General features: G+C 52.7%; 50 protein-coding genes and 1 other RNA gene (2 of these 51 cut by a window edge). 21 read left to right on the plus strand and 30 right to left on the minus strand.

All coding sequences use genetic code 11. The features are described from left to right. The 7 genes from HC248_RS10205 to HC248_RS10235 all read right to left on the minus strand — a co-directional run. On the minus strand, positions 1-175 hold the 5' end (the start) of the coding sequence (locus HC248_RS10205) for a serine hydrolase (RefSeq protein WP_168922378.1). Its footprint begins 875 nt before the window's first position; the window shows 175 of its 1050 coding nt (coding positions 1-175); it begins with the start codon at positions 173-175; its stop codon lies beyond the left edge, outside the window. Between the two features lie 217 nt (positions 176-392). Next, positions 393-1931: a 2-isopropylmalate synthase gene (locus HC248_RS10210; protein WP_168922379.1), complete on the minus strand. Its 1539-nt coding sequence runs from the start codon at positions 1929-1931 to the stop codon at positions 393-395. Then, a complete protein-coding gene (gene leuA / locus HC248_RS10215) occupies positions 1928-3607 on the minus strand; it encodes a 2-isopropylmalate synthase (RefSeq protein WP_168923781.1) in 1680 nt (559 codons plus the stop codon). Before leuA ends, HC248_RS10210 begins: the two co-directional genes overlap by 4 nt. Positions 3608-3797: 190 nt before the next feature. Further along, positions 3798-4610 (minus strand): CDP-diacylglycerol--serine O-phosphatidyltransferase, encoded by an 813-nt coding sequence (pssA, locus tag HC248_RS10220; RefSeq protein ID WP_168922380.1) that lies wholly within the window; start codon positions 4608-4610, stop codon positions 3798-3800. Between the two features lie 153 nt (positions 4611-4763). Next, complete coding sequence (gene ilvC, locus HC248_RS10225) at positions 4764-5780, minus strand: ketol-acid reductoisomerase (protein ID WP_168922381.1); 1017 nt, start codon at positions 5778-5780, stop codon at positions 4764-4766. 160 nt (positions 5781-5940) lie between these two features. Beyond that, positions 5941-6432 carry an acetolactate synthase small subunit gene (ilvN, locus tag HC248_RS10230; protein ID WP_168922382.1) on the minus strand — a complete coding sequence of 164 codons (492 nt, stop codon included), beginning with the start codon at positions 6430-6432 and terminating at the stop codon, positions 5941-5943. Positions 6433-6561: 129 nt separating this feature from the next. Further along, entirely contained in the window at positions 6562-8349 is a 1788-nt protein-coding gene (locus HC248_RS10235; RefSeq protein WP_168922383.1) for an acetolactate synthase 3 catalytic subunit, read from the minus strand. Between the two features lie 340 nt (positions 8350-8689). Between HC248_RS10235 and HC248_RS10240 the strand changes: the two genes are divergently transcribed. Together HC248_RS10240 and HC248_RS10245 are read left to right on the plus strand one after the other, a co-directional pair. After that, positions 8690-9256 (plus strand): RNA polymerase sigma factor, encoded by a 567-nt coding sequence (locus HC248_RS10240; RefSeq protein WP_168922384.1) that lies wholly within the window; start codon positions 8690-8692, stop codon positions 9254-9256. Then, complete coding sequence (locus tag HC248_RS10245) at positions 9253-9693, plus strand: DUF3619 family protein (RefSeq protein WP_168922385.1); 441 nt, start codon at positions 9253-9255, stop codon at positions 9691-9693. Before HC248_RS10240 ends, HC248_RS10245 begins: the two co-directional genes overlap by 4 nt. A gap of 63 nt (positions 9694-9756) precedes the next feature. Here HC248_RS10245 and HC248_RS17710 read toward each other — a convergent pair whose 3' ends face one another. After that, the gene (locus HC248_RS17710) at positions 9757-10017 is read right to left on the minus strand and encodes a hypothetical protein (RefSeq protein ID WP_238342843.1); all 261 of its coding nucleotides are present in this window, start codon (positions 10015-10017) and stop codon (positions 9757-9759) included. Here HC248_RS17710 and HC248_RS10250 point away from each other — a divergent pair. The 4 genes from HC248_RS10250 (at position 9992) to HC248_RS10265 (ending at position 12260) form a co-directional block, all read left to right on the plus strand. Continuing rightward, complete coding sequence (locus HC248_RS10250; protein ID WP_238342810.1) at positions 9992-10480, plus strand: DUF3106 domain-containing protein; 489 nt, start codon at positions 9992-9994, stop codon at positions 10478-10480. The genes HC248_RS17710 and HC248_RS10250 overlap by 26 nt on opposite strands. A 117-nt stretch (positions 10481-10597) precedes the next feature. After that, complete coding sequence (locus tag HC248_RS10255; RefSeq protein WP_272953610.1) at positions 10598-11104, plus strand: RDD family protein; 507 nt, start codon at positions 10598-10600, stop codon at positions 11102-11104. Between the two features lie 125 nt (positions 11105-11229). After that, positions 11230-11631: a diacylglycerol kinase gene (locus tag HC248_RS10260; protein WP_238342598.1), complete on the plus strand. Its 402-nt coding sequence runs from the start codon at positions 11230-11232 to the stop codon at positions 11629-11631. Then, the gene (locus tag HC248_RS10265; RefSeq protein ID WP_238342599.1) at positions 11628-12260 is read left to right on the plus strand and encodes an LOG family protein; all 633 of its coding nucleotides are present in this window, start codon (positions 11628-11630) and stop codon (positions 12258-12260) included. Before HC248_RS10260 ends, HC248_RS10265 begins: the two co-directional genes overlap by 4 nt. 61 nt (positions 12261-12321) lie before the next feature. Here the strand turns inward: HC248_RS10265 and HC248_RS10270 are convergent, their stop codons facing one another. Together HC248_RS10270 and HC248_RS10275 are read right to left on the minus strand one after the other, a co-directional pair. Continuing rightward, positions 12322-12660, minus strand: a complete 339-nt coding sequence (locus HC248_RS10270; RefSeq protein WP_168922389.1) for a P-II family nitrogen regulator — start codon at positions 12658-12660, stop codon at positions 12322-12324. A gap of 43 nt (positions 12661-12703) precedes the next feature. Continuing rightward, positions 12704-14416, minus strand: a complete 1713-nt coding sequence (locus HC248_RS10275) for an NAD+ synthase (RefSeq protein ID WP_168922390.1) — start codon at positions 14414-14416, stop codon at positions 12704-12706. 28 nt (positions 14417-14444) lie between these two features. On the opposite strand from HC248_RS10275, the gene HC248_RS10280 reads away from it, so the two are divergent. Next, positions 14445-15848 carry a GNAT family N-acetyltransferase gene (locus HC248_RS10280; protein WP_168922391.1) on the plus strand — a complete coding sequence of 468 codons (1404 nt, stop codon included), beginning with the start codon at positions 14445-14447 and terminating at the stop codon, positions 15846-15848. Positions 15849-15981: 133 nt separating this feature from the next. Here the strand turns inward: HC248_RS10280 and ppa are convergent, their stop codons facing one another. Further along, on the minus strand, positions 15982-16533 hold the full coding sequence (gene ppa / locus HC248_RS10285; RefSeq protein ID WP_168922392.1) for an inorganic diphosphatase: 552 nt from the start codon (positions 16531-16533) through the stop codon (positions 15982-15984). A 281-nt stretch (positions 16534-16814) separates the two neighbouring features. Here ppa and HC248_RS10290 point away from each other — a divergent pair, with 281 nt between their 5' ends. The 6 genes from HC248_RS10290 to moeA all read left to right on the plus strand — a co-directional run bounded on the left by HC248_RS10290 (position 16815) and on the right by moeA (position 24690). Next, positions 16815-18953 (plus strand): sodium-translocating pyrophosphatase, encoded by a 2139-nt coding sequence (locus HC248_RS10290; protein WP_168923783.1) that lies wholly within the window; start codon positions 16815-16817, stop codon positions 18951-18953. A 161-nt stretch (positions 18954-19114) separates the two neighbouring features. Next, positions 19115-20548, plus strand: coding sequence for an aldehyde dehydrogenase family protein (locus tag HC248_RS10295; RefSeq protein WP_168922393.1), 1434 nt, complete (start codon positions 19115-19117; stop codon positions 20546-20548). 202 nt (positions 20549-20750) lie between these two features. After that, on the plus strand, positions 20751-21512 hold the full coding sequence (locus HC248_RS10300; protein ID WP_168922394.1) for an SDR family oxidoreductase: 762 nt from the start codon (positions 20751-20753) through the stop codon (positions 21510-21512). Positions 21513-21624: 112 nt separating this feature from the next. Then, positions 21625-22749 (plus strand): GTP 3',8-cyclase MoaA, encoded by a 1125-nt coding sequence (gene moaA / locus HC248_RS10305; RefSeq protein WP_168922395.1) that lies wholly within the window; start codon positions 21625-21627, stop codon positions 22747-22749. Position 22750: 1 nt separating this feature from the next. Beyond that, on the plus strand, positions 22751-23401 hold the full coding sequence (gene mobA, locus HC248_RS10310) for a molybdenum cofactor guanylyltransferase MobA (protein WP_168922396.1): 651 nt from the start codon (positions 22751-22753) through the stop codon (positions 23399-23401). Further along, the gene (moeA, locus tag HC248_RS10315; protein WP_168922397.1) at positions 23398-24690 is read left to right on the plus strand and encodes a molybdopterin molybdotransferase MoeA; all 1293 of its coding nucleotides are present in this window, start codon (positions 23398-23400) and stop codon (positions 24688-24690) included. The genes mobA and moeA overlap by 4 nt, the downstream gene beginning before the upstream one ends. 36 nt (positions 24691-24726) lie before the next feature. Here the strand turns inward: moeA and HC248_RS10320 are convergent, their stop codons facing one another. From HC248_RS10320 to HC248_RS10345, 6 genes are all read right to left on the minus strand, one after another. After that, positions 24727-25407: a Fe2+-dependent dioxygenase gene (locus HC248_RS10320; protein ID WP_168922398.1), complete on the minus strand. Its 681-nt coding sequence runs from the start codon at positions 25405-25407 to the stop codon at positions 24727-24729. An 8-nt stretch (positions 25408-25415) separates the two neighbouring features. After that, complete coding sequence (locus tag HC248_RS10325; RefSeq protein ID WP_202882367.1) at positions 25416-27587, minus strand: TonB-dependent receptor; 2172 nt, start codon at positions 27585-27587, stop codon at positions 25416-25418. A gap of 549 nt (positions 27588-28136) precedes the next feature. After that, positions 28137-31280, minus strand: a complete 3144-nt coding sequence (locus HC248_RS10330) for an efflux RND transporter permease subunit (RefSeq protein WP_168922400.1) — start codon at positions 31278-31280, stop codon at positions 28137-28139. 57 nt (positions 31281-31337) lie between these two features. After that, a complete protein-coding gene (locus tag HC248_RS10335; RefSeq protein ID WP_168922401.1) occupies positions 31338-32726 on the minus strand; it encodes an efflux RND transporter periplasmic adaptor subunit in 1389 nt (462 codons plus the stop codon). A 180-nt stretch (positions 32727-32906) separates the two neighbouring features. Next, on the minus strand, positions 32907-33419 hold the full coding sequence (gene rnhA, locus HC248_RS10340) for a ribonuclease HI (protein ID WP_168922402.1): 513 nt from the start codon (positions 33417-33419) through the stop codon (positions 32907-32909). 86 nt (positions 33420-33505) lie between these two features. Further along, positions 33506-34324, minus strand: a complete 819-nt coding sequence (locus HC248_RS10345) for a class I SAM-dependent methyltransferase (protein WP_202882368.1) — start codon at positions 34322-34324, stop codon at positions 33506-33508. Positions 34325-34339: 15 nt separating this feature from the next. Between HC248_RS10345 and gloB the strand changes: the two genes are divergently transcribed. After that, the gene (gene gloB, locus HC248_RS10350; RefSeq protein ID WP_202882369.1) at positions 34340-35110 is read left to right on the plus strand and encodes a hydroxyacylglutathione hydrolase; all 771 of its coding nucleotides are present in this window, start codon (positions 34340-34342) and stop codon (positions 35108-35110) included. Further along, entirely contained in the window at positions 35111-36661 is a 1551-nt protein-coding gene (locus tag HC248_RS10355) for a transglycosylase SLT domain-containing protein (RefSeq protein WP_168922403.1), read from the plus strand. It begins immediately after the preceding gene. A gap of 53 nt (positions 36662-36714) precedes the next feature. Here the strand turns inward: HC248_RS10355 and HC248_RS10360 are convergent, their stop codons facing one another. The 8 genes from HC248_RS10360 to dnaX form a co-directional block, all read right to left on the minus strand. Beyond that, the gene (locus HC248_RS10360; protein WP_168922404.1) at positions 36715-36867 is read right to left on the minus strand and encodes a DUF3096 domain-containing protein; all 153 of its coding nucleotides are present in this window, start codon (positions 36865-36867) and stop codon (positions 36715-36717) included. A 215-nt stretch (positions 36868-37082) separates the two neighbouring features. Beyond that, positions 37083-37922, minus strand: a complete 840-nt coding sequence (locus HC248_RS10365; RefSeq protein ID WP_168922405.1) for an ABC transporter permease — start codon at positions 37920-37922, stop codon at positions 37083-37085. Between the two features lie 2 nt (positions 37923-37924). Further along, entirely contained in the window at positions 37925-38752 is an 828-nt protein-coding gene (locus tag HC248_RS10370; protein WP_168922406.1) for an ABC transporter ATP-binding protein, read from the minus strand. An 81-nt stretch (positions 38753-38833) separates the two neighbouring features. Then, the gene (locus tag HC248_RS10375) at positions 38834-39883 is read right to left on the minus strand and encodes an ABC transporter substrate-binding protein (protein WP_168922407.1); all 1050 of its coding nucleotides are present in this window, start codon (positions 39881-39883) and stop codon (positions 38834-38836) included. 270 nt (positions 39884-40153) lie between these two features. Continuing rightward, entirely contained in the window at positions 40154-40567 is a 414-nt protein-coding gene (locus HC248_RS10380; RefSeq protein ID WP_168922408.1) for an MAPEG family protein, read from the minus strand. Positions 40568-40607: 40 nt separating this feature from the next. Then, positions 40608-41234, minus strand: a complete 627-nt coding sequence (recR, locus tag HC248_RS10385; protein ID WP_168922409.1) for a recombination mediator RecR — start codon at positions 41232-41234, stop codon at positions 40608-40610. Position 41235: 1 nt separating this feature from the next. Next, positions 41236-41568, minus strand: a complete 333-nt coding sequence (locus HC248_RS10390) for a YbaB/EbfC family nucleoid-associated protein (protein WP_168922410.1) — start codon at positions 41566-41568, stop codon at positions 41236-41238. A gap of 89 nt (positions 41569-41657) precedes the next feature. Next, positions 41658-43745: a DNA polymerase III subunit gamma/tau gene (gene dnaX, locus HC248_RS10395; protein ID WP_168922411.1), complete on the minus strand. Its 2088-nt coding sequence runs from the start codon at positions 43743-43745 to the stop codon at positions 41658-41660. Positions 43746-43851: 106 nt separating this feature from the next. Here dnaX and ffs point away from each other — a divergent pair. Beyond that, positions 43852-43948: signal recognition particle sRNA small type (gene ffs, locus HC248_RS10400), an RNA gene on the plus strand. Between the two features lie 125 nt (positions 43949-44073). On the opposite strand, the gene HC248_RS10405 is transcribed toward ffs, so the two are convergent. Further along, positions 44074-44682, minus strand: a complete 609-nt coding sequence (locus HC248_RS10405; RefSeq protein ID WP_168922412.1) for a phosphatase PAP2 family protein — start codon at positions 44680-44682, stop codon at positions 44074-44076. 291 nt (positions 44683-44973) lie between these two features. On the opposite strand from HC248_RS10405, the gene HC248_RS10410 reads away from it, so the two are divergent. Beyond that, entirely contained in the window at positions 44974-46854 is a 1881-nt protein-coding gene (locus HC248_RS10410) for an SLC13 family permease (protein ID WP_168922413.1), read from the plus strand. A gap of 17 nt (positions 46855-46871) precedes the next feature. Here HC248_RS10410 and HC248_RS10415 read toward each other — a convergent pair whose 3' ends face one another. From HC248_RS10415 to HC248_RS10430, 4 genes are all read right to left on the minus strand, one after another. After that, complete coding sequence (locus HC248_RS10415) at positions 46872-47159, minus strand: hypothetical protein (protein ID WP_168922414.1); 288 nt, start codon at positions 47157-47159, stop codon at positions 46872-46874. 12 nt (positions 47160-47171) lie between these two features. Next, positions 47172-48494 carry a TIGR03862 family flavoprotein gene (locus HC248_RS10420; RefSeq protein ID WP_420372018.1) on the minus strand — a complete coding sequence of 441 codons (1323 nt, stop codon included), beginning with the start codon at positions 48492-48494 and terminating at the stop codon, positions 47172-47174. Positions 48495-48766: 272 nt separating this feature from the next. Beyond that, positions 48767-52084 (minus strand): UvrD-helicase domain-containing protein, encoded by a 3318-nt coding sequence (locus HC248_RS10425; RefSeq protein WP_168923786.1) that lies wholly within the window; start codon positions 52082-52084, stop codon positions 48767-48769. A gap of 62 nt (positions 52085-52146) precedes the next feature. Further along, positions 52147-54672, minus strand: a complete 2526-nt coding sequence (locus HC248_RS10430; protein WP_238342600.1) for a PD-(D/E)XK nuclease family protein — start codon at positions 54670-54672, stop codon at positions 52147-52149. Between the two features lie 134 nt (positions 54673-54806). On the opposite strand from HC248_RS10430, the gene trxA reads away from it, so the two are divergent. The 4 genes from trxA to HC248_RS10450 all read left to right on the plus strand — a co-directional run. After that, positions 54807-55139, plus strand: a complete 333-nt coding sequence (gene trxA / locus HC248_RS10435) for a thioredoxin TrxA (protein ID WP_168922416.1) — start codon at positions 54807-54809, stop codon at positions 55137-55139. A gap of 310 nt (positions 55140-55449) precedes the next feature. Then, the gene (gene rho / locus HC248_RS10440) at positions 55450-56712 is read left to right on the plus strand and encodes a transcription termination factor Rho (protein ID WP_168922417.1); all 1263 of its coding nucleotides are present in this window, start codon (positions 55450-55452) and stop codon (positions 56710-56712) included. 94 nt (positions 56713-56806) lie between these two features. Continuing rightward, positions 56807-57088, plus strand: coding sequence for a type B 50S ribosomal protein L31 (locus HC248_RS10445; protein ID WP_168922418.1), 282 nt, complete (start codon positions 56807-56809; stop codon positions 57086-57088). 162 nt (positions 57089-57250) lie between these two features. Beyond that, positions 57251-57671, plus strand: the beginning of a protein-coding gene (locus tag HC248_RS10450) for a hypothetical protein (RefSeq protein ID WP_168922419.1). Its footprint extends 1349 nt past the window's final position; the window shows 421 of its 1770 coding nt (coding positions 1-421); its start codon is at positions 57251-57253; its stop codon lies off the right edge, out of view.

Genomic DNA, 57671 nt, shown 5'->3' on the forward strand with positions numbered 1-57671 from the left:
TGCTGACGCGCTTTTTGGCACTTACTTTTTTCTGTGAAGCTGTTTTGCTATGGTGTGAACTTTTAGCAGCAGCGCTACTAGCAGTTGTCGCCTGTGCGAAAGGTGTTAGCAAAGCTGTCAATAGCGTCAGAAAGCCAGCGGTTTTCAGGACGTGATTGAGAATTTTGATAGGCATGATGGTGTTTCGGCGTTGGAAGAGCTTGACAGATGTTAAAAAAGTAAAAAAGTACAACACTAAAAGTGTTGCGATTGTCTTACGGATTAATACTTAAAGGACATCTTATCAGTCAATTCACAAATCACACCACAATGCCAGTCCAAGCTATTGAATTTAAACAACTTTTTTTCAATGCTGGGACAGGTCAAAGCGGCGTTAAAAACAAACGTCAATATCAGCCCTGTGCAGCTACGCGATCGGCTTTACTTTGCAACTTGTTCAGCGCACTTAAATAGGCTTTTGCTGACGCCACAACAATGTCAGGATCTGCACCCGTGCCATTGACTACTCGACCACTGTTTTGCAGCCGCACTGTGACTTCGCCCTGACTTTCAGTAGAGCCACTTATAGCGTTGACCGAATACAGCACCATTTCAGCACCGCTCTTGACATGCATCTCTATGGCTTTGAGGGAGGCGTCAACCGGTCCATTCCCATCTGACTGCCCAGTGACTTCTTTGCCGTCAACCGCAAACACCACGGTTGCTTGTGGTCGCTCGCCAGTCTCGCTGTGCTGCGACAAAGATACAAACGTGTACTGCTCCTTACCTTGGGCAACGGTCTCGCTGCTTACTAAAGCCAAAATATCTTCGTCGAAAATCTCGCTTTTGCGATCAGCCAATTCCTTAAAACGTGCAAAAGCGCTGTTGATATCGGCTTCGCTCTCCATCACAACGCCTAAATCCTGCAACCGCTGCTTAAAAGCGTTGCGACCGCTGAGTTTGCCGAGCACGATTTTATTGGCGCTCCAACCAACATCTTCAGCACGCATGATTTCGTAGGTGTCGCGCGCTTTGAGCACACCGTCTTGATGAATACCTGAGGCATGGGCAAACGCATTAGCACCGACAACCGCCTTGTTCGGCTGCACCACAAAACCAGTGGTCTGACTGACCATGCGGCTGGTGGCCAAGATGTGTTTTGTCTCTATCCCAAGCTCGAGGCCAAAATAGTCTTTGCGTGTTTTGATCGCCATCACCACTTCTTCGAGCGAACAGTTACCGGCGCGCTCGCCCAGACCGTTGATAGTGCACTCGACTTGGCGTGCGCCGCCAATCATCACGCCGGCCAATGAATTGGCAACGGCCATACCTAAATCGTTGTGACAGTGAACCGACCAGACCGCTTTGTCGCTGTTAGGAATGCGCTCGCGCAAGTTCTTGAGGAAATTGCCATACAACTCGGGAATCGCATAGCCCACCGTATCGGGCACGTTGATGGTGGTCGCGCCTTCTTTGATGACGGCTTCAAGCACGCGACACAGAAAATCGGGGTCTGAGCGATAGCCGTCTTCCGGACTGAATTCAATGTCATCCATTAAGTTACGTGCAAATCGCACAGAAGACTTAGCCTGCTCGAACACTTGGTCAGGCGTCATGCGCAGTTTTTTCTCCATGTGCAGCGCACTAGTGGCTAAAAATAGATGCAGACGTCCAGATTTTGCTGGCTTGAGCGCTTCAGCCGCACGCGATATATCGCGATCATTGGCGCGAGCCAAAGAGCAGACTGTGGCGTCTTTAATCGCCTCAGAAATAGCTTTAACGCATTCAAAGTCACCGTTTGAGCTGGCTGCAAAACCGGCTTCAATGATGTCGACCTTTAGGCGTTCGAGCTGGCGTGCAATACGCAATTTTTCGTCCCGCGTCATTGAGGCGCCGGGCGACTGCTCTCCATCACGCAAGGTCGTGTCAAATATGATTAATTTATCCGTCATACAGTCTCCTTTGAAGTTGTCAGTATCTGGGCTCTGTGCAGACCAGACAAGATGGCCTTGAACGAGGCCGAAACAATATTCGCATCCATGCCGACGCCAAACAGCGTCAACTCACCAATACGCATTTCAAGATAAGCCACGGCCTGTACATGCGCACCAGCGCCTATGGCGTGCTCACGGTAATCGAGTACGCGTAACGATTGACCGGTAGCTTTAGACAAACCTTCAACAAACGCATCTATAGGTCCAGTGCCCTGACCTTGAATGCTCAAATTAGTGTCGTCAATACAAATATCCGCGCTCACCCAGACAAGCTCATCGCTGTCTTCGGCTTTAGTGATTTTATGCACTGGCGCTGCGATGCTTCGCAGACTGAACTCTTGTTCGAACAAAGCATGTAGATTTTTAGCGGAAAGCTCTTTCCCATTCGCATCTGTCACGCCTTGTACGACTTGGCTGAACTCAATTTGCAGACGGCGCGGTAGTTCAAGGCCGAACTCACTCTCCAGCAGATAAGCGATACCGCCCTTGCCAGACTGACTATTAACGCGGATCACGGCTTCGTAGCTACGACCTAAATCTTTAGGGTCGAGTGGCAAGTAGGGCATATCCCAAATATCGCCTTCGCGGCGTGCCGCAAACGCTTTTTTAATCGCATCTTGGTGCGAGCCAGAAAACGAGGTATAGACCAAGTCACCAGCGTAAGGGTGACGCGGGTGCACGGGCAATTGATTGCAGTATTCGACAGTGCGGCGAATCTCATCAATGTCAGAAAAATCCAGCCCTGGGTCTACGCCTTGGCTATACATGTTCAGCGCGACGTTAACGATGTCCATGTTACCGGTGCGCTCGCCGTTGCCAAACAAACAGCCTTCAAGGCGGTCAGCGCCAGCCATGACGGCAAACTCGCCGGCAGCGGTGCCAGTGCCGCGGTCATTGTGCGGATGAACCGACAAAACAATCGCGTCTCGTCTGTCGAGTTCGCGGTGCATCCACTCAATCATGTCAGCAAAGATATTCGGCGTACTATGCTCTACCGTCGAAGGCAAATTGATGATGCATTTGTGGCTAGGCGTAGGCTGCCAAACCTCGGTAACTGCATCGACCACACGTTTAGAAAACGCCAATTCAGTGCCGGAGAACATCTCGGGCGAGTACTCAAATGTCCAATGGGTATCGGTTTGCAGGGCAGACAATTCTTTGACCAATCGGGCCTGACCGGTAGCGAGCTCAACTATGCCGTCTTGATCCATGCCCAGCACGACTCGGCGCATCACCGGTGCGGTCGCGTTATACAAATGCACAATCGCTTTTTTCGCGCCTTGCAGACCTTCAAAAGTGCGGCGAATCAATGACTCCCTAGCTTGGGTGAGAACCTGAATCGTCACATCATCAGGAACCAAGTTGTCATCAATCAGCTTGCGTAAAAAATCAAACTCGACCTGAGATGCGGAAGGAAAACCGACTTCAATCTCTTTAAAACCGATCGCCACCAAGGTCTTGAACATGCGCAGTTTTCGCTCTATGTCCATGGGCTCGATAAGCGCTTGGTTGCCATCGCGTAAATCCACACTGCACCAAATTGGCGGGCGTGTGAGCTGAACATCGGGCCACGTGCGGTTAGTCAGCGGCACGGGTGCAAAAGCGCGGTATTTGCTAGCGGGGTTTTTCAACATCATAGTAAAAGTCAGTCTCTTGAACGAATCGGTTAAAGGGTGTGGTCCCTGCAGTCCTGGCAAAAAAAAAGCCCGCTGCAGGTGCAAACGGGCTGATGGAAAGTTTCGCGCGTGCGCTACTGTCTCCGCCCATTGGCCGGTAGTAGTAGCGATAAAAGCAGAAAGTTCATAAAGAACAATATAGCACAGTTTATTTGTGTAGCCCGCGCTCTTCGGGCTCATCGGTCGAAGTAGAGATCACGCTGGTTTGTTGACCCTTAAATTTTCGCCACGCATAAATGGCGTAACCAGAAAACCCATAGCCAATAAAGAGGCAAAAAATCACTGTAGGCGGGTGAATGTTAATAACCGCTATGCCCAGTGCTATCAAAACAATCACGACGAAGGGCACGCTGCGCTTCATGCTTACATCTTTAAAGCTATAAAACGGCACATTGGTAACCATAGACAGGCCAGCAAACAGCATCAAACCAAAGGTATACCAGCGCACTTCAAAGCCAGTTGCGCCGTAATCCGTTACCAGCCAAATAAAGCCAGCGACCAAAGCCGCTGCGGCAGGCGATGGTAGACCTTGGAAAAAGCGTTTATCAACCACGGCAGTGTTGACGTTAAAACGCGCCAGGCGCAGCGCAGCGCAGGCGCAGTAAACAAAAGCACCAATCCAACCCCAACGGCCAAGACTGGTCAAAGCCCAGACATAAGCGATTAATGCAGGCGCAGCGCCAAAGGAAACCATGTCAGACAAAGAGTCCATTTGCTCGCCGAAAGCACTCTGAGTATTGGTCATACGGGCCACACGGCCATCCAAACTATCCAGCACCATGGCACAAAACACGCCAATGGCGGCTTGATCGAAACGGCCATTCATGGCCATCACAATTGCATAAAAACCACCAAATAAAGCGGCGAGCGTGAATAAATTGGGAAGAATGTAAATGCCTTTACGGCGCTTTCGAATCACAACGCCGTCGGCGCCCGGATCGGTGTCTTCACCATCATGCATAAAAGAAATCTCCTGTGGCGCAGCTGCTGCGCACAAATTTAGGTGCAACTACACATAAGCATAACAAAGCCAAAATGCAATTTTAGAAAATAAAAAAGCCGCGCAAATGCCTTGCGCGGCTAGTGGCCAAAGCCTATCGGCTAGAAAAACAGATTAGTTGCGGGTCTGATCAACCAGCTTGTTCTTGGCAATCCAAGGCATCATGGCGCGCAGTTGGCTGCCGACTTTCTCAATCGAATGCTCGGAGGTCAAGCGACGGCGAGCTGTCATGCTTGGGTAGCCAGTACGGCCTTCTAAGATGAACATCTTGGCGTATTCGCCAGTCTGAATACGCTTGAGCGCAGCGCGCATGGCTTCGCGGGACTGCGAATTAATGACTTCAGGACCTGTCACATACTCGCCGTACTCGGCGTTGTTGGAGATCGAGTAATTCATGTTGGCGATGCCGCCTTCATAAATCAAGTCGACGATGAGTTTGAGTTCATGCAGGCATTCGAAGTAAGCCATTTCTGGTGCGTAACCAGCTTCGACCAAAGTCTCGTAGCCCATTTTGATCAATTCAACCGCGCCACCGCACAACACGGCTTGCTCACCGAACAAGTCGGTCTCGGTCTCTTCTCTGAAATTGGTTTCAATGATGCCGGCTTTGCCGCCACCGTTGGCCATTGCGTAGCTCAGTGCCAGATCACGGGCCTTGCCGCTCTTGTCCTGATGAATCGCCACCAGATGCGGCACACCACCACCTTGAGTGTAAGTATTGCGCACAGTGTGGCCAGGAGCCTTAGGAGCGACCATCCAGACATCCAAATCGGCACGTGGCACGACTTGGTTGTAATGCACGTTAAAGCCGTGGGCAAATACCAGCGAAGCGCCTTGCTTGATGTTTGGCTCGATGTCGTTGGTGTAGACGGCTGCGATATTTTCATCTGGCAGCAAAACCATCACCACATCGGCAGCTTTGACGGCTTCCGATACTTCAACGACGTTCAAGCCAGCTTTGCCGACTTTATCCCATGAAGCGCCGCCTTTACGCAGACCAACAAGGACCTTGACGCCGCTGTCGTTCAAATTTTGGGCATGGGCGTGGCCTTGGCTGCCGTAACCAATAATGGCAACAGTTTTGCCCTTGATCAGGCTCAGGTCGCAGTCTTTGTCGTAATAAACTTTCATCTTCTTCTCCGGATATATTTAAAAAAGGGTCAAAGGGATACTGGCGAAACGCCCGTCGACAGGCTCTGGGCGAACGATTAACACTTGTCGCCACTTCTGCTTAATCCGTTCGCGTTGAGCCTGTCCAAACGCGCGCACGGAGATCTTGAAAAATCTAAACTTAAACCCGCAAAATGCGCTCACCACGGCCGATGCCACTAGGACCGGTACGCACCGTCTCAAGAATGGCACTGTGCTCAATGGCCGCCAAGAATGAATCGTTCTTGGACTGATCGCCAGTCAGCTCTATGGTGTAACTTTTCTCGGTCACATCTATGATGCGGCCGCGGAAAATATCAGCCATGCGCTTTATCTCTTCACGCTCTTTGCCAACCGCTCTTACTTTTACGAGCATGAGTTCACGCTCGGTGTAAGCGCCTTCAGTCAGGTCAACTACTTTAACCACCTCGATGAGACGGTTTAAGTGTTTTGTGATTTGTTCAATCACATCGTCCGAGCCAGCCGTTTGAATCGTCATACGCGACAAGCTTGGGTCTTCGGTAGGCGCTACGGTCAAGCTCTCAATGTTGTAGCCACGCGCTGAAAACAGCCCAACTACGCGAGACAAAGCGCCGGCTTCGTTCTCTAGCAAAACTGCAATGATGTGTTTCATAAGAAAGATTCCTCTTTTCGCCGCCCTCCCCCGCACACGGTAATGTGCAGGCTTGGCGGGCAATAGATTCGTCAGATGACGGTTGAAAAAATAGGTGGATTTTAAAACGCTTTGAATTCGTTTTTACGTTTACAAGTCTTCTGCGCCCAACAGCATTTCAGTAATGCCTTTACCGGCTTTGACCATGGGGTAAACGTTTTCAGTAGGGTCGGTACGGAAATCCATAAAGACCGTGCGGTCCTTGAGTTTTCGTGCTTCGCGCAATGCTGGCTCTACGTCTTCTGGCTTTTCAATCAACATGCCGACATGACCGTAGGCCTCAGCAAGCTTGACGAAATTGGGCAAGGCGTCCATGTAGCTGCTGCTGTAGCGACCAGCATATTCGACTTCCTGCCACTGCCTGACCATGCCGAGATAGCGATTGTTTAAGGAGACGATTTTGATAGGTGTGTTGTATTGCAAGCAAGTCGATAACTCTTGAATACACATTTGCACCGAACCTTCACCGGTGACGCAATACACCTCTGCATCAGGTTTGGCCATCTTCACGCCCATGGCATAGGGAATTCCAACACCCATAGTGCCCAAACCACCGGAATTAATCCAGCGACGAGGCTCTTCAAACTTGTAGTATTGGGCAGCCCACATTTGGTGTTGGCCCACATCAGAGGTGATGTAGGCGTCAGCATCTTTAGTCATATTGCACAACGTTTCAACCACATACTGCGGCTTGATAACGTCGGACGAGCCCATGCTGTACTTCATGCAATCACGCTTGCGCCAAGCGGCAATCGTGTCCCACCAGCCGCCCAATGCATCGGCATCGGGCTTCAAGCCGGACTCGCGAATCATGGCTACGAGTTCAGTCAGCACGTCTTTGACATCGCCAACAATCGGCACATCAACTTTGACGCGCTTTGAAATGCTAGAGGGATCAATATCAATATGAATGATCTTGCGTTCGTTTTGCGCGAAATGCTTGGGATTGCCGATCACACGATCATCAAACCTGGCACCAACCGCGAGCAACACGTCGCAGTTTTGCATCGCATTATTGGCTTCAACCGTGCCGTGCATGCCCAGCATGCCCAAAAATTTAGGGTCACTGGCGGGATACGCACCCAAACCCATCAAGGTGTTGGTGCAAGGGTAGCCCAGCATATCGACTAGCGTGCGCAACTCTGCCGATGCATTGCTGAGTAGCACACCACCGCCGGTATAAATGTATGGACGCTTGGCGGCAAGCAGCAACTGCAAAGCCTTGCGAATCTGACCCGCATGGCCTTTGCGCACGGGGTTGTAAGAGCGCATCTCTATGGTTTTGGGGTAACCGGTAAAAACTGCTTTATTGAAAGAGACATCCTTTGGGATATCTACAACTACCGGGCCAGGCCGTCCAGTTCTGGCGATGTGAAAAGCTTTCTTGAGCACATCAGCCATATGACGGGCATCTTTGACCAAGAAATTATGCTTAACAATCGGACGCGTAATGCCTACCGTATCGCACTCTTGGAACGCGTCTTGCCCTATCGCGTGGGTCGGAACTTGGCCGGTGATGATGACCATTGGAATGCTGTCCATGTAGGCCGTAGCAATGCCAGTGATGGCATTTGTCACACCAGGCCCAGAAGTAACTAATGCGACGCCTACATCGCCAGTAGCACGTGCATAACCATCGGCAGCGTGGACTGCTGCTTGTTCGTGACGCACCAAAATATGTTTGATGGAGTCTTGCTTGTAGAACGCGTCATAAATATGCAGCACTGCGCCGCCGGGATAGCCCCAAATGAATTTGACGTTTTCGGCCTTGAGTGCCTCAATCAAAATTTCGGCGCCGCGCAGCTCTTGAGACTGAGTATTTGAGTTTGTAGCAGTAACTGCTGTTGCGGAAGTAATTTCCGACTTGGACATTTCCATGATGAACCTTTGTGAATTTCTCTAACGAAATAACTTGGGTGCCACTTTGCTCGCTCTTGTGAAACTGCATCGTGACTTGAGGCCAAGACCATAAGCGAAGACATAATTCGCCGAGCCATGACCCGTTTGCTTTTTAAAGTGCAACACGCATTATGACATTGCACACAGGCTTGTCGGCGCAAAGCGCTAAAACTCAAGTGCAGTTGTCCTTGGTGCGATAATTTTGAGCTACCTTTAAATATATTGAATACGCAAATCTTGGCAAGTTCCAATACAACTGAATTTAAAAACAGCGGCAAAGCATTTTAAATCGCGCTGAAAAACCCGGAAACACCAACCGTTGGCAACTGAACAAGAACTTTCTGACTTCCTGAAAAGCGTTGAAAAACGTGCCTTTAAACGAAGCATCTACCACGTGCGTGACGAGGAAGCGGCGCTAGACATCGTTCAGGACAGCATGATGAAACTCGCTGAGCACTACGGTGATAAGCCGATTGCAGAACTGCCCATGCTGTTTCAACGCATTTTGTCCAACACCACGCTGGACTGGTTTCGCCGTCGCAAGACAAGAAATGCCCTTTTCTCCAATATGAGTGATTTTGAATCAGCCGGTGATGACGGTGATTTTGATATTTTGGAAACTTTAGAGGCCTTGACCAACTCAGAGGGAACAGAAAGCTCTCAAGACGCTATTGAGAGAGGTCAGACCCTTAATCAAATAGAAACACTCATAATGGATTTACCCGCTCGTCAACGAGAAGCGTTCCTGATGCGTTATTGGGAAGAGATGGACGTAGCTGAAACAGCTGCAGCCATGGGTTGCTCTGAAGGCAGCGTCAAAACACACTGTTCTCGTGCAATAGGGGCTTTGAGCAAAGCCTTGAACGCCAAAGGTATAAAACTATGACTAATTCGCTAGAAAATCGCTCAGAAATTCTTCAAGATCGCTTCGCTCTGAAAACTGCGTCTTATCTTTCGCTCAGTGCAACTGCGCTCCCATACGACATCTCCGAACGTCTTCGAGCCGCCAGAGTCAGAGCGGTATCAGCACGCAAAATAGAAGTTTTACAAACGGCCAAATCGGTGGTTAACAACAACGGCGGCACGGCAGCACTCAATTGGGGTCGGGACGAACGCCTTAGTTGGTGGGGTCGGATTGGATCAGTTTTGCCACTGGTGGCGCTGGTCGTGGGTTTACTCAGCATTAATTCAATTCAAAACGACAATCGGGCGCAAGAAGTCGCCGAAGTCGATTCCGCATTGCTAACCGACGAGTTACCGCCAGCAGCCTTTGCAGATCCGGGTTTTCTTCAGTTCCTCAAGTCATCAACACAGGTTCAGTAATTTACCCATGACTATGTCTGATGGCCTTTTAACTGCAAACACAGTTTTCATGTGGCCAACCGTTTACGACAAGACTTCTGGTGGCTTGTCTACTGTGCGGTCACACGCCCTACTAGGTTTAGGTTTAACGCTATTGATATTGTTTACCGGGACATCACCGAGCCTCGCGCAAGAACTCAAGCCAAGCACTGGCATGGCGGCTAATACGAACAGTTCTAGCAACAACGCCAAGCCAGTAAAAACCAACATCACCAAACCTGTGTGGGCAGAACTCACACCCATGCAGAGGCAATCGCTAATGCCACTCAGCCAGAGCTGGGACACGGGTATGAGTGAAGCGCAAAAGCGCAAGTGGTTGGAAATATCCAAAAACTACCCGCAGCTCTCGTCCGAAGATCAGCTCAAGCTACACAGCCGCATGAACGAATGGATAGCCTTGAGCCCGCAACAGCGCACCGAAGCAAGGCTTAATTTTGCAAAAACCAAAGAGATTTCCAAGCAATTAAGCCCTGAAGAAAAAAATGCTCAATGGCAGACCTATCAAGCCCTAAGCCCTGAAGAAAAGAAAAAACTGGCCGCTAAAGCCGCTGCCGACCGCCACATCGGCGCAGCCCCTGCGGTAAGACCTGTTGCACCCCAAAAATTAGCAGCGCTGCCACCGAGGCCGACACGCAACAACGACACAGAGCAACAACCAATACCAAGCAAACCTGTTCCAGCTGTAAGCACAGATAGCCGCTCCACTCCAGAAGCTTTGCCTGGCCCGACCATCACACCAAAAAACTAAATACAGTTTTTTAGTTGGCGCAATCATCAGACAAATGCAGTGCGCCATCGGTTTTTCGGTCTTGCATTAACTAAAATCACCGAGGCGCCAAGCCTTCAAAACCTTTGCTACTCCACATTGACAGTTAACACTCCTGCCTCCCCGTCAATTACACGCCGCATGGCTTGTTGGTTATACGAAAGCCTGCTGATGTTTGCAGTTGCATTCATTGCCGATTACTTATTCAGCACCCTGACTCAAACCCGCAATGCAATGGACAACCGGCACCAACAACAAGCTTTTTTGTTTTTGGTGTTTGGCATTTATTTTGTTTGGTTCTGGCAGCGCGGTCAGACGCTGGCCATGAAGACTTGGGATATTCGGGTGGTGGATAACGCAGGCCAAGCCATCAGTCGAAAGCGCGCCATGCTGCGCTACGTTCTGAGTTGGGTATGGCTATTACCGCCTATGGCACTGGGCTATTTTGCGGGCTTGCAGGGCACGCAAAACGTCATACTAATACTGGGCTGGATAGTTTTGTGGGCGCTGCTGGCCAAGCTCCATCCAAACCAGCAGTTCTGGCACGATGCGTGGTCAGGCACCCAGCTAATTAGCTGGCGCGCCCCCAAAAAGCCCAAGCCATAATTCTCAGGTCTATGGGCTTAAAACGGTTTGATCCGCGCGTCATAGTCACGCGCCACAATACACATATGACTGAACCAATACGCACCGCTAGGTCGAAGAAAAACTCCTTGCCACAATTAAGACAAGTGCAAAAAAAAGAGCTTAAAGAATCCGTCACCGCGCAAAAAAACCGCCGCGGTTTTAACCGCGTTCTGCATGCGTTTGGTTACTCAATTGCCGGGCTAAAAGCCGGTTGGTACGAAACCGCCTTCCGGCAAGAGGCTTTGGCTTCCTGTGTTTTACTGCCGGCCTCCTTTTGGCTGGGACGCAGTTGGGTCGAAACGGTGTTGCTCGCCGGCACAGTTCTGCTGGTGATGATCGTCGAGCTACTCAACACTGGCATCGAAACCGCTATTGACCGCATAGGCCCTGAATGGCATGACTTATCCAAGCGCGCCAAAGATATGGGCAGTGCGGCAGTTTTACTGAGCCTGCTGCTATGCGGCGCAACTTGGGGCATGGCTCTTTACCAAAGGTTTGGCCAATGACTGATACCGATAACACTATGCCCAACCCACTAGAGAAATCAGCGACTCCCGCGTTTTCCATCTGTGTTTACTGCGGCTCTCGCAGCGGCTTAGACGAGCGCTTTGCAGCGCTGGCCGAAGCGGTCGGCACGTGGATAGGTAAACATCAAGGCCAACTGGTCTACGGCGGTGGTCACAACGGTTTGATGGGCATTGTGGCGGACGCAACGTTAGCAGCGGGCGGGCGCGTGATTGGCGTAATTCCGCGGGCATTGGTTGAAAAAGAATGGGCCCACAATGGCTGCACCGAGTTACTCATTGTGGAGACCATGCATGACCGTAAGCGCATCATGGCCGAGTACGCCGACTCATTCCTAGCCTTGCCCGGTGGCATAGGCACTATGGAAGAATTTTTTGAAGTCTGGACTTGGCGTCAGCTGGGTTACCACGACAAACCGATTGGTCTACTCAACAGCGGTGGTTACTACGACAGCTTGTTGGTGTTTCTTCAATCGGCAGTGACGGCTGGTTTTATGGATCAGAGTCTGATGGCACTGATACAGAGCAGCTCAGATGAAGATTTTTTATTATCCAACTTGATCGAAGCGTCCAAACGCTCCAACATCCGTCAAGATTTAGCACAAATTTAAATCGGATCAAAGTTGCCGTTAACGAAAGTCAAAGCATCGTTAATCAGCAACTAAAAAACGCTTAAATGGCGTTTTGGTTTTCCTCACCAGTGCGAATGCGCACGACACGCTCGACAGCGGTGATGAAAATTTTACCGTCGCCTATCTTGCCTGTACGCGCAGCTTGCACGATGGCATCCACGCAGCGCTCGACATCCTCAGTTTTAACCACCACTTCGACTTTGACCTTGGGTAAAAAGTCAACCACGTACTCCGCACCGCGGTAGAGCTCGGTATGCCCCTTTTGACGGCCAAAGCCTTTGACTTCGGTCACGGTTAGACCCGTGACGCCGCATTCGGCCAGCGCTTCGCGGACTTCTTCGAGTTTAAAAGGCTTGACAATGGCGGTAATTTGTTTCAATTGACTGACTCCGTAAAAATCTGAATCGACAATAGTAACGCGATCAAGCGCGGAACTTACTGGTAATGGGATAACGCCAATCCTTGCCAAAGCTTCTGTGCGACACGCGTATGCCCACTGGCGACTGACGGCGCTTGTATTCGTTGAGCTTGATCAAGCGCGTCACGCGTTCAATCACAGCGGCGTCAAAGCCGGCGGCAAGCAAACTTTCTATGCATTCGTCGTTTTCCATATAGCGCTCAAGAATCTCGTCTAGCACCTCATAAGGCGGCAAGCTGTCTTGATCGGTTTGCTCAGCGCGCAACTCAGCGCTTGGTGGCCGGGTGATGATGCGCTCGGGTATTGGATTTTGCCCGGTGCCGTAGGGATCGTTTTCATTGCGCCAGCGCGCCAGCCTAAACACGGCCGTCTTAAGCACATCCTTAATCACTGCAAAACCGCCCGCCATGTCGCCGTACAAGGTGCAGTAACCAGTCGCCATCTCGCTCTTATTGCCGGTAGTCAGCACGATGGAGCCAAATTTATTCGATAAAGCCATGAGAAAAACGCCGCGGATACGGGCTTGAATATTTTCTTCTGCGGTTCCTTCTTCAAGGCCGGCAAACTCTGTCGCCAGCGACGTCTTAAAGGCCTCGAACTGCGGCACTATTGATATTTCGTCGTAGCGCACATTCATGCGCTTGGCCATCTCACGTGCATCAATCCAAGAAATATTTGCGGTGTAGGGCGACGGCATCATCACCGTCCTGACCTTGTCAGCGCCCAAAGCATCCACCGCAATCGCCAGCACCAAAGCTGAATCTATACCGCCTGACAGGCCTATGAGCGCACCCGGAAAACCGTTCTTTCCCAAATAGTCCCGCACGCCCAACACCAGGGCGTCCCACAGATCGGCATCCAAGCGGCGCAAGGGCGCTATGCGGGCGGATAAATTAATCGCCTGAGTGCTTGGCAGACGACTGATTTCTACCTCAAAAAGGTCTTCCTTAAAACTCGGTGCACGACCGGCGAGTTGGCCATCGGCCTGCAAGGCAAAGCTTCGCCCCTCGAACACAATCTCGTCCTGCCCACCCACCAAATGCGCATAAACCAGCGGTAGTTCAGTGGCCAAGGCACGTTTGCACATCATGGCTTCGCGCTCTACGCCTTTGCCGGCGTGAAACGGTGAGGCATTCATAACCAGCAGCAGCTCTGCGCCGGCTTCTTTCGCTAAGCGTGCAGGCTCGTCAAACCAAGCATCCTCGCAAATGAGTAAACCGATACGGATCGCAGCGTCACCCGTGCCAACGCTAAAAACGCAAGTACCTTGACCGGGTGTGAAGTAACGTCGTTCGTCAAACACTTGGTAGTTGGGCAACTCTCTCTTGGCGTAGGTGGCCATGACCTGACCCTCGCAAATCACACGCGCCGCGTTGTGACGTTGCTGCACGGCAATACTTTTGGTGCGCAGGCCGGCATCAGATTCGTCGCCACTACCGCTGTTGCCTGACGTTGGCGTGCCGAGCACCACAATCAGGCCTTTTAACCCGGCTAGCTCGCGGGCCACCAGATTCACGGCATCATCGCAAGCTTGAGTGAATGCCGCGCGTAAAAACAAGTCTTCAGCGGCATAGCCGCAAATTGCCAGCTCAGGCGTGAGTAATAAGCGAGCACCATTTGCGTAGGCACTTTTCGCCGCAGCTATGATTTTTTGTGCATTGCCAGACAGGTCGCCAACACAAAAGTTAAGCTGAGCAACGCAAATTTTTAATAGCATAAAAGAATCTGAACCCCGAAAAAAATACGTGAAAAATATCTCAAACGATTATGTCATCCGCGTGCTGGATTCACCGTTGCAGGTAGATGCAGCCCTATGGAACGAACTACTCGCGGGACAAAGTCCCCAAGGCGCATTAAATCCCTTCATGCGCCACGAATACCTCGCCGCTATGCACGAGAGCGGCAGCGCCAGCCTTGAAACCGGCTGGACGGCGCGTTTCATCACACTCTGGCACGGTGAAAATTTAGCTGGCGCTTGCGCGCTTTACCTCAAGACCCATTCCTATGGCGAGTACGTTTTCGACTGGGCATGGGCCAATGCCTACGCCCAGCACGGCCTGGAGTACTACCCCAAAGCGCTAGTAGCTGCGCCCTTCACACCAGTGCCAGGCGCTCGCCTGTTAGCGCGTAATGCCAGCGAAAGACTGCTTTTAGTTCAAGCGCTTATAGCTTGGTGCACGGAAGAAAAACTATCTTCGTTGCACTTGCTTTTTGCCGACGACGAGGACGTTGTAGCTTGTGAACAAGCTGGACTAATGCTGCGCAACACGGTGCAGTTTCACTGGAAAAATAAGTCTGCCGCTGCGGCTGAAGCAGCCAACACCTTAGTCACGCAAGACGAAGATCGCAGAGATAGCGCACCGCAAAGTCAACCAATTCAATCCGGCTATAAAGATTTCGACAGTTTTTTAATGTCGCTTAGTCAAGAAAAGCGCAAAAAAATTCGCCAAGAAAAACGTAAGGTCCACGATGCTGGCATTCGCTTCAGAACGTCGCTAGGCAAAGACATTAGCAACGCAGACTGGAATTTTTTCTACCGCTGCTACGAGCAAACTTATTACGAACACGGCAACAAGCCTTATTTGAGTCGTGATTTTTTTCAGCGCATGCAAGACAGCATGGCGCAGAACTGGCTGATGTTTATCGCCGAATTTACCGACCCAGAAACCGGCGCAAAACAAGCCATTGCCAGCAGTCTGATCGCCCTAAGCGCAGCACCACAGTCTGCGGCGGATAAAAGTGACCATAAACCACTGACTTATCACACTGCCTATGGCCGCTATTGGGGTGCGTTAGCGCGCGTCGACTGCCTACACTTTGAAGCTTGCTACTACCAGCCATTGCAATGGTGCATAGAACATGGTTTGCAAAGCTTTGAAGGCGGCGCGCAAGGCGAGCACAAAATGGCCAGAGCACTGCTACCGATTAAAACCACCAGCGCACATTGGTTGGCCCACCCCTCGTTTGCCGATGCAGTGGAAAGATTTCTAGAGCGCGAAGGCGCTGGCATAGACAGCTATATGGACGACTTGGAAAAACGCAGTCCTTTTAAAACAGCATCAGCACCTACAGCTTTGCCAGCCTCAGGAAAATTGGTCAACGAAGACGCAAAAAAGGCGCTCAATGCGCCTTTTAGTGATCAGTCTTGACAGGCTGAAAAGAGTTTAAAGATTGATTCATCGCTAAACTTAATCAACCGGTTTTTCTAAGTGCGAATTTAGCACCAAGCGAAAAACCGGTTGCTTAAAAAGCAATCGCAAAACGAATTTTGCTCAAGCTTGATTACTCAGTTTTTTCGCCCGGATTTTCTTTGGCGTAGTTAGCCATGCCGTCGGTAATTTCTTTCTTGGCTGACTCAGGGCCTTCCCAGCCCGAAATCTTGACCCACTTGCCCTCTTCCAAATCTTTGTAATGCTCAAAGAAATGGGCGATGGTTTTAAGGCGTAACTGGTTTAAGTCTTCCGGCTTTTTCCAGTGTGAATAAATCGACAAAATCTTGTCGGTTGGTACCGCCAAAATCTTACCGTCTTCACCGGCTTCGTCCGTCATTTTAAGAATACCGATAGCGCGGCAATTCACCACAACACCTGGAATAAGGGGCACTGGCGTGATCACCAACACGTCGACAGGGTCGCCGTCGCCGCTAATTGTCTTAGGCACATAACCATAGTTAGTGGGGTAATGCATGGCTGTGCTCATGAAACGGTCCACGAAGATGGCTCCCGAAGCCTTGTCCACTTCATACTTCACCGGATCGGCGTTCATCGGAATTTCGATGATCACGTTGAAAGACTCGGGGGCGTTCTTGCCGGGGAAAACTTTTTCAAGGGACATATTTACTCTTGGGTTGTGAGAGGAAAAAGAAAGTGTGCAGTGTGTGCCGGCGAGCCAGCTGCTACAACACTACCCGGTTGATCACTCGGGATTTACCCGCATTTTAGCGATCTCCGGCTTACAGTCCGCCTACGAGTGGGGTTTTCTTGTTAAATTGCAAAAGTTGGCCAATCGTGACTCATAACAAGTTGTCATCATGAGGAAGCAACGCAGCGAGGGCGGCAACCTTTAAACTGGCCACCCTTTTCAAGCGACAACAAGAGGAAATACTCATGCTACTCATGACAGGCAATAACGCGCTTTACTTAGCGCTGGGCTGCGGACTTATCGCGGTGATTTTCGGCCTTTTAACCCGCAGTTGGATTTTATCTCAAGACCCCGGCAATTCGCGCATGCAAGAAATCGCTGCCGCTATACAAACCGGCGCCAGCGCTTATCTGGCCAGGCAATACAAAACCATCGCCATCGTCGGCGTAATTCTGGCCGTTCTTATCGGCGTATTTCTTGACGGTAAAAGCGCCATCGGCTTTGTGCTTGGCGCGGTACTCTCGGGCGGTTGCGGCTTTATCGGTATGAACATCTCGGTACGCGCTAATGTGCGCACCGCACAAGCCGCCACACGCGGAATTGGCCCAGCGCTCGATGTCGCCTTTCGCGGTGGCGCTATTACCGGCATGTTGGTGGTCGGTTTAGGCCTATTGGGTGTGACGGGTTTTTACTGGTTTTTAACCAGCGGCAGCAGTTTGGCAGACGGTAAGTCTCTGTCACAGCTACTAAACCCATTAATTGGTTTTGCCTTTGGTTCCTCCCTGATTTCCATTTTTGCGCGTCTTGGCGGCGGCATCTTCACCAAGGGCGCAGACGTGGGAGCGGACTTGGTCGGCAAGGTGGAGGCTGGTATTCCTGAGGACGACCCGCGTAACCCCGCAGTGATCGCCGACAACGTGGGCGATAACGTGGGTGACTGTGCCGGTATGGCTGCCGATTTATTTGAGACCTATGCCGTCACCCTTATCGCCACCATGGTGCTGGGCGCACTACTGGTAAGCGCAGCACCGGTCAACGCCGTGCTGTATCCGCTGGCGCTAGGTGCTGTCTCTATCATTGCATCCATCATTGGTTGTCTATTTGTCAAAGCCTCACCCGGTATGAAAAACGTCATGCCAGCGCTTTATAAAGGCTTGGCAATTTCCGGCATTCTTTCTTTGATTGCGTTTTACTTCGTCACCACCAACATGATGCCGCGCGACGCGATTGCCGCCACCGGCAGTCAACTCCGCTTGTTTGGTGCTTGCGCTACTGGCCTAATGCTGACCGCCGCGTTGGTTTGGGTTACCGAGTACTACACCGGCACCCAGTACGCGCCAGTCCAACACATCGCTAAATCCTCTACGACAGGCCACGGCACCAACATCATTGCCGGCTTGGGCGTGTCCATGCGCTCTACTGCTTGGCCGGTGGTATTTGTTTGCATCGCCATACTCGTGTCTTTCAAACTCGCCGGTCTGTACGGCATTGCGATTGCAGCGACGGCCATGCTCAGCATGGCCGGCATTGTGGTGGCGCTAGACGCCTATGGACCCATTACGGATAACGCCGGCGGCATCGCTGAGATGGCCGATATGCCTAGCAGTGTTCGCGCTGTAACTGACCCCTTAGACGCGGTGGGTAACACCACTAAAGCCGTCACCAAGGGTTACGCCATTGGCTCAGCAGGCCTAGCCTCCCTGGTACTGTTTGCCGATTACACCCACAAGCTTGAAAGCTATGGCAGCGCCGTCAGCTTTGACCTTAGCGACCCATTAGTCATAGTCGGCCTCTTTATCGGTGGCTTGATTCCCTACCTGTTCGGCGCCATGGCCATGGAAGCGGTAGGCCGCGCAGCTGGTGCAGTGGTTGAAGAAGTACGCCGTCAGTTCAGAGAAATCAAAGGCATTATGGAAGGCACGGCCAAGCCCGAGTACGGCCGCGCCGTCGATATGCTGACCACAGCGGCGATTAAAGAGATGATTATTCCTTCTCTGCTACCCGTCGTCGTGCCCATAGTCGTGGGCTTGTTGTTAGGTCCCAAGGCCTTGGGCGGTATGCTAATGGGCACCATAGTCACTGGCCTCTTTTTAGCGATTTCTATGTGTACTGGAGGCGGGGCATGGGACAACGCCAAAAAATACATTGAAGACGGCCACCACGGCGGCAAAGGCTCTGACGCACACAAGGCCGCTGTCACAGGTGACACCGTGGGCGACCCCTACAAAGACACAGCAGGACCGGCCATCAATCCGCTGATCAAAATCATCAATATTGTGGCTTTACTGATAGTGCCTTTGGTAGTCAAGTTCCATGGCGTTGATGCGCCAGCCGCGCACAGCATGCCGGTGATGGAACCCGCAGCGATTAGCGCGCCGGCCGCCGTGAAGTAAAGCAAAGCAAAGCAAGCAGTGCTTCAAATAGCATTGCTGGTTCACTATAAAAAAGTGAGACGGGTGAAAAACAGCGATAGTTCACAAATAGCTGATAAAAGTACATCTCTAGAGACAAGCCCGAATAGGCTTAAAGGGTTTTCACGCGCACACTAAAGTTCATGCAATTTAACTTTATCGCCAATCGCTTGCTGCCGTCGGCTTCAGGCAAATCCATCCCAGTTATAGACCCGTCAGACGGCATGGAGTTTGACCAAATTCAGCGCAGCAATGCAGCAGACATTGACTCGGCGGTAAAAGCTGCACGCAGTTGCTTTGAGCAGGTCTGGCAAGGCCTAAGCGCCGCAGAACGCGGACGGCTAATGATGCGTTTATCCACAAAAATCGCCGCCCACGCAGAAGAGTTAGCCATGCTGGAGTTACGCGACTGCGGCAAGCCGGTGAAACAAGCCAGAGCCGACGCGGCCGCACTGGCACGCTATTTTGAGTTTTACGCCGGCGCCTGCGATAAGCTGCATGGTGAAACCCTGCCCTATCAAAGCGGGTTTAGTGTCATGACTTGGCGCGAACCGCACGGCGTAACCGGCCACATCATTCCCTGGAACTACCCCATGCAAATTTTTGGCCGCAGCGTGGGCGGGGCACTAGCGGCTGGAAACGCGTGTGTAGTCAAACCCGCAGAAGACGCCTGCCTGTCGCTTCTGCGGGTCGCCGAACTAGCCGCAGAAGTCGGTTTTCCAGCCGGCGCACTGAACATAGTCACGGGCTACGGCCATGAGGTTGGCGATGCGCTAGCTCGTCATCCCGGCATAGACCACATCAGCTTTACCGGCAGTCCAAACATAGGCACATTGATACAGCAAGTAGCCGCAGAGCGGCATTGCCCAGTGACCTTAGAGCTTGGCGGAAAGAGTCCTCAAATCGTGTTTGCTGATGCCGATTTAGACGCCGCCGTTCCCGCCATCATCAACGGTATAGTGCAGAATGCGGGCCAGACTTGTTCAGCCGGCTCACGGCTTTTGGTAGACCTTGCGATTTACGAGCCGCTGCTCGAGCGCTTAGGCCAAGCCTTTGAAAGTCTGCGCGTAGGTCCTGCCAGCATGGACTTAGACCTTGGCCCTTTGATTCGCCAAAGTCAGCAACAGCGTGTCTGGGATTACCTCAGTGATGCGCAGGTAGCCGGCATACCTATGGTGGCTCAGGGCACAGTCGTTGACGAAGCACCTGACACCGGTTTTTACCAAGCACCGACCTTGCTACGCGACGTGCCTGTCAGGCATCGCTTGGCACAAGAAGAAGTGTTTGGCCCGGTGCTTTGCGCCATGTCATTCAGAGACGAAGCGCATGCGGTAGAGCTCGCCAATTCAACGCGCTTTGGCTTAGCCGCCGGTATTTGGACCAGAGACGGCGCGCGCCAGTTCCGCATGGCTAAGCGCGTCAAAAGTGGTCAAGTGTTTATCAACAACTATGGCGCTGGCGGTGGTGTAGAACTACCTTTTGGCGGCGTGAAATCCTCTGGCTACGGGCGTGAAAAAGGCTTTGAAGCCTTGTATGGCTTTACCACTCTTAAAACGGTGGCGTTGCGACATGACTGAGATCGCAACAAAAGTAGCCACAGGCTGAAAATACAGCCAGCACATACATTCTGACCAACTTCAAATCCGGTCAACCCTACTAAGACACAGGCTTTGCGCAGCGCCGCTGTTGGCAGATTAAGCGGTTCTAAATAGTCAACACAGCCAAGTCTTTTTTGGCGCCAATTCCCATTTTTTCATTCACTTTTTCTAGGAAAAATCAATGCGAGTCAAGCATAAATCCATCATAGTTACTGGCTCAGGCGGCGGTATAGGCGAAGGCATTGCCCGCCGATTAGCCGCTGAAGGCGCGCAAGTAGTGGTTAACGACATCAACCGTGAACTAGGCGAAAAAGTCGTTGCCTCAATCATTGAAGCGGGCGGTAAAGCGGCTTTTTTTGCAGCCGATGTGGCCGACTCAGCCCAAGTCAAAGCCTTGGTCGCCTTTGCCGTTGAGCGCTTCGGATGCCTAGACGTAATGATTAATAACGCTGGCTGGACACACAAGAATCAACCGGCGCTCGATGTAAGCGAAGCCGATTTCGACAAGTGCTACGCAATTAACGTCAAAAGTATTTACCTAGCCACCGTCCATGCAACACCGGTTTTCCGAAGCCAAGGCGGCGGCAGTTTTATCAATATTGCCTCGACGGCTGGTGTGCGGCCACGCCCGGGCTTGACTTGGTATAACGGCTCAAAAGGGGTTGTCATCACGACGTCAAAGTCACTCGCTGCAGAGCTTGGCCCAGACAATATTCGTGTGAACTGTATTAACCCGGTGTTCAACCCCGAAACTGGCTTATCAGCGGAATTTGCCGGTGGCCCGCTGGATGAAGAACGCCTTTCAAAATTCCGCGCCAGCATACCGCTAGGACGTTTTTCGACCGCCTTGGACGTTGCCAACGCTGCCCTTTATTTAGCCAGTGATGAAGCCAGCTTTATCAGCGGCGTGTGCATAGAGGTCGATGGCGGACGCTGCGTCTAAAATTAATCACTCATTATTGACAGCACAGCCATAAGGTCATGCACCAGTTTGGCTAAAGAAGTGGGCCGCGATGGGGTAAATTCGATCTTTGGACCAAAATCCGAACAGGACCATGACAGCAAAAATAATTCCCATCGCCGATCTGCGCTATGCCAGCAGCACGCCACTCATTCCCAGCACATTTCAAGCGCCCAACGGCCTGTTGGGCGACACCTTAGGCCGACCGCTACGCGACCTGAGAATTAGCGTTACCGACCGCTGCAACTTTCGCTGCAGCTACTGTATGCCCAGTGAAGTCTTTAACAAGGACTACGCTTTTTTACCGCAGTCGTCTTTGCTCAGTTTTGAGGAAATCACCCGCTTAGCGAGAATTTTCGTCGCCCACGGGGTAGAGAAAATTCGCCTGACTGGCGGTGAACCGCTGCTACGCCGTCACCTTGAAGTCCTCATTGAGATGCTGGCCAAACTGCGCACGCCGTCGGGCAAACCGCTAGACATCACGCTGACCACCAACGCCTCGCTTCTGGCAAAAAAAGCCCAGTCTCTCAAAGATGCTGGGTTGCAACGCGTGACCGTCAGCCTGGATGCGCTGGACGACGCGACTTTCCGCAAAATGAACGATGTCGACTTTCCGGTCGCCGATGTCCTCGCCGGCATTGAGGCCGCGCAACGTGTTGGCTTAGCGCCAATTAAAGTCAATATGGTGGTTAAACGCGGTACCAACGACAACGAAATATTGCCAATGGCTAACTATTTCCGCGGCACGGGTAGCGTGCTGCGCTTTATCGAATACATGGACGTAGGTGCCAGCAACGGCTGGCGCATGGACGAAGTCTTGCCATCGGCCCAAGTCATAGAACGCTTGCAAACTGAGTTTCCTCTGCGCGCGATTGATGCCAATAGCGAGGGCGAAACCGCTCAGCGCTGGTCTTATCTAGACGGCGGCGGCGAGATTGGCGTGATCAGCAGCGTTACCCAAGCTTTTTGTGCCAGTTGCAACCGCGCCCGTTTGTCTACTGAGGGCAAACTTTTCTTGTGCCTATTTGCCAGCCAAGGTCACGACTTGCGCGCCCTGCTTCGCGGCAACTATGCGGACGATCAAATCGCCGCAGCCGTAGGCCATATTTGGGGCGTGCGTGATGACCGATACTCCGAGCTTAGAGCGGCTCTGCCCGCAGACAGCAGCCCACCGGGCAGCGGCGCCAAGCGCGTCGAGATGAGTTACATAGGAGGCTGAAATGCTTGAAAACGAAATATACGCACCCCTGCATTCACAAGCCATTACCGGCGTGATTCTGGCTGGCGGTCGCGGCATGCGCATGGGCGGGGCTGACAAAGGCCTGCAAAACTTCAACGGGATTCCATTAGCATTACACACCTTGATGCGGCTAGGCCCACAAGTTGGCGAGATCATGCTGAACGCCAACCGCAATCTATCGGTTTATGAATCCTTTGGCTCACCAGTTTGGCCAGACGGCGGCGGTTTAGGTGAATACGCCGGCCCGCTGGCTGGCTTTATCACCGGACTAGAGCGCTGCGAAACCGCCTATATGCTGACCGTGCCCTGCGACACACCGCTGTTTCCCAGCGATCTGGTCGAGCGTATGGCCCAAGCTTTCGCTGAGCAAGATGCCGACTTTGCAGTCGCCAGCGCACCCGAAGAAGATGGACAACTCAGGCCACAGCCGGTGTTTTGCCTGATGCGCTCAGACATGCTTGAAAGCTTGCTTCAATTTACCCATGCAGGTGGACGAAAAATAGACGCTTGGACAGCCCAACACAAGACGGTGCAAGTGCCGTTTAATTTACCAAGTGACGATAAGCGTGCCTTTTTCAACGCCAATACGCTGGCTGAGTTGCACCTGCTAGAAACCCCTGCCACCGCATGAAAACCCTAGACCAGATCGCCGCACAGCTGCAAGGCTATGACCCACAAGCTTTGCCAGCAAACAGCGTACTGGAGTTTTTAGCCGCGCTGGTCACACCCGTGCAGCAACGCATGGAAACACAGCTATTTGATGCCTTGGGCCGAGTACTGGCAGAAGATGTCATCGCACCTTTTGATGTGCCGCCGCATGACAACTCGGCAATGGACGGCTACGCCTTTGACGCCAGTCAATTAAAGCCGGGTGCTGATCTGCGTTTGCAAGTCATGGGTACGGCGCTAGCTGGAAAAGCTTGGCGCGCAAGCATTGGCGCTGGCCAGTGTTTAAAAATCATGACCGGCGCCATTATTCCAGCCGGCCTAGACACCGTCGTGCCGCAAGAAATGGTCCGCATTGATGGCGACACCATCGTCATCGCCCCAGGACTTCTCAAAGCTGGCGACAACCGACGCCTGCGTGGAGAAGACCTCAAGCAAGGTCTGCCAGCGCTGCTGAGCGGTGAGCGCCTGACACCGGCAAGACTGGGTTTGGTTGCCTCGCTTGGACTGTCTCGCGTAGTTTGCTTTCGACCACTGCGCGTGGCTTACTTCTCGACTGGCGATGAAATCCTCTCACTAGGCGAGGCTCCGCGCGAAGGCGCGGTCTATGACAGCAACCGCTACACCGTCTTTGGCATGCTCAAGCGCATGGGCTGTGAGGTCTTAGATATGGGTGTGGTGAGAGATGATCCAGCCCGGCTGGAGGTAGCTTTTAAACAGGCAGCCGAGCAAGCCGATGCCATCATTACCTCTGGCGGTGTCAGCGTTGGTGAGGCCGACCACACTAAAACCATGATGAAAAAACTCGGTGACGTCGCCTTCTGGCGTATCGCCATGCGTCCTGGCCGACCCATGGCAGTCGGCAAAATCGCTAAAACTGCGATTGAGGGCCAAGCTAAGAGCGCCATCTTGTTCGGCCTGCCGGGAAACCCAGTGGCGGTGATGGTGACGTTTCTCGCCTTTGTACGCCCTGCTTTGCTGCAAATGATGGGCTGCACGCAAACCGCACAACCCCTACTCAAAGCCAAAAGCTTGGAAGCCATTCGCAAAAAAGCTGGCCGGACTGAATACCAGCGTGGCTGGGTCTCGACCGCGGCAGACGGCAGCTTGCAAGTTAAAACGACAGGCAATCAAGGCTCAGGCGTTTTGAGTTCCATGACTCAAGCCAACGGCTTGATGGTGCTGCACCACGATCAAGGCAATTTTGGCGTTGGCGATATGGTCGATGTGCTGATGTTTGACGGGGCTATTTAAGCCAATGCGTTGGCTAACTTTTAGCTAACCAAGCATTTAACACTCAGACCAGCGCCGCAACAAATTGTTGTAAAGACCGGTCAAGCGAACAAGCGCGGGGTCTTTTTCACCGAAGCGCTGGCGTAAATCCATCAAGGCCATGTCCATCTCGTAGAGCTGACGCCGGCATTCGGTGTCCTTGACAACGCTTTGCATAAAAAGATAGCAGCCTAAGCGCTCACCACGAGTGACAGGCGTGACTTCGTGGATAGAGCCTGACGGATAAATCACCAAGCTTCCAGCCGTTAGCTTGATGCGCTTCTTACCATGCGTGTCTTGGATGCACAGCTCACCACCGTCGTAGCTAGCTGGGTCGGATAAAAACAGCGTTGCAGAAATATCGGTACGCAGCACACTGCCGTCTGGCTGATAGCGCAAGGTGCTGTCGCTATGCCAGCCGTAGTGGCTGTGCTCGCTGGTGTAGCGGTTGAAGTTGGGCGGTATCACTTTAAAAGGAAGTGCCGCCGACATCAGCAACGCTGAGCGGTTAAGAGCCCGCATCACTGTTTGCCGCAGCAAGGCCAAGCCGCTAAAACTATCGGGCAGTTGCAAGTTGTGCTTGACCGCAAGGGCTTGCGGCCCGGCGCTCAAGCCGCTCGCCCAAGGTGCGTTGACGAGTTGGGCACGTACTGTGTCCAACTCTTGGCTGGTCAACAAGTTTTCTAGCGTTAGCAGCATGTTTTACTTTAAAAGTCGTAGCGCAAGGTGGCAATCAGTTGTCGCCCTTTGCCCGGAATGCCTTGGGCACCGCCTTCAGCTAGTTGTTGTATGTAGCGCTTATCGAAAGCGTTATAGAGATTTAAGCGCAGCTGCGTACGGGGTGAAAATTTGTAAGTCGCATACAAATCCGCCACTGTGTAGCTAGGAATATTTACCTTTAATCTGCCCGTAGGTCCCGGCTGAACACCACTGGTTTGCTCATCCACGTACTGCAAACCACCGCCTAAAGTCCAACGTTGATTCACGTCGTAAGTACTGAAGATATTGAATGAATGCTTGGGCGTGCCGCCCAGCTCTTGACCCACCGCAAAAGAGTTGGCGGGTGAAGACGTCACGCGAGACTGCAAAAATGTGTAGCCGCTATAGAGCTTCCAGCGCTTGGTGACGTTACCTGCTGCCAGCACTTCAAAGCCATTGATGTGGTAGCCAACATTAGGAATGGTTACATCACCAGCAACTGCTGCGGGAAACCGACCTTCTGAAGTTTCGGTGCGAAACACCGCCACGTTGAGGTCGAGGTTTGAGCCAATATCCCACTTAGCACCGAGCTCAATCGAATTGACTTTTTCGGGCGGCGTATTAAAGCCTGCACCCACAATCGCCTCAGTAGCGCCGCCGCCAGCGAGTTGCACTTGGTTGCGGTCAAAAGAGCCTGCGACGTTGAAAGCACTGCCATAAGCAGCATAAAGCGAGGTCGCGGGATTGAGTTTGTAGACCATACCCATGCTGTAACTAAACACCTCATCTTGGCGTTGATGCGTGGTGTTAGAAGCAACATTGGCGCCAGTAAAACCGCTGCGCACGGCTGTTGCATCTACACGGTCCCAACGCCCACCTAGACTTAATTCCCATTTTGGTGAAAGTGCCAGCGTATCCAAAACGTAGACGCCAACATCTTTAGTCTCGAAGCGGTAGAGCGAGCCGTCATAGACCGGCGCAGCCGCGCCAATCACACGTTGGGCGGGGTTGTAAAGCGAAGTGCTTGGGCCTTTGGTGTCTCGACGACGTTGGTTGGAGTAGCTGTACTGCGACAGCTCCAGACCCGTCACCATATCGTGCTGGACGCTGCCGGTAGCAAAACTAAACAGCAAGTCGGTTTGGTTATTAAAGCCCTTGTCCGTCTGGTCACGAGGCTTGGTATCACCGCGTGCGGTGGTTGCGTCAACAATCCGTGGTGAGGAGGTAACCGAATCGTTGCCAACCCGGCTTAAACGCGTCTGGTTGCGCAGCACCAGACCCGAATTAAAGCTGTGCTGCACAGTCAAACCCAGGTTGTTAACCGAGACTTTTTTATAGTCGTCGGTATGGCCATAAAAGTTGTTGAAGTTCAGTCCCGGCGGCAAGACGCCGCCGTTGCCCAACACATTGCCGCGATCCATTGGTAAGCCGGCATCTGGAATATCGTTTTGCTGAGTGTGCAAAAAATCAGCTGTGATCTGGGTTGGACCGTTAAAACCCCATGTGTAAGCGGCATACAAGCCGTAGCGACTTTCGTCGGCGACATCGCGGCCTGGTATGTCGGAACTATGCGTCATGAGGTTGATACGCACCGCGCTGTCTTCACTCAAGGGTCGATTCAAATCGGCCGTGGCGCGAAAGTAGTTATCACTACCTGCGCTTACTTCAGCGCGGTTAAAGGCTTCCAAGCTGGGTTTTTTAGTCACAAAGTTAATCGTGCCGCCAGCTGATCCGCGTCCAGAAAACGCTGAGTTCGGGCCTTTCACCACCTCCAGCTGGTCAATGTAGAAAGGATCACGAAAGTAGTTACCCAAGTCGCGCGTACCGTTGACATTGATATCATCACGCGCATTAAAACCGCGAATCTTGAGTTGATCGCCACCGGGCGGATTGCCTTCACCGGCTTGCAAGCTAATGCCAGGAATATTGCGCAAAGCATCCTTTAAAGAAGTGACGTTTTGCTCTTCAAGCAAGTCGCTAGGCAATACAGAAATAATGCGCGGCGTGTCCTTTAGAGAGCGGGTGTACTTCAAGCTATCGACCTGCTGACCGCGAAAGTCGATGATATTAACTTCACCTAACTTGGGCGCAGCGACTGCTCTGCGAGCCGTAGTACTTTCTTGCGCGGTGACACTTTCCGTGATGGCTAAAGCGCTTGTCGCAATGGCAATGGCGTGCAAGAGATGTAGTCTTTGTGGTGAGCGTAATCGGAAGCAAGCTTTAGGTTTTGTCATCGGATTTAAATGCTTTATTAAGAATTGTTATCTTTGAATAAGATTGATTCGCATTAGTATTATGTATGACGCCAAACTTACAAAAGCTTAAATTCCATCAAATATCAACACTCTATTGCTACATAAGGTAACCGACCGGCCAGCGTCCAGCCGAAGATAGCGTTGACAACAGCCTCAGCAAATATTGAAAAACATCCAGGGAATTGGGCGGCTTGGCATCAGCGATGCGCCGCGTTGGCGTGCAAGATTGCGCCAAAAATAAAATTAAGTTGGTTAATTGAGACAGGAAAACTGTCAGCGCGCAGCGATTAAAGACTCAAACAAAAAGCACCTAGAGCAGTGCTGGACAGCCCGTGAAGACAGCATTCAGAACGAACTAGCTTCGGCTAGATTGATGAGAAAACTTCGCAAGACAAGCAATGCCGCTTAGTCAAAATTTGGCATACGCTTCACGCCTTCTAAAAGGCTAGGTAAAGACAAAACTGACCCTCGGTTTTACGCGCCATGCCCTTGCACCGCCTCCCTAACCAGCGCTTTGTTAGCCCCGGGGATTGCCTTGCGTGCAAACAGCGTGTACATGGTCGGCACGACGAAAATAGTCAGCAAGGTACCCAGTGACATGCCGCCCACAATCACCCAACCGATTTGAATCCGGCTCTCCGCGCCAGCCCCGTGGGCCAAGGCAAGTGGCACAGCCCCCAGCACCATGGCGCCGGTTGTCATCAAAATCGGGCGCAGCCGCTGGCTTGAGGCTTTCACCAGCGCATCAATCATCTCCATGCCATCGCCGCGCAATTGGTTGGTGAATTCCACAATCAAAATGCCGTGCTTGGTGATCAAACCCACCAGCGTGATCAGGCCGATTTGAGAATACACATTAAGCGATCCGCCGCTCCACTTAAGCGCAAACAGCGCACCCACCATAGACAGCGGCACGGACAGCATGATGACCAGCGGATCAATAAAGCTTTCAAACTGCGCAGCTAGGACCAAGAAAATAAACAATAACGCCAACACAAACACAATCGCTAACGCACCCTGAGAATTTCGAAACTCACGCGAGGTGCCGTTCAAATCCGTGCTGTAGCCGCTTTTGAGCACCTTGGCGGCGGTGAGATTCATAAATTTGAGCGCCTCGCCCAAAGAATAGTCCGGCGACAAACTGGCGGTGATAGATACCGAGCGGCGCTGACCGAAGTGATTGAGCTCTCGCGGCGAGACGTTCTCGCTGACTTTGACTAAAGCCGAGAGTGGAACCATGGCCTCGTTGCGGCCGCGCACATAAATCCGGTCTATATCCTCTGGCGTGGTTCGGCCACTGGCTTGGGTCTGAACAATCACATCGTATTGCTCAGCACCGCGTTTGTAACGTGTGACATTGCGCCCGCCTAGCAAGGTCTCAATCGCTTTAGCGACTGCATCGACACTCACCCCTAAATCACCAGCTTTGTCGCGCTCCACTTCGATTCGTAGTTCTGGCTTATTCAAGCGCAAATCAACATCGGCCGAAACTATGCCGGGATTTTTGGCTATCTCGTCCAACATCTGACGCACGGCAGCATTGAGGTTTTGATAGCTGTCCGAGGTCTGAATCACAAAGTTCAGCGGCCGCTCACGAAACCCCTGTCCGAGTGAAGGCGGTGTAATCGGATACGCAGTCACGCCCGGCAAAGCATTGAATTTTGGTGCTAACTCGCACGCCATTTCTTGCGTGGTGCGTTTACGCAGATCCCAATCAACCGTGCGGTAAACCACACTGGCTTGGCCTACTGTGGGGTTACCAACACTGGCATAGATACGGTCAAACTCTGGAAACGGCTGGCCTAGCTTTTCTAGCGCCTGCGCGTAACGGTCGGTGTAAGCCAGCGTCGCGCCGTCGGGTGCATTGACGGTGGCCAGAATCACGCCCCGGTCTTCTAGTGGGGACAACTCTGACTTCATGGTCGGATAAACCAGAACAATCGCCAGCGCACTGAGCAGCATCACAGCTAGCACTAGCCAACGCGCCTGAAGTAGCCAAGTCATGACACGCGACGGTAAGCCCGATTTTTCAGCCGGCTTTTGATAGCGCGCCGTCACCAACCAGCGTAAAGCTTGGCCATAGCGCTCTGACATAGCTGTCAACACGCGCTCCATGCCGCGGTCAAAGCGGTTTGGCTTGGGATTATGTTTGAGCAATTGAGTGCACAGCATAGGCGTGAGCGTCAGCGCGACAAAACCCGAGACCACCACCGCACCGGCCAACGCCAGCGCAAACTCCACAAACAAACGCCCGGTACGGCCGGGCGTGAAAGCCAGCGGCGCATACACGGCGACCAAAGTCGCCGTCATGGTGATGATGGCAAAACCGATTTCACGCGCACCCTTTATGCCGGCTGAAAACGGGTCCATGCCTTCTTCGATGTGGCGAAAAATGTTCTCTAGCATCACGATAGCGTCATCAACCACCAGCCCAATAGCCAGCACCAGCGCAAGCAATGTCAATGTATTAATTGAAAAACCGGCTAACGACATCAGCGTAAAAGTGCCAATCAGGCTAACCGGAATCGTGATGATGGGAATGATGGAGGCACGCGGCGTGCGCAGAAAAACAAAAATTACCAGCGCTACCAAGACCACAGCTTCGACAATCGTGCGGTAGACATTGCTTACCGAACGGTCAATAAAGACCGAGGTGTCGTTGGCAATATCGACCAAAATTTCAGGCGGCAAATCTGCTCTTAATTTGGGCAGCGCGGCCTGCACACCGCGGGATAAGTCCAAGGGATTGGCAGTGGCTTGACGAATCACTCCAATGGCGACTGCCGAGCGGCCATTCAAACGCACGGCAGTACGCTCATCGGCAGGCGCTTCCTCTACCCTTGCAACATCGCGAATCTTGATCCCAAAACCATTGACAGACTTGACCACGATGTCGGCAAACTGCGCCGGCTTAATCAAAAAGGTTTGCGAGGTAACACTAAACTCCCGCTGACGCGACTCAATCCGGCCGGCGGGCAGCTCTAAGTTGTTGCGACGTATCGCGTCTTCAACATCTTGCGTGGTCAAGCGGTAAGCCGCCAGTCGGTCGCTGTCTAACCACACCCGCATGGCGTATTTGCGTTCACCATAAATGCGCACATCGGCTACGCCGGTAACGGTTTGCAGGCGCGGTTTAACGATGCGGTTGACCAAGTCAGTGATTTGCAGCGGCGTCATAGACTCGCTGGAAAAAGCAATCTGCATCACCGGAAAAGCATCCGCCTCGACCTTGGCAATGACAGGCTCGTCTATGGTTTGCGGTAGTTTATTGCGCACTCGGGAGGTACGGTCGCGCACTTCGGCAGCGGCTGAATCTGCATCTTTTTCCAATCTAAAACGCACACTGATCTGGGCTTGCTCGGCGCGGCTAATTGAGGTGATCACGTCAACGCCGTCGATGCCGGCAATCGAGTCCTCTAGCGGTTTGGTTACCTGCGACTCAATGACTTCGGCAGAAGCGCCCGAATAGTTCACGCTCACAGTGACAACTGGCTCATCTATCTTGGGATACTCGCGCACATTGAGGCGGTTAAAACTCACCATACCAATCAGCAATATGAGCAGCGAGAGCACGGTGGCGAACACCGGCCGGCGGATAGAGACTTCAGCGAGTTGCATAGCGTGTCACAGTGTCAGTGGGTTTACTAAACGTCAAGCCATCCAGCCATCAAGGCATTAAGCCGGCAATTTGCAGGGGTTAGTTCCGACGGGTTTAAGCGCTTTAGAAAGCAGTTTTAAAGTCGCGCCTTCTAATACGTTTTTGTCCGCCTTGGTATCTGACTTGGCTTGGTTGTCTAAGATGTTTTTAGATTCATTTTTTTGTGCTGACTGGGATTGACTCACACCGCCGGGCGCAAGTGCAGCAGAAGCTAGAGCCGAAGGCCCGGCAAGGCCCGAGCGCGCGGCGCGCGCGGCCACATCCACTACAGCGACTGCCATACCATCGCGCGTCAAGCGTTGCTGACCGGTGGTGACCACCGTATCACCCGTCTCAAGCCCCTGCAAAATTTCCACCCGGCCTGGGCTGCGCAGACCGAGCTTGACTTCTACTCGTTGTGAGACTTGTCCAGACTTAGGCGATTGGCCCGGCTCGCCCTGCCCGGCTTTGTCAACCAGACGAATCACAAACTGGCGCCCGCCCTGCGGCAGCAATGCTTCTTCAGGAATCACCATGGCTTGCTCGCGTACCGCAAACACCGTGTTGACCCGGGCAAACATACCCGGGCGCAGTTGCAATCGGCGGTTGTCAATACAGGCCCGCACACTTACTGAGCGTCCATTAGCGTCAATCAGCGGATCTATCGCCGCTATCGTGGCGGTGAATTTCTCACCTTGCAGCGCATCTATATTGAGCAAAGCTGTCTGACCATTTTTGAGCTTGTTTTGAAAGCGTTCGGGCAAACGAAAGTCAACAAACACCGCATCAATATCTTCGATATTGATGATGTCCGCGCCGTCCTTGAGATAGTCGCCCACATTAACCAAACGTATGCCGGCAATGCCATCGAAAGGCGCAAGTATCTTTAAGCGCGCAGCGGCAGCTAGTGACAAGGCCAGCTTGGCTTGGGCGACTTGCAAATTAGCCGAGCTTTCGTCTAAGGAGCGCTGACTGATGAAGCCTTGCTCAACTAATTCTTGATTGCGTTTTTGATTTGCTTTTGCAATAGACAACTCAGCTTGGCTTTGCTGCACCTGAGCCTGCTGCAACTGGTCGTCCAGTTGCACCATCAGTTGACCCTTGCGCACACGCTGACCGTCAACGAAGTTCAATTGGGTAACCCTCCCACTGACCTCGGGCCTGAGCACCACACCGCGGCGCGAACGCAAGCTACCTATGGCCTGAGCTTCCTCACTTAATCTGGCGAATTCAACCTTGGCCGCTTCCACGGTTGGCGGTTTGCCAGCGCTGGGGGCAGTGCCCGCAGCGGCACTGCTTGCCGTTGCGGCGGCAATTGTGCTTGCACTACTAACCGGTGCTTGGGAGCGCTGGAGTGACCAAGCCACAGCAGAAGCAAGCGCTACGCCGGTAAACGCAATCAGCGTGTAAATTGCTTTGGAAGCCATTAAATAATTGCACAGTTAAAAGTTAAGCTGGACAGATTCAAAACCCACAACCAGCAAGCCCAAAAAAGTAAGTATACGTATTATTTGTGTGCTTTTAGGATTGATAAAGCCTGGATTTAAAACCGTCCTAAACCCAACTAAACCCAACTAAACCGGCATTAAATCTACCCTATGCACGCCCTATATTCGACCCAAGGCGCGCTCCACGCCCTTATTAGCCAAACCGTCGGCGCGCTCATTACCGGGGTCACCCGCATGCCCCTTGACCCAACGCCATTCGATTTTGTGACTGCTACTGCTGATCAAAGCATCAAGGCGCTGCCACAGATCGACATTTTTCACCGGCGCTTTCGCCGCTGTGCGCCAGCCCCTAGCTTTCCAGCCGTGAATCCACTCGGTAATGCCCTTGCGCACATACTCGCTGTCGAGATAAAGCGTGACACTGCAAGGACGCTTAAGCGCGCTCAAAGCTTCTATCACGGCCATCATTTCCATGCGATTGTTGGTTGTGCCTAACTCGCCACCGAAAATTTCTTTTTCAAAACCCGGTGCGCTGAGAATGGCGCCCCAGCCGCCCGGTCCGGGGTTACCTTTGCAAGCGCCATCGGTGTAAATTACTACCCGGTCTAGAGCGGGAGCTGCCGTACTTACAGGCGGCGTTTGCGGTGCTGGGTTTACGGCCAGATGGTTCATAAATAATATTGATTCAAACAGATTAAAAAATGCTTTAAAGCGCTGTCAGCTTGGACAAACAACGCTACCTAGCGTTACGCCAAGAATTAGCGCTGACTGACCTTGTGTCCACGGCTCGCTGCTACAGCCGGTACTGCGCTGAGCGCCTTACGCTTTTTCCAAGTCTGACCCAGTAGTCTGGCCCCGGGCACGCGCTTAACCGCAACGACGAAATAGACAGCGCCAAAAATCGGCCACCAGCGTGGGCCCAGCGTATCCATCCACTCAAAACGAGACAACCACTTAGGACTGGTCAAGGCCGGTCTATAGCAGCCAAAGCTTGCCGACTCTACCTCAAAATCGAGCAGTCTAAGCCAGTCACGCAGCCGCCAGTAACCAATGAAATCGCCAGCCTGTGGCAAAAACAAACTGTCATAGCCTAAGCGGCTATAAAAATGTGCGCGGCGCTGGCGCATGCCCCACAAGCTAGTTGGGTTGAGCCCGCAAATCACAACCCGACCTTCGGGCACCAAGACCCGCTCGACCTCACGCAAAGCGCTATGCGGATCGTCGCTAAGCTCTAAGGTATGCGGCAGCGCGACTAGGTCCAAACTGGCCGAAGGAAAAGGTAAAGCCGCAGCATCGCAAACAAATGCAGCCTCAAGCGGGGAACCTAGTGCAGACACTGCGGTCGTAGTTTTTAGCGTTTCTCGGTTAGGTGTTAACGTGATTGTTGGCGTTGAAAGCCAGCGATGCGGCATTCGATTGGCACGCAGCGCAGGCAGCTCAGGCAAGCCTAGCTGCAAAGCATGAAAGCCGAACACGTCACTGACAGCCGCATCGAACTGCTCACGCTCCCAGGCCAGCAAGTACTCGCCAGGCGGCGTCTTAAGCCAATCGGACAAATCTATAATTTGAGACTTCATATCAGGGACCACCGCATGTTTAATCTGATTCCCATTCCAGCCTTCAACGACAACTACATTTGGATGTTGCACGACGGCAAGCGCGCCCTGATCGTCGATCCAGGTCAGGCTGAGCCGGTGCTGCAAATACTCAAGAGTCAAAATTTGCAGCTAGAAACAATTCTACTCACCCATCATCACATGGACCACTGCGGCGGCGTCGATGAATTACGCCAAGCCAGCGGTGCAAAAGTCTATGGCGCGGCCAACGAAATCATGCCCCAGCCCTGCACGCCGCTTAAGGAAGGCGACACAGTTGTTGGACTTGGACTGGAGTTTTCCGTCATCGATGTGCCCGGTCACACCTCTGGTCACATTGCGTTTTACTCCCACAACATGGATGGCTTACCGATACTTTTTTGTGGCGACACGCTTTTTTCCGGCGGTTGCGGTCGTTTGTTTGAAGGCACGCCAGCCCAAATGTTGGCGTCGTTAGACAAACTTGCCCTTTTGCCAGCCGCCACGCGAGTCTGCTGTGCCCACGAATACACCTTGAGTAATTTACGCTTTGCTTGCAGCGTGGAGCCCGAAAATACTCAACTATCTCAATACCAGTCACAATGCATGGCATTGCGAGAAGCTGGCAAACCAACCTTACCCAGCACCATGGGAATGGAGTTGAGTATTAACCCATTTTTACGCACTCGTGAGCCAGTACTGCAAGCCCTAGCGAAACGAGTTGACGCCTCGGCGCAAGACGACATTTCTGTATTCGCCGTGATCAGGCAGTTGAAAAATAATTTTTAAATGACAACAAAATTTACGTTTGGCAACTGGTCCACAAGCACCCAGAAATTCTCAAACAAAGCATTGACCCGTTTGCTAACGCCATTCTTTGCACTGCTGCTAGCAGGCCTTGCTGGCTGCGCTACGCAACCAGATAAAACCAGCTTTCAAGCAGCTTTAGAATCTGATCCAGTGCTGACCAGCCAGGCGGCTTTAACGCGAACAGTACCTACATTAATCCCAGTCGGGCCACTGCAAAAAATAACTGCTGGCCGCATCATAGGTAGACCGATTTATTCAATCGAGCCGCCCAAGGAATTGTGGGAGCGTATTCGACGTGGCTTTGCGATGCCGGACTTGCAAACTGAACAAGTCACCGAGCGCGAGCAGTGGTATGCGAGTCGTCCCGACTATATTGCGCGCATGACAGAGCGTTCCAGCAAATACCTGTTTCATGTGGTTGAAGAGTTAGAGCGCCGCCAGATGCCTACTGAGTTAGCGCTATTGCCTTTCATTGAAAGCGCCTTTAATCCGCAAGCGGTCTCCAGCGCAAACGCTGCCGGCATGTGGCAATTCATGCCGGCTACTGGGCGTTACTTTGACCTCAAGCAAAACGCTTTTCGCGACGACAGACGCGACGTGCTGGCATCGACCCGGGCAGCACTAGACTACCTGCAAAAACTCTACGGCATGTTTGGCGACTGGCATTTGGCATTGGCCGCTTATAACTGGGGCGAAGGCAGCGTGAGTCGGGCGATTGCGCGCAATCAAAAAGCCGGACTCGGGACCAGTTATCTTGACTTGAATATGCCCGCCGAAACCCGGCTGTATGTGCCCAAGCTTCAGGCAATTAAGAACATCATCGCCAATCCAGATGCCTTTAAGACCGAGCTACCGCTGATTGAAAACCATCCCTACTTCCAGCAAGTTCAGATCAGCCGCGACATTGATGTGGCGTTAGCGGCAAAGCTGGCGAATGTGGATATTGCCGACTTCAAAGCCCTCAACCCTTCAGCGCACCGGCCGGTAATACTGGCCGCAGGCACGCCGCAAATACTGCTGCCGTGGGATAGTGCGACGGTATTTCAACGCAATTTCGACGCCTATTCACTGGGCCAATACGCGAGCTGGACAGCTTGGACGGCACCGTTGACGCTAAGCACTTCAGATGCAGCCAGACGTACCGGCATGCGAGAAGCCGATTTGCGCGCCATCAACAATATTCCTCCGCGTATGTTGATTAAAGCTGGCTCGACACTGCTAGTTCCACGCTCAGCAAAAATGGATGATGACGTGACCAGCCATGTGGCCGACACCGGCCAGATGACATTAGCACCAGAAATTATCACGCACCGCAGCAGTGTCAAGGCGCGAAAAGGCGAGACAGTTGCCAGCATTGCCAAACGCTTTAGCGTGACTGCAACAAGCGTCGCAGACTGGAACGACGTCAAGGCTGATGCCAAATTTAAGTTGGGCAGCCAAGTGATAGTGTTTTTGCCGATCAAAGCACAAAGCGCAACATCAAGATCAACCCACAGCAAACACGCCGTGAGCAAAAGAAAACGGCGCTAAAGCCGTTTCTACACAAGCTTTAGCGCCAATAAAAAATTAGCCTAAAAAAGTCTTTAGATTCGTATGCCACTGACGCCAAACAAACCGACAAGTCCTATCAGGATCAGATAAATGGCAACGATGTAATTGAGTAAACGCGGCATGGCGAGAATCAGCACACCGGCTATCAGCGAGACTATGGGGCCAATGCTCATGGAGAGGTTCATATTCATTCCTTAGGTTGTACACACAAACTTTAGCGGTGTGCTCAAACCCAAGCTGTAGGACAGCAGGAATTTATTCTCAAGCCACAAGCTCAAGCCACAAATACCAGCCACTAATGCAAGCCACTAATGCAAGCCACAAGTTCAAGCCACAAGTGCAAGCCGAAAACAAAAGGTGGCTGAGTAGTTTAGGTTGTCAGCGCTCAGCGCTCAAACCATTACAGACTTTGGGTAGTCCCGCTGCGCGGTTGCCAACGCATGAGTTTTTTCTCCGCCCGAGTCACCAGCCCATCAAGCACTAAAGCGCATGCCGTTAAAACGGCGATACCAGCGAACACTGTATTCACATCAAACGTGCCTTCTGCCTGCAAAATCAAGTAACCCACCCCACGCGCAGAGCCCAAATACTCACCCACTACCGCGCCAACAAAGGCCAGACCCACAGAGGTGTGCAAACTGGAAAACACCCAGCTAGTGGCGCTTGGCAAATACACCGTGCGCAGCAACTGACGCTGATTCGCGCCCAACATACGCGCATTAGCAAGCACCACGGGACTGACTTCCTTCACACCTTGATAGACGTTAAAGAAAACAATAAAGAACACCAAAGTCACGGCCAGCGCCACCTTGCTCCAAATACCAAGACCAAACCAAAGCGCAAAAATCGGCGCCAAAATTACCCGTGGCATGGAATTAGCCGCCTTGATGTAGGGGTCCAAAATTGCGCCCGCAGTCGGCGCCAAAGCCAACCAAAGACCGGCGCCCAATCCCAAGCCGGTGCCAATACCAAAGGCCAGCACGGTCTCTAGCAAGGTCGTGCCTAGGTGGATATAAATATCAGCGCGGCCGTCCAAGCCGTCGGGAAACAAGCTGTTGGGCGCAATCCCAAACGGCATAAACCAACTCCAAACACGGCCGGCCACTTGCAACGGCTCGCCCATGAAAAAGGCGGCTTGCTTATCCAGCGAAACAATTTGCCATGTCACTAAAAAAATCGCCAGCAAACCGAATTGCCAAGCGCGCAGGTTGCTACTCGAAGGTTTTATAAAACGCCACATGATCAAGCCGCCTTGGTCAATTGTTGGGCGTAGCCCTTGAGTACTTCGTCCCTGAGAACCCCCCAGATCTGCGTGTGCAGTTCCACAAAGCGCGGCTGCATACGCGACTCGGAAACATCGCGAGGTCTAGGCAAATCAATCACAAACTCACCAATCGGATGCGTCGCCGGGCCAGCCGACAGCACCACCACACGGTCACTCATGGCAATCGCCTCGTCTAAATCGTGGGTGATAAAAAGCACGGCTTTTTTCTTCGCTGCCCAAAGGTCTAACACCTCGTTTTCCATCAACTGACGGGTTTGAATATCGAGCGCGCTAAACGGCTCGTCCATCAAAATAATATCCGGATCTAAAGCCAACACCTGCGCCAGTGCGCAGCGCTTACGCATGCCGCCAGACAACTCGTGAGGATAGCGCTCACCAAAACTACCTAGACCAACTCTCTCCAGCCAAGCCTGGGCTTGAGCGCGCGCCTCCTCATCTGGCAAACCGCGGTATTGCAGACCGACCATGACGTTGTCAATCGCACTTCGCCAAGGCATGAGCGCATCGGCCTGAAACATATAGCCAGCCCGAGTGTTGATGCCGTTTAGTGGTTCACCAAAAACCTTGACGCTACCAGTCGATGGCGCGAGCAGACCAGCACCAATATTGAGCAATGTTGACTTGCCGCAGCCAGTCGGCCCGACCAAAGAGACAAACTCGCCAGCTCGAATGCGTAACGTGGTGTCGCCCACAGCGTTGTAGCGCTGAATAGGTTGACCTTTAACCCTGGGGTTTGAAAAAAATGTACAGGAAACGTCCTGCAACTCCAGTGCAAATTCATTCATGCAATCACTCTAAATCCGTGAAAACGATAGGGCTAGAGTAAGGAAGTTCAAATCCAAAACATCTAAAAATATGAAAAAAGCTTAAGCCTTAAAACGATCCTTTGCCCGTTTAGCGAATTCATTGGTGTAGGTTTTACTCAAATCAATTTTGTCGGCCTTAATTTTGGAATCAAAACTCTCCAGTGCTTTAAGGGCTGTGAGTGGTCCTTCTGCGGGCATGATGCCGTCGAGCGAGATGGACTCTCTGACTTTATTAAATGCCGCCAAATACAAGCCCCTATCGCCCAGCAAATAACTCTCTGGCACGGTTTTGATGATGTCCGCAGGTCCGGCCGTTTGCAGCCATTTCAGACCGTGCACTATGGCGTTGGCCATGGCTTGGCAAGTGTTGGGATTTTTCTCCACAAACTCTTGCGAAGCATAGAGACAGGCGGCGGGCATCATGCCGCCAAAAACATCTAACGTGCCCTTGAGGGTACGCGTGTCGCTGATAATTTTGACATCGCCTTTTTGCTCCAGCATGGTCATGACTGGATCGATATTACATATAGCGTCAATTTGTCCTGAACGCATTGCCGTGAGTGCACCAGCGGAGGTGCCTACGCCAATAAAGCTCACATCTGAAGCGCTTAAACCGCTTCGGGAGAGCAATAAATTCGCCATCATATTGGTTGAAGAGCCCGGCGCAGACACACCAATTTTCTTGCCCTTTAGATCGGCCAGTGACTTAAAGCCGGTCATGGTTTTAGAAGACACACCAAAGGCGATCTGCGGCGCTCGACCCATCAATACAAAAGCGCGAAATATTTGGTTTTTTGACTGCAAATTAACGGTGTGCTCAAAGGCACCAGCGCAAACATCAGCAGAGCCGCCGACGACGGCCTGTAAGGCACGCGAGCCACCAGCAAAGTCGCTAATTTCAACATCTAGGCCCTCAGCCTTGAAGTAGCCGAGCTGCTCAGCAATTGTCAACGGCAGATAGTAAAAACCGGCCTTACCACCGACAGCAATAGAAACCTTGTTTTTTTCTAATTTGGGCTGTGCATACAGTCTGGGCAAAGCCAATGCCGCAGTACCCAATGCAGCGCCAGCCGCAAAACGACGGCGGGAAAGAGAGGGAAATGCATTCATCGAGAGTCCTTCTACGGGTGGAAGTAGCAAAAGCGAAGCCGCAGCGTTTAGACGCCGCAATACTTTACGAATTACTACTAGCGTAGACCACCGAAGAAGCAATAAACATCGGTATCATCCCGCGAGGGTTTATACCCAAGACTGAAATTCAGCCGGCTCTACGAATTAATAAGTACTCTTATTAATTAAGAAATCCATCCTCTTACATTTAAACCGCATCTCTCGCCTTAACCAATGCCAATGCCAACGCCGACTAAAGCCGTTAGCTTTTTAGCGAAACCCCGCAAACAAAATTGCAATATTGACAAGCAGGCCTAAAGCCCAAATCGCTGAACGCAAATTTGCCTTATCCGATACATAGGCCAATATATAGCCGGCGCGCAGCACTAAAAAAGCCACGGCCAATGCGTCTACCAATGGCTGGCTGGCCTGCAATTGATGGGCAACAATGACGGCTGCAAAAAAGAAAGGCAAGGCCTCGTGGGTGTTGGCCTGAGCTGAATTAGCGCGCGCTCGCCAGTCGGTTTGCAGCGCCAACCAAGCGCGCGGGTTGTGGTTGTCATAGCCGCCTTGCTGGCGCGACTTACCAAACGTGCCGTATTTCGAAATACCAGCACACACTACGGGCAACAGTGCGGCCAATAGCAAACAGCCATAAGCCCAAGTGAAATGGTTAAAGGTCATTTTTTTCCAGCCTTTTACTGCGCTTTAAACGCTTTAGGTTTTAACGCCGGTCAACCAGCGCGTGGGCAATCGTGCCCAAATCCACATATTCCAGCTCACTACCTACAGGCACACCTCGGGCCAACCGGGTAACTTGTACGCCGCGGCTTTTGAGTGCTTGGCTAATCACGTGCGCTGTGGCCTCACCTTCTGCAGTGAAGTTGGTCGCCAAAATAACTTCTTGCACCTCACGACTCTCGACCGGCATGAGCAGACCTGCGTCGTCTTTCGGAACGACCCGGTCAAACAGCTTTTGCAAGCCAATGTCATGCGGACCAATGCCGTCTAGCGGACTGAGTTTGCCCATCAACACAAAGTAAAGACCGCGGTAAGCCAGCGTGCGTTCTAGCGCGGCTTGATCGGCCGGCGTTTCCACCACACACAGCTTGCTGCGATCACGTTGGGCGTTTGAGCAAGTGCGGCAAATGTCCTGCTCTGTCAAGGTATTGCATAAATCGCAATGCTTGATGCTAGAGACTGCATGCTCTAGCGCGCGGGCTATTTGCAGTGCTGCATGCCGGTCATGCTGGAGCAAATGAAAAGCCATACGTGCCGCCGATTTAACGCCAACACCAGGGAGTTTTCGCAGCGCCTGTACCAAGCCTTCAAGGGCATTGGAATCGGCCAAATCAGAAAGGCATTTTCATGCCACCCGGCAGGCTAGGCATACCAGCGGTGAGCTTGCCTAGCTTTTCGGCGCTGAGTTCTTCAGCCTTTCGGACTGCGGCATTAAAGGCAGCGGCGACCAAGTCTTCAATCATGTCTTTGTCATCGGTGAGCAAGCTAGGATCAATTTCGATGCGCTTAACGTCGTGCTTGCAAGTCATGGTGACTTTCACCAAGCCGGAGCCGGATTCGGCAGTTACTTCGATGAAAGCGAGCTCGTCCTGGGCTTTTTTAAGATTGTCCTGCATGGTCTGCGCCTGCTTCATGAGGCCGGCGAGTTGTCCTTTATTGAACATGTTTTTTCCTTTTAAGAGTGATAGGTCTTGCGTGTCGACGGGGCCGGCCACGCGTTATGCGTTGATTGCTGTTTGCAATGACTTCTCGATCATATCGGTAGGCCAGTGCCGCCGCGCGCAGCTTCAGTAGTAGCCTGCAACTGATGCTTGATGCTGCCGGGGACAATTTTTGCACCCCAGTCACGCATTAATTCAAGCACCAATGGGTCTTGATGAATGATCTCCTCGGCCAGTCGTTGGCGCTCTTGCAAGGCCGCGTTGTTACGACGCGCCGGCGTATCACCGACTGCACCTACGTTAACGGCTAGTTTTAAGCGCGGCTGAGTAAGCAGTACTTGCAGCGCGGTTTGCAATTTCTCGCAGGCGGACGGTTGAATCAAGGATTGACGCTCGACGCAAATTGTCCACAGGCTATGGCCTTCTTCTGCCAGAGAATTGAGTGGCGCTTCATGCGAAACCAGCTCTGACTGCAAAGCAATCTCACGCGCTAAAGCCGTAATGGCTTCGCTGCGTGTTAACTGCCCGACTAACTCGGCCCACATTGCGCCGAGTGCTGTCGCCACCAGTGCGGCCAGCGGGGCCGGTTCTGACATTTGGCGCACGCGAACAGGTGGCGATGGTGCCAATGCAGCTATTGGCGTTTGTGGAGTTTGTGGCTCTGGATTTTCTTCGAAGTCTTGCTCTGAATCTATTGGCGGTTGTAGATGGCTATCTGAATCTGAATCTGAATCCGACGTGAACTCTATCTCCGGCGGCTCGTCTTGCGAGTTATTTTGCGCGTTATTTTGCGCGTTGTTCTGTGCGTTGTTAGTCGGCGCACTCTGCGCCTCAGTCTGGTGCGGTTTCGCCATATCAGGCGACGCGTTAATTACAGCGACATCTTCCCAAGGCGGTACTGACAAGGGCGTTGCTACGCTTGTGCGTGCGCTAACTGGTGCCGCCTGAGCCCGTACAGGCTCAGGATCAGGCTTTTTTGCCGGCTCAGCGGCGCTCCTGTCACTGCTCTCGATCGCGCTGCTTACGGCGCGGGGAACTGCGACAGTTCCTGCGGGTTTAAAGGCTAAAAGGCGTAGCAGCACCATGGTCAGGGCGGCGTATTCGTCAGGTGCTAAGCCGAGTTCTCCACGGCCGTGCAAACACAGGCTGTAGAGCAACTGGGTTTCATCGGCCGGTAGCAACTGCGCTAGGCGGGCGATTTCGCCGGCCTCGGGGTCGGCGCTATTATCAGCATCGGCGGCTGTCTCTAATGCCTGACTCATCATGGATGGCACAGCTTGCAGCACCGCCATGCGTTGCAGCACAGTCGTCATTTCCTCTAATGTTGAGGCAGCGCTTAAGCCGTGAAGGCGTAACACCTCGGCAATCTCGACCAGGCTTTTGCCGTCGGCCCGGGCAAGCGCATCAAGCAGTCCAAACACGTAGCTGCGATCAACACTGCCCAGCATCAAACGCACACTAGCTTCGTGCAACTGACCCGAGCCAAAGGCAATCGCTTGGTCGGTAAGCGAGAGTGCGTCGCGCATAGAACCCCGTGCGGCACGCGCTAATAAGCGCAAGGCTTGCGTATCCGACGGGACTTCTTCTATGCCCAGCACATGGCCGAGATGCTCCAAAATAGTTTCTGGCGCCATAGGCCGCAGGTTGAACTGCAGGCAGCGGGACAGCACTGTCGCCGGCACTTTTTGTGGGTCGGTTGTAGCCAATACAAACTTGAGGTAGTCAGGCGGCTCCTCCAACGTCTTGAGCATGGCATTGAATGCGGTGTTGGTCAGCATGTGGACTTCGTCGATCATGAAGACCTTAAAGCGACCAAGCACTGGTTTATAAACCGCTTGCTCAAGCAACTGCGCAATCTCATCAACGCCGCGGTTAGAGGCGGCATCGAGCTCGGTGTAGTCAACAAAGCGGCCGCTGTCTATGTCAATGCAAGCTTGGCAAACACCGCAAGGTGTAGCGGTAATACCGCCCTGCCCGTCCACGCCCACGCAGTTAAGCGACTTAGCCAAAATACGCGATATGGTAGTTTTACCAACGCCGCGGGTGCCGGTAAACATATACGCATGATGAAGGCGCTGAGTAGTTAGCGCATTACCCAAGGCTTGGACCACATGCGATTGACCCACCATTTCCGAAAAGTTCTTGGGACGGTATTTGCGGGCTAGGACTAGATAGGACATAGCGATATTCTAGATTGCGGCGACTTGACATGAGATGACAGAAAAAATGCGTCGTCATGACCTTTAATCAGCCGAGGGCAAACCGAAGTCCCGTACAATATACGGTGACGAGCCTTCCCGCATGGTGAAGCGGCCAACCGGGTCAGATGGGGAACCAAGCAGCCCTAACTGTAGAGCCAGTGCCGGGGTCAAGGTTCGTCACCTCATACATCGACATCCTTGAAATTTTTAATTTGTTCAAGCGAGTCCCAGCACACCGTCAACCAAACGTGTGAACTTCCAAAATACTGAGGCTCAAAGTTCAAGCCGCAGCACATACATTTAATTCTTAACGCCTAAACGGGTGATCACGGCCTGACAGCGCTAACGCCAGCTTAACTTCCCAAGCATGAGACGGCACTATTTGCGACGCATAAGAATTAAAAGCCAAGAAAAAAAGCAAAGGCGAAAGTCGCACTGCCCAGTTAAGACTCAGTGGTTTCTCAATTGCGTTGAGTACGAACAAAGACACGGCAGCACCTAAGGCCCAACCCAAGCAAACTTCGCTAAAGCTGTGCGCACCCAAAATGATTCTCGACCAGCCGACGCCGACTGAAAATAAAATTCCTAAGCACGCCGCAAGCTGGCACTTAAACCGCGAATCGCTGGAAATATAAAGCCGAAACAACACAGGAAAAATCGCTGTTGCCAACAAGGTATGGCCGCTAATGCCGGTAAAGTCCAATGCGGCAATACCTAAGCCCCAGCCCCAAAACAAGCATTTACTCATCAGAGTCAGCAAGACCGCCAAGCCCAGCGCGAACAGCCAGCGGTAGGCGACTTTTCTTTGAACTAGAAATAAACCCAAGAAATGCAAAAAAAATATCGGTAGCAATATGCTGGCTGATCCCAAATGCGTGATGACGCGCCACCAATATATTGAGTTTGAGATTGCCATAAATAAGAAAAAATTAATGGGACTGTAGCTTGTTTAAATCGCTGCACATACGCGTTTGTACGCGCACAGATTCATCCAAAATAATTATCAGCTGATCGCAATGCACACATTGAAAATGCTTTGGTATTATTTTCACAATCTCTGCAGCGGGCTTACTCAAAGCTTAAAGCTAGCGCCACACAAACTCTGACGACAAAGCCATTGATAAATAATTTAGAGCGTTAATAAATAGTTCTGAATTTCGTCAAAGTCAGCCCTAAACTGCAGCTTTCCCGGCCAGCTTGCAAAATAATGAACACTAACCAAATCCTAATTCTTGCCATTCTCGGCAGCACTGTCGCCATGTTTATGTGGGGCCGCTGGCGTCACGACATGGTAGCCATGTTTGCGTTGTTAGCCAGCGTAGTGGGTGGACTAATTGCGCCAGAACAGGCTTTTTCCGGCTTTGGCCATCCTGCGGTCATTACCGTAGCCTGTGTGCTGGTGCTAAGCCGCGGATTGCAATTGACTGGCGCAGTCGATGTACTGGTCAGGCACACCATGCCGGCCAATGCAGGCACTACTGTCAGCTTGGCAGCACTGGTAGGTCTAGGCGCACTACTTTCTGGCTTTATGAACAATGTAGGCGCGATGGCTTTACTCATGCCAATGGCTTTACAACTGGCTAATCGGCTGGATTTACCCCCTGGGCGGGTACTAATGCCGCTGGCCTTTGGCACTATTTTGGGCGGTATGACCACGCTCATAGGCACGCCGCCCAACTTAATTGTCTCTAGCTTTAGAGCCCAAAGTGGTGCTGGCAGTTTTTCGATGTTTGATTTCACCCCCATAGGCCTATCCGTTGCCGTCATAGGCATCGTGTTTTTGGTACTTGCATGGCGGCTGGTGCCAGCGCGCAAAACGCAAAGTAATAGCGATTTTGAGACCGGCAGTTACATGACCGAATTGCGCGTACTTGAAGGCGGAAAAGCCGCCAGCATGACACTGCGCGAAATAGAGGTGGCCCTAGAGAACGCCGATGCACAAGTGCTAGGACTGGTCAGGCGCGAAGTCTATCTATCCGCGCCGCGGCCAAGCACTCGGGTCAGAGTTGACGATATATTGGCGATAGAGGCCGATGTAGATGCACTCGGTGAATTGAGCTCGGCACTGGGTCTAAAGCTGGAGGAGTCCGTCAAACCCAAAAAAGAAGATGCCGAAGAAAACTCTGAAAAAATCAGATCAAACAAAAACATAAAAACTGACAAAGAAAAAACTCAAGACAAAGACGAAGAAAAAAACAGCGAGGAAAAAGAAGACAAAGCCCTCGCCCAGCAAGACATAGTGCTGATGGAGTTTGCGGTGTTGCCCGCTAGCGTGATTGCTGGTCTCTCAGCCCAAGACATGCGGCTACGCAGCCGATATGGACTGAACCTATTAGCCGTTTCACGAGAAGGTTCGCGCTCAAAAAGTCGGCTCAGGACTATGACAGTCCAAGCCGGAGACTTGTTGCTACTGCAAGGCCAAGCCGATGCCCTGGCCGAGTTCGGCGTTGACTCTGGCTGCGTGCCACTGGCAGAACGCGACTTACGCATACCCAACAAACGCAAGGCATGGCTGGCTAGTGCCATCATGTTGTTTGCAGTCGGCAGCGCGGCTTTTGGATTGCTACCAGCAGCAGTTTCTTTTGCCATTGGCGTATTAGCCAGCATGGCCTTGCGGACAGTGCCGCTCAGAGCGGTGTACGAAGCCATAGACTGGCCAGTGATTATTTTGCTGGCAGCACTAATTCCTGTTGCCGGCGCCATGCAAAGCACCGGTACCGCTGATTTAATTGCCCGCTTTTTGCTCGACAGCGTGGCGCAAGGCAATGCCATCATTGCGTTGACGCTGATACTGGTGGTCACCATGAGTTTGTCTGACCTGATGAATAACGCCGCTACGGCCGCGGTGATGTGCCCAATTGCGATTGGTACGGCTGGCGCGTTAGGTGTGAGTGTGGATTCGTTTTTAATGGCCGTAGCGATCGGTGCTTCGTGCTCATTCCTCACACCCATTGGCCACCAGAACAACACCCTCATACTCGGGCCCGGTGGTTTTCGGTTTGGCGACTATTGGCGGCTAGGACTGCCGCTGGAGTTGCTGGTAGTGGCGATCAGTGTCCCTATGCTGCTACTGGTCTGGCCGCTGTAAAGACTGACTAAGGACTTTTAAAATTCCTCACCGGCTTCCTCAATCGACAGCGTGGTGTTCAAGGCATGACCGGCAACTTGAGCTGCGGCCACCGCCAGTGTCGCCAGCGGATAGGTGCCGCTGATGATGCCTTTGTAAGACAGTTCTGCAGCAATCGCATCCTGACCTAAACCCTCGACGGCCGCGTCTATGCAGGCCTCCATGGAGTTGAGCCCGATATCACTGTAAAGGTCTTCGCCCTCGAAGCTTACGCTGTACTCGTAGAGTCCATCTTCACAGGGGTCAATGTTAAATCGCACAATCATTTGCAAGCCTTTCTATGGGTGAGAGGAATAAAAAATCAAAGACCTAGGTGTTTGAGTGCCCCTTGCGCAGCACTGCGGCCGCTGGATAAACAGGCGCTGAGCAAGTAGCCACCGGTTGGCGCTTCCCAGTCCAGCATTTCGCCAGCGCAAAAAAACCGGTTGCGGCAGCGTTTTGCCTTGTGCTGGTTGGAGCTGAAATTGTGCGTCCATGGCTTCAAACAACACGCCGCCGGCGCTGCTAATGGCCTCATCAATAGGGCGGGCAGACAGCAGCGTCAAAGGCAAAGCCTTAATCGCTTGAGCCAACTCTACCGGCTTGTGCATGGCTTCTTTGCTCAGTACTTCGTGAAGTATGGCGGCCTTTATACCGTCTAAACTGAGGCGGCTCTTAAGATGGCTAGACAGCGAGCGCGAGCCGCGCGGATAACGCACTTCTACCAGCACTTGCGCCAAGGTTTTATCCGGCATCAAGTCCAGCATAAAAGTGGCGCTGCCTTTAGCGCTAATTTCATCGCGCAGCAAGCTAGAAGCGGCGTAAATCAAGCTGCCTTCCACGCCGGTGGCCGTTGCGACAAACTCACCTTTTCGGTTAAAGCTTTGGCCCTTGGAATCGGTAAAGCTAATGGCCACAGATTTAAACGGCTGACCGGCATGGCGGCTAGAGAAATGCTCGGTCCAGCCGGCTTGTGGCGCATGGCCTTGGCCAATTAAATCTTTGAGAAATTCGCGCCGGGTTTCGCCTTCTGCTGCCTCTTGTTGTTCTTGCACCGCAACTGGACGGCCAACATCAAAACCGCAATTCGATGGCTGTAGTGGTGCGACTTGCACGCCGCGCTCAGCCAGCAAGGGTATCCACGCGCCGTCAGAACCAAGCCTGGTCCAACTGCCGCCGCCTAGTGCCAGCAACACCGCATCAAACTGTGCATTCAGCCGGCCTTGTGGAGCATCAAACGCCAACGCGCCATCGGCGTCCCAACCAACCCAACGGTGGCGCATAGAAAACTGTACGCCCTGCTTACGCAAGCGCTGCAACCATGCGCGCAGCAAAGGCGCAGCTTTCATGTCTTTGGGGAAAATGCGGCCAGAACTACCGGTAAAAGTCTCCACACCCAAGCCTTGAGCCCAAGCACAAATTTCAGCCGAACCAAAACTGGCCAACAGAGGTTCAAGATCGGCGCGGCGCTCAGCGTAGCGGCTCATAAAGGGCTCAAAACTCTCGGAATGCGTGAGGTTCAAACCGCCTTTGCCCGCCAGCAAAAATTTGCGGCCTACAGACGGCATAGCGTCATAAACATGAACGCCCACGCCAGCGCCAGCCAGCACTTCTGCGGCCATCAAGCCGGCTGGACCACCGCCTATGACGGCAATGCGCAAGGTAGAAGTCGGGGTGGTTTGGGAAATGGTAGTGGTCAAAGGAAAGCGTTTTCAATCGGTGCAAGCCTGGCTTGGTAAGCTGGCAATAACGCTGTTTTAAGCGATTAGTGGTCAGGTCTTGCTGGTTTTAATAAAGGATGAGGAAAGGCGCGAAATTCGCGTGGCGACAGGTGCTGCATGCCGTTTGCCTAACAATGTTGTTGATTATCGCTGCTTGCTTGGCGCAAGCAGGCTTAAGCAATCTCTAACAACGCCCCATTACCCGCAATAAAGGCCGCTTTAATCACCGTACCTGGATAAATTTCTTGCAGTGCAAGGCGATAAGTTTGAAGTTGCGCCAACTTAACAGGATCATTTTGCGGCTGATGCGCCGACTTATAGTCCAGCACCCACCACTGGCCTTCAAAACCTAAATCTTGGCGCTGCACCAAGCGGTCAAGTCGCAAGGTTTGACCTGCATGCAGCAATTCGACTTCATTGCCCTGCCACTTCAGACGTGTGTTATCCCAAGCCCAAGCCGCTTCCCGGCTGCGTATGCAAAGCGCCATGGCACTGGCTTTGAGCGCGAGTTCGGCGGACAGTGAAAACTCCCGCGTGACTGCGCTCAGTGCTTTGAGTGCTGCTGGCGACTGGTCTAGCACTGCATCCCATTCAAGTAAACGGTGCATGGCCTTGCCCATGCGCGCGCTGTCGCTGTCGGGCTCTGTCTGTGTGTTGGCGCTTAAATCTAATACTGCCCAATCTGGCAGCGCTGGCAAATCAGCCAGCAACAGCGTTTCTTCAAAAGCGGCCACATCTTTAGGGCTGGGGTTTGCCAATGGCGGCGCTGCCATCGGTTCGGCAATATTGATTAAGCGCTGCCACCAGCTGTGGGTGGTGGTTTGATGCGGCTCGGTTGAGGAAATCGCCAGCGTCAAGCGGGCTCGAGTCAGGGCCACGTAAAGCGCGTTGAGTTCCTCACGCTTGCGCGCAGCCTGCTCTTCTTCCAAGGCCGGCAAGGCGCAAGCCGGTGGACGCGACTCACTGACCAAAAATACGAATTTACGCGGCGCGCTGTCCTCGCCCGGCCAGTCGACCAGCACACTCATGCTCTCGGCATTGCGCTCGACAGTATCGGTGTCCAGCAGCATGACGGCGCTGGCTTCCAAACCCTTGGCTCCATGTATGGTGAGCAGCCGCACAGCCAGCGGATTGACCGAGGCCGGCGCTTGCACACCGCCGGCTTTAAGAGCCCGCACCAAGGCGTAAGGCGTGACATAGCGACCGCCATTAATTTGCAGTGCCATACCCAGTAATGCGCGCAAATTAGCCAATACTGAAGCGCGCTCGGCTTGGGGCGCCGCAGCAGCAAAGCGCGCCAACACATCGCCGTGGTGAAAAATTGCCTGCAGCGCATCATGCGGCGCTAAGTTTTGCACCCAACCCTGATAAAGCTGCAAAGTAGCGCCTAGGCCGTCAAAGGACTGCCCTTCAAACGCAGTGTTTTGCAGTAGCGAAAACCAAGACGCCTTGGTTTCTGCGCGCGCCAGCGCAATTTGAACCAGTGCGGAATCATCCAGCGAAAACAGCGGTGAGCGCAGCGCACGCGCGAGTGATAAATCGTGGCGCGGCGAGACCAGCACATCGATAAGCGCGATGATGTCTTGTACTTCGCAGCACTCGCCAAGCTCGGTTTTCTCACCCACTTGGGCGGCGATATGCAGGGCGCGTAACTCGTCTCTGAGTGGCAGTAATCCTGCGCGTTTGCGCGACAACACCATGATCTCAGAGGCTGGCAAACCAGCATTAACTTGGCTAGCAATCCAAGCCGCGGCTTGGCGTGCTTCTAATGTTCTGAGCGTTTCTTCTGGCGTTTCACGCTGCACGGTCAAGCTATCGCGCCAGCCATCTGGGCCCTCATGTTCATCGACTTGTTGCGCGCTGCTGCGAGCAATTTGCGGCAGTCGAACAACGCTGCCGGTTTGATTCGATGCGCTGGTGTGATCACGAAAACCGGTAAAACCATCTTCCCTAACGGCTTGCTGCATAACCTCATTCACACTTTCAATCACTGCTTGGCTGTTGCGCCGGGTGTGATCGCACTCCAACAATTCTCCGCCCAACGCCTGACGCATGAATTTTTTTGCCGCAATAAAAACCTGCGGCTCAGCGCGGCGAAAACGGTAAATACTTTGCTTGGGATCGCCAACAATAAAAACACTGGGCGCATTACCAGCGCCGGCATAAGCACTTAACCAGCTTGACAAAGCCTGCCACTGCAGCGGGTTGGTGTCTTGAAATTCATCTATTAACAAATGCTTGATGCGCGCATCTAAGCGCTCTTCTACCCAACCCGACAGCACGGCATCGCCCAGCATGGTTTGCGCGGCACGCTCTACGTCATTCATATCGACCCAGCCGCGGTCGCGCTTGAGTTCGGCAAATTCAGACAACAGCAATCGCGACAAACGCGTCATGCGTTGTTGATAATCCCAGGCTTGAAACTGTTGCCGTGCTGCCAGCATGCGCAGCGCCAATTCTTGGGCTTGGCGAATTTGTTCTATGCCGATTATGTTTTCGCCGAACTTACGCGGCGTGGATTTATCCGTGAGCAATGCCGACAATACGCCGGTCATATCGCCAACACTTATCGCCCGCTCGAGATCCACGCCTTTGGCAGAGAAAGTTTTAGCTGAGGCCCGGCCCAAAGCCTTGGCTGCGTCCAACATCAGCTGACGACTTGCAGCATCCTGAGCGAGTAAATCGTCGGGATGATTCAAGCCATCAAACTCTGGGAACTGCTCGCCAACTGTGAGTACCGATTGTTCGAGAATGCCCGATGCGTCAGCCAACAAAAACTCTGTCCGCTTGTCAAGTGCGCCCTGCAAGGCCTTGTCGGCTTGATGGCGACCGTGGCTAGTAACGACAGATTCAAAGTCAGACTTGGCTTTAGCGTCGAGCAACAAAGCCGCATAAAAACGTCGCCAAAGCAAAGCCCTCGCCGGCGCATCGTCTTCTAACAATTCGTAGTTCAAAGGAAAGCCAAGCTGCTGCAGCGCAGCTAGCGGCGCGCTACGCAGCAGTGCGGCGAACCAGCTGTGAAAAGTACGAATCTGCACAGCGCGACCGCCCACCAAAACACGCTCGTAAAGTTTAGATAATTGGTCGCGCATAGCGTTTGGAGCGGTCTCGTTTTCTTGCGATAAGACGCCGCGCACTATGAGTTCTTGACGCAATTTTTCATCGTTGGAATGGGCAAACTCTAGCAACCAGTCATCTAGGCGTTTACGCATTTCACCGGCCGCTTTTTTTGTAAAAGTAATCGCTAAAATTTCATGTGGCTCAATCTGCACCGGGCCTTGCAAAAGATTGGGTGTTTGGCCTGAGGTCGGCACAACTGGCGCGGATTGACCTTCGAGTAAGGCGCGCAAAATACGCGATACCAACATCCAAGTTTTGCCAGCACCCGCACAGGCTTCGACCGCTACGCTGCGGCGTGGATCGCAGGCGATGGCGTAGAAGGCTTGGGCGCTGACAGGCTTTTCGTTATGAAAATAAGCGGCTTGAGTCATAGGTATGGCGGAAATATTAATCGGCGTTGCGGCGTCAGAAAAAGTCGATAAGTCAGCTCGCTTCATTGCCAAAAATCCTTACGGCATAAGCCTCTGGCGTTGCAGTAGGCGCAGGCTTTTCCCTCGCCTAGCGCAGGCAGAACTGCGCCATTTTGGATGCGCTGTATATCACTCAACAAACTCTCAATCATCTCATCGCGCAACTCGACTATGCCCGGCTGCGGGTAGCTGCGACTGGCTTCTTTCTCACCCAAATTAACATAGGCTGCGGCCAAGGTATCTTGTTCTAGCAGGGCGGCATAAAAAGGCAGTTGGGTGTCTTCTCGACAGTCTTTTATACGCTGCGCGGTAGTGCTGCGCGGCTCGGTTTTATAGTCCATCAAAAGCCGTGAGCCGTCTGGCATGCGGTCTATGCGGTCAATTTTTCCAAACAAAGTAACCGCTCCGTAAGCCACGTCGCGCCAGACTTCGCCCTCGTCAAATACTGCGCCGCTGGCCTCGTGTTCAGCCAGCCATTCAAGATAACCTTGACGCACACGCGGCCAGCTGGCGGCGAAAGGCAAGAATTCGCTTTGGCTGAGTCTTAACTCTCGCATGGCTTTATCGGCGGCTTGGTCAATCATATGTATACGTAGCGTTAAATCTTGGGTTGGTGCAAGCTGAAGGTCGATGTGAAAAAAGTTCAGCAGCGTATGCAGCCAATTGCCAAAATCGCGTTTACCCAACTCGCCCTCTAATTCATCCGAGGCCTGAAGTCCCAGTTGGCGCAAGGCAAAAAAGCGGTAAGGGCAACGGCGCAAATCTTCGTAGGCGCTGGCCGAGAGACGGCTCACGGGCAGGTCTTGACCGCGCGGCAGTGGCCTCAAGGTTGGCTGAGCGGGTAAGCGGCGCTCACTGCGCGGGTCTGGCGCGAAGGCCGGGGAACGCAGCAGCAAGAGCTGCACCAATGCGCTAGGTGTCAAACTCTCACCGGCTTCGCTGGTGCGCCAAAGCAAATCGATGTGCGGCATGCACAGTGCATATTGCCAAGCGCTGCGCTGCGCTGTCGCCAATTCGTCGCGGGACGGCAGGCCTAGCAGCAAACGCTGCGCCGGCGTCCAGCCGCCGGGTGGCTCGGGGGAGGCTTGAAGGCGAATCTCATCGCAACCAGGCATGACCACGGCCTGCATGGGCCGACCTAACAATTGGCTTAACGGCAATATCGTGACTTGAGATTGCGCGGGGTGGCCGGGTGTGTAGCTACCAGCTTCTAAGGCTTGATTGACCCAGCTGGTAAATTCAGCCAGCGATAAACGCGGCGAGTCTTCTACCAGCGCATCGTCGCCTTCAAACAAACGAATCGACTCCATCACGGCAGCGCCTGCTACATCGACCAGCATAGGCATCCACTGACCACTAGTTTGGAGAGCGCCGCGCAAGCTGCGCAGCCAGGCCGGTAGCGGCCGTGGCGCTTGCAAGCTTTTACGCAAGGGCTCTAGTTGCGCTAGCAATGGTGCGAGTTCCTCTTGCTGAAGTGGCAATTCTCGCCATAAGCGCAGACCGGCTTTGCGCAGCCAGACTTCAGCCGGCTCCAGCACATCAGCAGAAAAAGCTGGTGCGTTTTTAAGCCATTCCAGCACCGCATCGCTGGAGGCGTCCCAAGGCGCAGCACGCAGCAAATTCATCACGCCAGCGGCCGAGCGAGTGGTCGAGAGTTTCCAGCCGGTTTCATCGCGCAGCACAACACCGCGCTCGGCCAGCATGGCGCGAATGCGGCGCGTGAGCACCCGGTCTTGGGCAATCAGTGCGACCGGATTGCGGCCCTCTGCCAAGTGCGCAATCACACAGGCCGCGGCGCGCTGGGCTTCGTCTTCCATATCTCCAGCCGCATGCAGACCTAATTGACCGGCATGTTCAGGCGCGCCGAGTTTAATGCTTTGCGCGCGCTCACCAAAATGCAGTTTGAGTGACTCCGACAAAGCCTCGGTTTGAAAGCCTTCGAGTAGCACCAGCAAGTCGACTTCGGCCTCAAATAAGCAATCCGTCGCATACGCTGATGAGGCGGCCCAAACCAGCGCAATGCTGGCAACGGCCAGCTCCAGCGCCAATACCGAAGAAGCCATGCTTTGACCTAGCTGCTCAGATAACTGCTGACCCCAGCGCATGCGTTGATCAGGATGTTGGGCGGCGGCTACGCGCGACAAAGACCATGCCGCCTCGGCAAGACGGCCGGCCAAATGTTGATAAGCACCCAGCCCGGCTTGTTGGAGTAGTCCAGCCGCCGTCGGCAAGTCGAGTGCTGCGTCTTGTGCGATGTCGCCAGCAGCAGGCACAAAGCCACTTTGATCTGCCGACAAGGACGCGGCCCAGTTCATAGAAGTCTCAAAACGCGGCACAAAAGCCGATGCAGCACCGGCACGCAAGGCATGCACAGACCAAGCTTGGCGCGCTTGCAACATGAGCTGCGCATACGGCAGCAGAACCACGGTGCGGCTGGGATGAACCCCGCTGGCGTCAATTATTAAGGACAGGGAGCGCATCGCTTCGGCCCAGCAATCCTCAACAGGATGGGTTGCACTGAGTTCGGGGGCTGTGAGTGTGGGTGACAAAAATGGGCTTTCAGAGTTGCTAACTATCACGCTCATAGCCGAGCAATACTGGCATTACCCGACGTTGGCACTTGGTTTCTGACACAATGATCTCAGCTAAAGTCTTATCTGAAACAAGTTATTAAGGAGCCAAAATGGCCAGCGAACTGATTAAACATACCACCGATGCCACGTTTGAAACCGACGTACTGAAATCAACTCAACCAGTTTTGGTGGATTACTGGGCTGAGTGGTGCGGTCCGTGCAAAATGATTGCACCTATTCTTGATGAAGTCGCTACCGGCTACGAAGGCCGCCTGCAAATTGCAAAAATGAATGTCGACGAGAACCGCGACATTCCTGCAAAGTTTGGTATTCGCGGCATTCCGACCTTGATGATTTTCAAGGACGGTCAACTCGCTGCCACCAAAGTAGGCGCTATGAGCAAGTCGCAATTGACCGCATTTATCGACCAACAATTGGTCTAAATTGGTTTAGTTTCCCCGAACTGTGGAGGCCAACACAGCCTCTGCAGTTGAGTGGTAAAAAGCGAAATACTCTCGCCGGTGAACTGAAAAAATATCAATTACTTCAGGCCCTCTTAGAGTTGCAAGCTAAAGAATTTTTGACAACGTTTTTTCCTGTCATAATTAATTCACTCGCTGACTGGACATATTCCCAATCAGTTCGAGTTTCCGGCAAGTGATTCAAATCAATCACCTACGGCAAATCCCCAAAATTCCCCGTATCTTTTAAAAAAATGATCTCCGCAAGGAGCATCCCTACGCAGGTAATTCCATGCATTTAAACGAGCTCAAGGCACTGCATGTGTCTGAAGTCCTCAAGCAAGCTGAAGCCCTTGAGATTGAAAATGTCGGTCGCATGCGCAAGCAAGAGCTGATGTTCGCCATCATTAAAAAGCGCTCTAAAACCGGTGAAACCATAGTCGCTGACGGCGTGCTTGAAGTGTTGCCAGACGGTTTTGGCTTTTTACGTGCACCAGACTCCAGCTATACCGCTAGCACTGACGACATCTACATCAGCCCTAGTCAAATTCGCCGCTTCAACCTACACACTGGCGACCAGATCGAAGGCGAAGTTCGTACACCCAAAGACGGCGAGCGCTACTTTGCTTTGAACAAACTCGACAAGGTCAATGACGGCCTGCCAGAGGACAATAAGCACAAGGTGATGTTTGAGAACTTGACGCCGCTGTTTCCTCGCGAGCAGTTCAAGTTAGAGCGCGACATCAAGGGCGAAGAAAACCTGACCAGCCGCATCATTGACATCATTGCGCCGATTGGCAAAGGCCAACGCGCCTTGCTGGTAGCACCGCCAAAATCTGGCAAAACCGTGATGATGCAAAACATCGCCCATGCTATTACGGCCAATTACCCAGAAGTGGTGATGATGGTGTTGTTAGTTGATGAGCGCCCCGAAGAAGTGACCGAGATGCAGCGCAGCGTGCGCGGCGAAGTCATCTCATCGACGTTTGACGAGCCAGCTGCACGCCACGTTCACGTGGCTGAAATGGTGATTGAGCGCGCTAAGCGCTTGGTAGAACTCGGCAAAGATGTAGTGATTTTGCTGGACTCCATTACCCGTTTGGCACGCGCCTACAACAACGTGCTGCCATCGTCAGGCAAAGTGCTGACCGGTGGTGTGGACGCCAATGCATTGCAACGCCCTAAGCGCTTTTTCGGCGCGGCGCGCAAGATTGAAGAAGGCGGCAGCTTGACCATTATTGGCACGGCTTTGGTCGATACCGGCAGCCGAATGGACGAAGTGATCTTTGAAGAATTCAAAGGCACGGGCAACTGCGAGATTCATCTCGATCGCCGTCTCTACGAAAAGCGCGTGTTTCCAGCGATTCATCTGAACCGCTCAGGCACGCGTAAAGAAGAGTTGCTGTTGGCACCAGAGATTTTGCAGAAGTCACGGATTTTGCGCCAGTTCATGTACAACATGGACGAGATCGAATCCATGGAATTAATGCTCAAGAACATGAAGGCCACGAAAAACAATCACGAGTTCTTTGACATGATGCGCCGCGGCGGTTAATCAAGGCAAAATTCGAGCTACAATGCGAGACGCATGGAAAGTGCTTGGAACGGGTTCAAGTGGCTACCAACACGAATTGATTTAAGGAAATACTATGAAAACCGGCATTCACCCTAACTACCGCGAAGTTTGTTTCACGGACTTGTCCAACGGCTTTAAATTTGTCACACGTTCATGCGTCAACACCAAAGAAATGGTGAAGATGGAAGACGGTCGCGAATTGCCACTGTACAAGCTCGACACGTCTAGCGAGTCACATCCTTTCTACACGGGTACACAAAAATCTGTGGACAACATGGGTGGCCGCGTTGAGCGTTTCCGCAACCGTTTCGGCAAGACACCGGCAAAAGCAGCTACGCCAGAAGTCGCAGCCTAAAACGGCCAGAGCTTGCGGTGAATTGATTTCACCCAAGCGCAAAAAAAGCAGCCTTTTAAAGGCTGCTTTTTTTTGTCCTGAGTTAAAGTCACCGCAGCTTATAAGCCCCTATTACTGCATTAGACAAGCCCACCACGCGCCAAGCACAACCTACTGACGTTTTTGATCACTCCATCACCTGCCATCATCGCCCAATCAGCTGTGCGCCGCCTGCCTAGGCTGGTGCTGCTGCTATTTTGCTTGGCCTATGTGCTGCCAGGATTTTTTGGCCGTGCACCTTGGAAAAACGAGGACATCGCCGGCTTTGGCATGATGCGCGAGTTAGCCAATGGCGCTAGCGACTGGATGGCACCGCAAATCATGGGTCAAGCCAGCAGCTTTGATGCACTAGCGCCCTACTGGCTGGGTGCATTAGCGATTAAGGCCTTGCCCTGGATGGATCAAGCGATGGCGGTGCGTCTGCCTTTCATCGCACTGCTAGCGCTAACCCTGCTGGCGAGTTGGTATGCGGTTTACTATCTGGCACGCAGCCCGCAAGCCCAGCCAGTAGCTTTTGCTTTTGGCGGCGAAGCCAATCCGGCTG

This window comes from Polaromonas vacuolata (assembly GCF_012584515.1).
In the GTDB taxonomy this organism is placed as follows: Bacteria; Pseudomonadota; Gammaproteobacteria; order Burkholderiales; family Burkholderiaceae_C; genus Polaromonas; species Polaromonas vacuolata.

Excerpts from the sequence above, each read along its gene's own strand:
- pssA (WP_168922380.1), bottom strand. The coding sequence starts at position 4,610 with ATGCATGATGGTGAAGACACCGATCCGGGCGCCGACGGCGTTGTGATT.
- HC248_RS10250 (WP_238342810.1), top strand. The coding sequence starts at position 9,992 with ATGCCACTCAGCCAGAGCTGGGACACGGGTATGAGTGAAGCGCAAAAG.
- HC248_RS10355 (WP_168922403.1), top strand. The coding sequence starts at position 35,111 with ATGACAACAAAATTTACGTTTGGCAACTGGTCCACAAGCACCCAGAAA.
- HC248_RS10290 (WP_168923783.1), top strand. The coding sequence starts at position 16,815 with ATGACAGGCAATAACGCGCTTTACTTAGCGCTGGGCTGCGGACTTATC.
- dnaX (WP_168922411.1), bottom strand. The coding sequence starts at position 43,745 with ATGTCCTATCTAGTCCTAGCCCGCAAATACCGTCCCAAGAACTTTTCG.
- HC248_RS10390 (WP_168922410.1), bottom strand. The coding sequence starts at position 41,568 with ATGTTCAATAAAGGACAACTCGCCGGCCTCATGAAGCAGGCGCAGACC.
- HC248_RS10235 (WP_168922383.1), bottom strand. The coding sequence starts at position 8,349 with ATGGAAATGTCCAAGTCGGAAATTACTTCCGCAACAGCAGTTACTGCT.
- HC248_RS10410 (WP_168922413.1), top strand. The coding sequence starts at position 44,974 with ATGAACACTAACCAAATCCTAATTCTTGCCATTCTCGGCAGCACTGTC.
- HC248_RS10265 (WP_238342599.1), top strand. The coding sequence starts at position 11,628 with ATGACTGATACCGATAACACTATGCCCAACCCACTAGAGAAATCAGCG.
- HC248_RS10210 (WP_168922379.1), bottom strand. The coding sequence starts at position 1,931 with ATGACGGATAAATTAATCATATTTGACACGACCTTGCGTGATGGAGAG.
- moaA (WP_168922395.1), top strand. The coding sequence starts at position 21,625 with ATGACAGCAAAAATAATTCCCATCGCCGATCTGCGCTATGCCAGCAGC.
- HC248_RS10245 (WP_168922385.1), top strand. The coding sequence starts at position 9,253 with ATGACTAATTCGCTAGAAAATCGCTCAGAAATTCTTCAAGATCGCTTC.
- ppa (WP_168922392.1), bottom strand. The coding sequence starts at position 16,533 with ATGTCCCTTGAAAAAGTTTTCCCCGGCAAGAACGCCCCCGAGTCTTTC.
- HC248_RS10300 (WP_168922394.1), top strand. The coding sequence starts at position 20,751 with ATGCGAGTCAAGCATAAATCCATCATAGTTACTGGCTCAGGCGGCGGT.
- moeA (WP_168922397.1), top strand. The coding sequence starts at position 23,398 with ATGAAAACCCTAGACCAGATCGCCGCACAGCTGCAAGGCTATGACCCA.
- ilvN (WP_168922382.1), bottom strand. The coding sequence starts at position 6,432 with ATGAAACACATCATTGCAGTTTTGCTAGAGAACGAAGCCGGCGCTTTG.
- HC248_RS10380 (WP_168922408.1), bottom strand. The coding sequence starts at position 40,567 with ATGACCTTTAACCATTTCACTTGGGCTTATGGCTGTTTGCTATTGGCC.
- HC248_RS10295 (WP_168922393.1), top strand. The coding sequence starts at position 19,115 with ATGCAATTTAACTTTATCGCCAATCGCTTGCTGCCGTCGGCTTCAGGC.
- trxA (WP_168922416.1), top strand. The coding sequence starts at position 54,807 with ATGGCCAGCGAACTGATTAAACATACCACCGATGCCACGTTTGAAACC.
- HC248_RS10360 (WP_168922404.1), bottom strand. The coding sequence starts at position 36,867 with ATGAACCTCTCCATGAGCATTGGCCCCATAGTCTCGCTGATAGCCGGT.
- HC248_RS10370 (WP_168922406.1), bottom strand. The coding sequence starts at position 38,752 with ATGAATGAATTTGCACTGGAGTTGCAGGACGTTTCCTGTACATTTTTT.
- HC248_RS10330 (WP_168922400.1), bottom strand. The coding sequence starts at position 31,280 with ATGCAACTCGCTGAAGTCTCTATCCGCCGGCCGGTGTTCGCCACCGTG.
- rnhA (WP_168922402.1), bottom strand. The coding sequence starts at position 33,419 with ATGAACCATCTGGCCGTAAACCCAGCACCGCAAACGCCGCCTGTAAGT.
- ilvC (WP_168922381.1), bottom strand. The coding sequence starts at position 5,780 with ATGAAAGTTTATTACGACAAAGACTGCGACCTGAGCCTGATCAAGGGC.
- HC248_RS10375 (WP_168922407.1), bottom strand. The coding sequence starts at position 39,883 with ATGAATGCATTTCCCTCTCTTTCCCGCCGTCGTTTTGCGGCTGGCGCT.
- HC248_RS10320 (WP_168922398.1), bottom strand. The coding sequence starts at position 25,407 with ATGCTGCTAACGCTAGAAAACTTGTTGACCAGCCAAGAGTTGGACACA.
- HC248_RS10420 (WP_420372018.1), bottom strand. The coding sequence starts at position 48,494 with ATGGCCGCAGAAGTGCTGGCTGGCGCTGGCGTGGGCGTTCATGTTTAT.
- HC248_RS10405 (WP_168922412.1), bottom strand. The coding sequence starts at position 44,682 with ATGGCAATCTCAAACTCAATATATTGGTGGCGCGTCATCACGCATTTG.
- gloB (WP_202882369.1), top strand. The coding sequence starts at position 34,340 with ATGTTTAATCTGATTCCCATTCCAGCCTTCAACGACAACTACATTTGG.
- HC248_RS10335 (WP_168922401.1), bottom strand. The coding sequence starts at position 32,726 with ATGGCTTCCAAAGCAATTTACACGCTGATTGCGTTTACCGGCGTAGCG.
- HC248_RS10365 (WP_168922405.1), bottom strand. The coding sequence starts at position 37,922 with ATGTGGCGTTTTATAAAACCTTCGAGTAGCAACCTGCGCGCTTGGCAA.
- HC248_RS10425 (WP_168923786.1), bottom strand. The coding sequence starts at position 52,084 with ATGACTCAAGCCGCTTATTTTCATAACGAAAAGCCTGTCAGCGCCCAA.
- HC248_RS10345 (WP_202882368.1), bottom strand. The coding sequence starts at position 34,324 with ATGAAGTCTCAAATTATAGATTTGTCCGATTGGCTTAAGACGCCGCCT.
- mobA (WP_168922396.1), top strand. The coding sequence starts at position 22,751 with ATGCTTGAAAACGAAATATACGCACCCCTGCATTCACAAGCCATTACC.
- HC248_RS10275 (WP_168922390.1), bottom strand. The coding sequence starts at position 14,416 with ATGCTATTAAAAATTTGCGTTGCTCAGCTTAACTTTTGTGTTGGCGAC.
- rho (WP_168922417.1), top strand. The coding sequence starts at position 55,450 with ATGCATTTAAACGAGCTCAAGGCACTGCATGTGTCTGAAGTCCTCAAG.
- leuA (WP_168923781.1), bottom strand. The coding sequence starts at position 3,607 with ATGTTGAAAAACCCCGCTAGCAAATACCGCGCTTTTGCACCCGTGCCG.
- HC248_RS10415 (WP_168922414.1), bottom strand. The coding sequence starts at position 47,159 with ATGATTGTGCGATTTAACATTGACCCCTGTGAAGATGGACTCTACGAG.
- HC248_RS10445 (WP_168922418.1), top strand. The coding sequence starts at position 56,807 with ATGAAAACCGGCATTCACCCTAACTACCGCGAAGTTTGTTTCACGGAC.